Here is a 57671-nt window from a genome sequence, read left to right on the forward strand (position 1 = left end):
TCAGGAAAAGAAAAAACTGCAGACAAAGGAGCATTACACTCACTTTGTCTACAGTATGCGTCCGGCATCAGCCGGACAGCCTATCATGACCTTCCGGAGCGCTTGGACGCAAGAACCGAGGCTTTATGGGTATTGGCAAAATGCCGCTTCGTGATCGAAGCTAGAAAGTCATCACCTTTTCTCAAAAGGATTTTCGCGGCCGCCTCGTCGACCGGCTTGCCGGCGCCTTTCGGAAGCCGGACGCCTGCTATCTCGCTAAGGCGGTCCATTTCTTCAAGGAAAGCCACTCTGGCGAGAATCGACGCACAGGCAACGGACACATGGAGATTTTCCGCCTTTGTGGAAAACAGGACGTTTTCCCGGATGATTTCCGGTTCGGATGCGATATGGCGATAGTAAATGCCGCGTTCCGCAAACTGGTCGATCAGGATGTGGTCCGGTTTGATGCCGTCCATTTTACGAAGCACATGTTTAAGTGCCTGATTATGGAGCAGCGCCTTGATTTTCCCTTGGGACCAGCCCTTGGCTTGGACATTATTATATTTTTCATTCGGGAGGACAAGCACGCTGTTCATGAATGACTCTTTGATTTCCGGCCCGATTTTCTGCATGTGGGCGTCTGTCAGCATCTTCGAGTCTTTGACTCCGAGTTCCTCGGCCAGCGCAATTTTTTCTGCGGGAACAAAGCAAGCCGCAACAGTGACTGGCCCGAAAAAGTCGCCTGTTCCGGTTTCGTCCGATCCGAGCACGGACAAGCGGGCAAGACCCGGAGGCAGCTTTTCCCCCTTTGCTTGAGTCGTTTTTTTGGAGCTTGCGGGGGAAGCGCCTCCCCATCTGGATGCCTCCGCTTCGGCGCCCCCTCCCTGGAACAACACTTTCCCGGATTTGTAGGCGGTGATGGATACGCCGCCCGACTTTGCGGCAAATACCACGCCCGGAGCGTTCCGTTCGATTTTGGAGCCCGCGTAGTGGGCCATAAGTTCCCGGATCTTGTCCGGGCCAAGCTGGATTACCGCATTCGACATGATTCTCATCCTTCCGCCGTTTCGTACCTACACATGGCAAGTCTTTTCATGGTAATATGGTGTATGGGATTTTTCAAGGAGGTGGCGGGAGTGGCTGAACCTGAAAAAAACCGTGTGTCCGTCGACATCTACGGTCAGACATATCAGATGGTGGGGAAAGAAACTGTCGGACATATGCGGCTCGTCGCTTCGCTAGTGGATGATATGATGCGCGAGATCTCTTCAAAGAACCGCTCGCTCGATACTACGAAAATCGCGGTGCTGACCGCACTCAATACAATGAATGACTCGCTCAAGCTCAAAGAGCGGGTTGAAGAACTTGAAAACGAACTGAACCAATTGAAGGGCTGACACATGTATGCTTGATTTAATCATTCTGATTGTTCTTTTGGGCGGCCTCGTAGCGGGCTACAAACGGGGCCTTATTGTCCAGCTCCTACATATGACCAGCATTATCGTCGCACTGATTGTCGCATGGAAGTACTATAAGCCGCTTGCCGAAAAGTTTGTGCTGTGGATTCCGTATCCCGCAGTCGAAGCGGGGAACTCGCTTCGGATCTCGTTTGGCAGCATTGATTTCGACGAGACGTTCTACCGTCTGCTGGCTTTTGTTTTTATCTTCCTGGCGGTGAAGCTGATTCTGCACCTGATTGCATCCGCTCTGGATTTCCTGAAATACCTGCCGGTGCTCGGGTCGGTCAATTCATTTGCGGGAGCGGCACTCGGTTTCCTGGAGTTTTATCTGATCCTGTTTTTTATCCTCTATATCGTGGCAATGGTGCCGGTTGCCGCCGTGCAGAACATGATCGATTCCTCGCTTCTCTCAGGGACGATTCTGAAACATACACCGGTATTCTCCGAAGTGGTGAAAAACTGGTGGTTCATCTATGCAAAATGAAAGCTTCCCTTCCGATGAGGGAAGCTTTTTATCCGAAAGGGGAATGGTGACGGTGAACAAGAAAATCATCATCAAGACGCTTGAAGAAATTGCTCTCCATATGGAGCTGCTTGGTGAGAACCCGTTTAAGGTCGGGGCTTTCCGGAAAGCGGCCGGCGTGCTCGAGCAGGATCCGCGCAGCCTGGCAGAAATGGATGATATTCTGTCTCTGAAAGGAATCGGGAAAGGCACCGGAGCGGTGATTACCGATCTGATGGAAAAAGGAGAGTCCGATCTTCTCAAAGAACTTCGCACACAGGTGCCGGATGGCCTGATTCCGCTGCTTAAGGTTCCGGGCCTTGGAGGTAAAAAGATCGCCAAGCTGCACGGGGAGCTCGGCATCGATTCCGCCGAATCGCTCCGCACCGCCTGCGAGGCGGGCGAAGTCAGCAAGCTTGCCGGATTTGGCAAAAAGACCGAGGAGAAAATTCTTGCGGAACTAGAGGCGTTCGGTCAGCGTCCGGACAAGCTCCCGCACTGGCAGCTGGAGCCCGTCGTCCGGATGATCGAAAACATCCTGAATTCGATTCCTGAAGTGAACCGCTACAAGGTAACTGGCAGCTACCGGCGCACTGCAGAGATGAGCAGTGACTTGGACTTTATTGTCGTCACCAGGGAAGCGGAGCGGGTCAACGAATTGCTGGCAACCGGACTTCCTGTCACGGGAACCGCGGCTTCAGGCGAAGCCAAGCTGTCGGTCACCGTCGATGCGGAAGAACCGGTGGATGTGGATTTCCGGTTCGTCACGGAGGAACAGTTTGCAAGCGCGATCCACCACTTTACCGGATCGAAGGATCATAATGTCCGGATGCGGCAGATCGCCAAAGAGCGCGGCGAGAAAATCAGTGAATACGGAGTGGAACAGGAAGACGGCACTGTCATCACGTTTGATTCCGAGAAAGACTTTTTTGCCCACTTCGACTTGCCGTTTTTCCCGCCGGCGGTACGGAAAGACGGGACGGAGCTGGACCGGGCAGATAAATTGGAAACCCTGATTCGCCCGGAAGACATCTGTTCGGACCTTCATATGCACACAGTCTGGTCGGACGGTGCGGAATCCATCCGTGAGATGGCGGAAGCCTGCCGGAATCTGGGGTACAGCCACATGGTCATTACGGATCACTCCCGTTATTTACGGGTCGCGAACGGTCTGACTCCTGAGCGCCTCCGGGAGCAGATCCGTGAAGTCCGTGAGGCGGATGCGGAAATGGACGGCATCACGATCCTGTGTGGGACAGAGATGGACATTTTGCCGGACGCCACGCTGGACTTTGATGATGAGCTGATGTCGGAACTCGACTTCGTTATTGCTTCGATCCACTCCAATTTCAGCCAGCCTCAAGAAAAGATCATGGAGCGCCTCCATGCGGCGATTTCCAACCCGCACGTGGATATGATTGCGCACCCGACCGGCCGGATCATCGGCCGCCGGGACGGCTACTCGACTGATGTGGCGCAGCTGATCGACTGGGCTGCGGAATACGGCAAGATCCTTGAGCTGAACGCCAATCCTTACCGGTTGGACCTTGCTGAAGAGTGGCTGGCACTGGCCGCGGACAAAGGTGTACCGATCGCAATCAATACAGACGCACACAGCGTGGGCCAGCTGGCTTATATGGAAACCGGTGTGCGCTATGCACAGCGTGCATGGCTGCATCGCGATTTGATCGTCAACACATGGACACTCGACCGTTTCCTGGCGCATCTCGGCAGGGAACGATGATTCTAATAGACTGACCAGATCTGAAAGGAAGTGGGGCACATGGAGGCCCGAGTCCTGAAAACACTTGAATTTGATAAAATCCGGTCCGAAGTGACCGGGCATTGCACGTCGGCACTCGGACGTTCGCGTATCGGGGAGCTGGTCCCTTCAAATGAGATCGAAAAGGTACGCTCGCTTCTCCAAGAGACGGACGAAGCACTGGCCATTTACCGAATCCGCGGAAATGTCCCGATGGGCGGTCTTTTCGACATCCGCATGTACGCCAAGCGCGCGCAGGCGGGCGGCACACTCGGCGCCGGCGAACTCATGGAGACGGCGAGCACGATCCGCGCAGGCCGCATCCTCCGCCAGTTCCTGGAGGCGATTGCGGAAGAAGGGGAAATCGACATCCCGCTTTTTATTGCGAAAAAAGAGGAGATGCCGGTCCTTACGGCACTCGAGCACGAAATCAACGCTTGCATCGACGAAAACGGAAAAGTGCTGGACAGCGCTTCGACGGCACTCCGTTCTATCCGCCAGCAGCTCCGGACCCAGGAGGGAAGGGTCCGGGAAAAACTGGAGCAGTATACACGAAACAACTCGAAGATGCTCTCCGACTCGATTGTCACTATCCGGAACGACCGCTATGTCATTCCGGTCAAGCAGGAGTACCGGACGCATTTCGGCGGAATTGTCCACGACCAGTCTTCCTCGGGCCAGACACTGTTTATCGAGCCAGATGCGGTTGTTCAGGCAAACAATGAAATTCGCCAGCTGAAGTCAAGGGAAAAGGAAGAAATTGAACGGATTCTCCGCGAGCTGAGCGGCCATGTGCAGGAGCACGCCCATGAACTGTTTATATTGGTCCGGATCTTGGGGGACATGGATGCGGTTCTGGCAAAGGCGAAATATGGAATAACCCAGAAGGCGACCGTGCCGAAGGTCAATGACGAGGGATACATCCGCCTCGTGAAAGGGCGCCACCCATTTTTGCCGAGAGAAGAAGCGGTACCGAACACGATCGAATTCGGCAGGGATACGACGGCAATCGTCATTACGGGCCCGAACACAGGCGGGAAAACCGTCACACTGAAAACGGTCGGCCTTTGCACACTCATGACACAGGCAGGTATACCGATTCCCGCGCTTGATGGCTCGGAAATGGCCGTGTTCAAAGATGTGTTTGCCGATATCGGTGATGAGCAGTCCATCGAACAAAGCTTGAGTACGTTTTCTTCACATATGGTCAACATTGTCGACATCCTCAAAAAGTTCGATTCCGAATCATTGGTCATGTTCGATGAGCTCGGTTCCGGTACCGATCCGCAGGAAGGCGCGGCACTGGCCATCGCGATTCTGGATGAAGTCCATGGCCGCGGAGCCCGTGTCATGGCGACGACTCACTATCCTGAACTGAAAGCCTATGGATACAACCGTCCCGGCGTGGTCAATGCGAGCGTTGAATTCGATGTCGAAACCCTCAGCCCGACATACCGGTTGCTGATCGGCGTGCCCGGCCGAAGCAACGCGTTCGAAATCTCCAGCCGGCTCGGTCTGCCGGACAGCATTATTCGCTATGCCGAAACCTTCACCGGAGAAGACCGGAACGAAGTCGAGACGATGATCACCTCGCTTGAGGCCAGCAGGGTCCAGGCCGAAAAAGATGCGGAAGAAACAGCAAGGGTCCTCGAGGAATCTGAAGTGCTCCGAGAACAGCTGGACGCACGCCTCTCAGAGTATGAATCGAAAAAAGATGCACTCGAGCAGAAAGCACGTGAAAAAGCGAAGAAAATCGTCGAGGATGCGCGCAGGGAAGCAGAATCGGTCATCTCGGACCTTCGGGCACTCAGGCTGAATGCAGGCGCTTCGGTGAAAGAACACGAACTGATCGATGCGAAAAAGCGCCTGGAAAGTGCCATCCCGGAAGAGGAACTTACGAAGAAGCCGAAACAGAAGGCGAAGTCTGCCAAGAGAGAACTCCGCCCGGGCGATGAAGTCAAGGTGCTCAGCTACGGACAGAAGGGCTCGCTTATTGAAAAGATGTCGGACGGCGAATGGATGGTCCAGCTCGGCATCCTGAAAATGAAGATCGACGAATCCGACCTTGAGTATGTCAAGCCGGAGAAGGAAAAAGAGACGGTCAACGTCAATGCGGTCCGGGGCCGGTCGGGCTCAGGGGTCAAGCTGGAACTCGACCTTCGCGGCGAACGGTACGAGGATGCGATCCGGCGGACTGAGAAGTACATCGATGATGCGCTTCTTGCAAACTATCCGCGTGTGTCGATCATCCACGGCAAAGGGACCGGGGCTCTCCGCGAGGGAATCCAGAAGTACCTTCGCCGCCACCCGCGAGTCAAAAGCTTCCGGTTCGGCGAAGCAGGCGAAGGCGGCTACGGGGTCACCGTGGTCGAGCTGAAGTAGGAAGGCCTGAGGCTGAGAACTTTTCAACCGGCTGCGGCTGTCTGCACATGAATTGGGCGGAAATGAAACTTCATTGCATGTAACCCGTATAGGTATCAAAACCGCAAAGGAGCAAACTGAATGCTGTTATCGAGTTTCTGGTCGCATCCGATCGTGGAGACGGCCGGCTATTTCAGTGTCACGGTCCTCTGCCTGGTCGTATCAATGGTGATTTTTGAAATCGTGACGAAATACAAGAACTGGGAAGAGATCAAGAACGGAAATGTGGCTGTCGCGCTTGCAACAGGCGGCAAAATTTACGGAGTGGCGAATATTTTCCGCCATTCCATCCAACAGCATTCCTCGTTGCCGGAAATGCTTGCATGGGGAGGGTTCGGATTTTTCCTCCTCATTATGGCCTACTGGCTTTTCGAATTTTTGACTCCACGGTTTAATGTTGACGAAGAAATCGGAAATGGCAACCGGGCAGTGGGCCTTATTTCCCTCATCATCTCGGTGGGACTGAGCTATGTCATTGCGGCAAGCATCACCTGATTTCCGGATCCGTCCCGAAAGGCGGTAAATGATATGGACATGATCAAACTGGCCAAGCTGCTGCTGGTATTGTGCGCCGGCTTCATCATCGTCGGCATCTGGTGGCTGTTTTTCTGAAGGCAGCGAGTAATGGAGATTGTGCGTGCATTCCGGGTATGCGACGAAAATGGGCGTGATGATTCCGGACTGTTCACCAATCTGACTTCAGGCATAGACAGCCCGCTCGGCCATCAGCACGGGTAATCTTAAAGGCGCAGGGAAACCTGCGTCTTTTCGCATTGCCAGTTGAAAGCGCATTCATCATAAGGTAAGATAGTAATAGGAATATTCAAACGATTTATAGGAAGGGGTCTGATCATGACGGAAAAACCATGGCTCAAGAACTATCCCGAAGGAATTCCGCCAACGCTTGACTACCCTGAAGAACCGCTTCAGGATGGCTTGACCCGTTCGGCATCCAAGTTTCCGGAGAAAACGGCCATTCATTTTCTCGGCAGACAAGTGAGTTATAAAGAACTGTACGAGTCTGCCCTTAAGTTCGGAAATTATCTGAAGCGCCTGGGAATCGGCAAGGGTGACCGGGTGGCGATCATGCTGCCGAATTGTCCCCAAAATGTCATCGCCTTCTATGGCATCCTGTACGCAGGCGGCGTGGTGGTTCAGACCAATCCTCTTTACACTGAGAAAGAACTTGCATACCAGATGAACGATTCAGGTGCCAAAGCTATTCTCACGCTGGACATCTTGTTCCCGAGGGTCTCTAAAGCAATCGGCGAAACGGCTCTGGAGAATGTCATCGTCACAGGTATCAAAGACTATCTTCCATTCCCGAAAAACGTACTTTATCCGTTTGTGCAGAAAAAAGAGTACGGCATGACAGTCAAGGTCGAACACCGAGGGCGGAATCATCTCTTTACAGAAGTGATGAAACGGACGCAGGCGGAGCCGATCGATGCAGTGAACACGGATCAGGAAGATCTCGCCCTTCTCCAGTACACAGGGGGGACGACAGGATCGCCGAAAGGGGTCATGCTTTCCCATAGGAACCTGATTGCGAATACCGAAATGTGTGCCGCGTGGATGTACCGGTGCGAGCCCGGAGAAGAAGTGACCCTCGGAATTTTGCCATTCTTCCACGTCTATGGAATGACGACTGTTCTGGTGCTCTCGGTCAGCCAAGGAAACAAAATGGTGCTCGTGCCAAAATTCGATCCGGAAACCGTGCTGAAGCTGATCGAAAAGCAATCGCCGACCCTCTTCCCGGGCGCACCGACCATTTACATCGGCCTGCTGAATCATCCCGACATCGGCAATTATGACTTATCTTCCATCAAGGCTTGCCTGAGCGGATCCGCTCCGCTGCCGGTGGATATCCAGTCACAGTTCGAGAAAATCACGAAAGGGAAGCTGGTCGAAGGCTATGGCCTGTCCGAATCGTCACCTGTGACGCATTCAAATCTGATCTGGGACGGAGAGCGGAAAAAAGGCTCTGTCGGGCTTCCTTGGCCGGATACGGAAGCAGCCATATTTAAGACCGGAACGACAGAACCTTTGGGATTGGGAGAAGTGGGAGAAATTGCGGTAAAGGGACCACAGGTCATGAAGGGGTACTGGAACCGGCCTGAAGAAACGGCTGCCACTTTAAAAGACGGCTGGCTTCTCACGGGAGATCTGGGGTATATGGATGAGGACGGCTACTTCTATGTGGTCGACCGCAAGAAGGACATGATTATTGCAAGCGGGTATAATGTCTATCCCCGGGAAATCGAGGAAGTGCTTTACGAGCATCCTGGAGTGGCGGAATGTGTGGTTGCCGGCGTTCCAGACCCGTACCGGGGGGAAACGGTCAAGGCATATATCGTCAAGAAGGAAGGCACTCACCTGACGGAAGAAGAGCTGAACGAGCATTGCCGGAAGAGCCTCGCTGCCTATAAGGCACCGAAACTTTATGAGTTCCGTGATGAGTTGCCGAAAACGGCAGTAGGAAAAATATTGAGGCGCTCACTGATTGACGAAGAAAAAAAGAAGATGGAAGAGGAGAAAGTCATCTCCTGAACAAAGCTTGACAGTTAATCCAATAGAGAATAATATAGAAATATGAATGAATCATCATTCATATTTCTTTTTTATTTGGTGGTGAACCCATTGAATCGGAATAAGCCGAAGTACGGGCAGATAGTGGATGCAGCCGTGATTGCCATCGCAGAAAACGGATATCACCAGGCCCAGGTTTCAAAAATCGCCAAGCAGGCAGGGGTGGCTGACGGGACGATCTACCTGTATTTTAAAAACAAAGAAGATATTCTCGTCTCGGTATTCCGTGAGAAGATGGCGTTGTTCATGGACAACCTCAGGCCTGTCCTCGAAGACGGCCGGATGTCATCCGAGGAAAAATTGTTCCGGATGATAGAAAATCATTTTAACGTACTCTACTCAGACCGTCACCTGGCGATCGTCACCCAACTGGAGCTTCGCCAGTCCAATAAGGAACTGAGGCTGAAAATCAACGGCGTCCTGAAAGATTATCTGGCCATGCTGGATCGCATTCTGCAAGAAGGAATCGAGCGCGGCGAGTTCGAAGAAGACATGGACATCCGGCTTGCACGGCAGATGGTATTCGGAACCGTTGATGAGATTTCTACGTCATGGGTGATGAATGATCAGAAATATGATTTAATTAAACTAGCGCCGGATGTACATAGGCTGCTCATGAAAGGCATGAAAGCCAAGTAAGGGGGATGGGTAGACATTGGAATTCTTGAGAGTGAACAAGGAAGACGGCATCGCGCTGGCATCTATAAACAGGCCTCCGGCGAATGCGCTTTCACAAGGCTTGATCAAAGAAGTGAATGAGCTCCTGGATCTGGTCGAGAACGATGATGAAGTGCGCGTAATCGTTTTGCACGGTGAAGGGCGGTTCTTTTCCGCGGGAGCCGACATCAAGGAATTTACGGAAGTTCCGGATGCTGCCGGTTTCAGCAAGCTTGCCGGCAACGGCCAGGAAGTGTTCGAGCGTCTCGAGAACTTCCCGAAACCTGTGGTTGCGGCAATTCACGGTGCTGCGCTCGGCGGAGGACTCGAGCTCGCCATGGCCTGCCATATGCGTTTTGTCACGTCGGGTGCGAAGCTGGGGCTTCCAGAACTCCAGCTCGGTCTGATTCCGGGGTTTGCCGGAACTCAGCGTTTGCCGCGCTATGTCGGTCCGGCAAAAGCGGCCGAGATGATGCTGACTTCGGACCCGATCACAGGCGAAGAGGCCGTTTCTGCCGGGTTGGCCAACCGGGCGTTCGGCGAGGAAGAACTGCTCGAAGAAACGCTCGCCATTGCGCGTAAAATAGCGGATAAGAGTCCGGTATCGGTCCGTGCCGCGCTCCGCATGCTCCAGTACGGCAAGCACGCCGGCTTCCATGAAGGAGTCAAGGCCGAAGCGGCATCGTTCGGCGAGGTTTTCGCATCACAGGACGCAAAAGAAGGAATCTCCGCATTCCTCGAAAAGCGCAAACCTGTATTCCAAGGAAAGTAAGACACGAAGGGGAGGATGGCAAGATGAACATTTACGCACTGGTTAAACGCACATTCGATACGGAAGAGAAAATCTCTGTCCAAAACGGCGGTATCGCAGAGGACGGCGCAGAATTCATCATCAACCCGTACGACGAATACGCAGTGGAAGAAGCAATCCGCGTGCGCGACGAGCACGGCGGGGAAGTGACCGTACTGACGATCGGCTCCGAAGAAGCGGAAAAGCAGTTGCGCACGGCACTTGCAATGGGGGCCGACAAAGCGGTTCTCATCAATACCGAGGATGATCTCGACGAGCTGGACGAGTTCGGTGCAGCGACGATCATCGCGGAATACCTGAAGGACAAAGACGCGGATCTTATCCTAGCCGGAAACGTTGCCATCGACGGGGGCTCCGGGCAAGTCGGCCCTCGCGTGGCGGAACTGCTTGGCATCAACTATGTCACAACCATCACCGAGCTGAAGATTGATGGCGACAAGGCGACCGTCGTCCGCGATGTCGAAGGTGATTCCGAAACGATCGAGGCACAAATGCCGCTTCTCGTGACGGCCCAGCAAGGCCTGAACGATCCTCGCTATCCGTCCCTTCCGGGGATCATGAAAGCGAAGAAGAAGCCGCTTGAAGAGCTTGAACTCGACGACATCGATCTCGAGGAAGACGATGTTGAAGTGAAGGTTGAGCGTGTGGATGTCTTCCTGCCGCCTGAAAAACAGGCCGGACGCGTTCTTGAGGGCGACCTCCAGGACCAGGTCAAGGAGCTTGTCCAGCTGCTCCGCACCGAAGCGAAAGTCATCTGAGCCGACCGGCACATTCGATACAGGAGGGGTAAACTATGTCCAAAAAAGTGATTGTTCTAGGGGAAGTACGCGACGGCGCACTGCGCAACGTCTCGTTTGAAGCGATTGCAGCGGCGAAGAAAATTTCCGGCGGGGGAGAAGTCGTCGGAGTCCTGATCGGGGATTCCGTCCAGGACCTCGGACAGGAACTGATCCAATACGGAGCGGACCGCGTAGTGGCGGTTGAGCATCCGCACCTGAAGCATTATACATCCGACGGGTTCGGGCAGGCTTTCATGGCTGTCCACGAACAGGAAGAGCCGGAAGCGATCGTTTTTGGCCACACGGCCCTCGGCAAGGACCTTTCACCGAAAATCGCGGCAAAGCTCCAAAGCGGGCTTGTGTCCGATGTGACGGAAATCGAAGGTGAAGGCGACGATGCTGTCTTTATCCGTCCGATTTATTCCGGCAAGGCCTTTGAAAAGGTCAAAATCAACGACGGCCCGGTATTCTTCACGGTCCGCCCGAACAACATCGAGCCGCTCGGCCAGGACGCGGGCCGCTCCGGCGATGTCTCGGTAGTCAGCGCAAACATCCAAAACCTGCGCTCCGTCGTGAAGGATGTTGTGACGAAGGCGACTGACGGGGTCGACATGTCCGAGGCGAAGGTGATCGTGGCAGGCGGACGCGGCGTCAAGGGGTCCGAAGGCTTCGAGCCCCTCAAAGAGCTCGCAGATCTGCTTGGGGGCGCAATCGGCGCATCCCGCGGTGCCTGTGACGCAGACTACTGCGACTACTCGCTCCAGATCGGCCAGACAGGCAAGGTCGTCACGCCGGACCTTTACATCGCGGCAGGCATTTCCGGAGCCATCCAGCACCTCGCCGGCATGTCCAACTCCAAAGTGATTGTGGCGATCAACAAAGACCCTGAAGCCAATATCTTTAAAGTGGCGGACTACGGCATCGTCGGTGATCTTTTCGAAGTCATCCCGATGATGATCGAAGAGATCAAGCAGCTTAAAGTCAACGCCTGATCATATCGGGACCGTCCGGTTTAAGGACGGTCCCGTTTCTGTTGCCGGTGCAAGCAGAATAAATTTCTGCGGAGCGGGTAAACAGTTAACGAACCGCTTGCGGGCAAGCGGTTACCCATACAGGCAGAACATTCGCCGGCCATTCGGGCAGGTGCTATAATGACCCCAGAGTGGTTAATCATGAGGAGGTAATCAAATGGCAATTCAACACGCAACTGATCAAGATTTCCAAACAAAAGTATCCGACGGGCTCGTCCTAGTCGACTTCTGGGCAACATGGTGCGGCCCGTGCAAAATGATTGCGCCGGTTCTTGAAGAGGTCGATGCAGAAATCGGCGACAAGGTACAGATTGTCAAAGTCGATGTCGACGAAAACCAGCAAACGGCCGGCAAGTACGGCATCATGTCGATCCCGACGCTCGTCCTCTTTAAAGACGGCGAGATTGTCGACAAAGTGGTCGGCTTCAATCCGAAAGAAAAGCTTGTCCAGTTTATCGAACAGTACGCGTAACAAACAGAACGCTGACCGGGTCCCTCAGAGGTGCCCGGTTTTTTTGGCAGGTGAATCCGTATGAATGAAATGATCCGACAGAAGCTGGCGATCCTGCCCGATCAGCCGGGCTGCTACCTCATGAAGGACCGGCAGGGCACCATCATCTATGTCGGCAAGGCAAAAGTGCTTAAGAACCGGGTCCGCTCGTACTTTACAGGCTCGCACGACGCCAAAACGCAGCGGCTCGTGAGCGAAATCGAAGACTTTGAATATATTGTCACCTCTTCCGATATCGAAGCGCTCATTCTTGAGCTGAACCTGATCAAAAAGCATGACCCTAAATACAACATCATGCTTAAAGACGACAAAACCTATCCGTACATCAAGCTGACCGGGGAGCGTCATCCCCGTCTCATCGTTACGCGCAAAGTCAAGAAAGACAAGGGGAAGTACTTCGGGCCTTATCCGAATGCCTATGCGGCCCAAGAAACGAAGAAGTTGCTCGACCGGATTTATCCGCTCAGGAAATGCAACACGCTGCCGGACCGGGTGTGCCTGTATTACCATCTGGGGCAGTGTCTGGCTCCGTGCGTCAACGAAGTCACGCCGGAGACGTACCGGGAAATGATGGCCGGCATTACCAAATTCCTGAACGGCGGGTACAAAGAAGTTAAGGATGACCTTTCCCGAAAGATGCAGGAAGCGGCGGAAAAGCTGGAATTTGAGCGTGCCAAGGAATACCGGGATCAGATCTCGAATATCGAAGCCGTCATGGAAAAGCAGAAAATGACGACGACGGACATGACTGACCGGGACGTGTTCGGCTACGCGGTCGATAAAGGATGGATGTGTGTCCAGGTGTTCTTTATCCGACAGGGCAAGCTGATTGAGCGGGATGTTTCACTATTTCCGATCTACCGCGATCCGGATGAGGAATTCCTGACGTACATCGGGTCATTCTATGACAAACCGGAGCATCTGCAGCCGAAGGAGATCTTCTTCCCGGATGGGACGGACCTGGAGATCGTCAGCCAGCTGCTTGAAGCGAAGGTTACCGTGCCGCAGCGCGGCCAGAAAAAAGATATGGTGAAGCTTGCTGAAAAAAATGCGCAAATTGCACTTTCCGAGAAGTTCCAGCTGATCGAACGCAGGGAACAGCGGACAGTCGGCGCCTGCGAACAGCTCGGTGAAGCAATGGGCATTGCGGCGCCGCTCCGCATCGAAGCTTTCGACAACTCACATACGTTCGGAGCCGAGGCGGTTTCCGCCATGGTGACATTTATCGATGGACGTCCCGACAAAAAGGGCTACCGGAAGTACAAGACAAAAGCGGCTGCACGCCATGACGATTACGGCGCAATGAGGGAAGTCGTCCGAAGAAGGTACGTCCGCGTGCTGAGGGATAATTTGCCGCTTCCTGATCTTGTCCTGATCGACGGAGGAAAAGGGCAGATCAGCGCCGCCAAGGAAGTGATCGAGGACGAACTGGGGCTGGATATCCCGGTCGCGGGCATCGCAAAGGACGACAAGCACCAGACTGCGCTGCTTTTATACGGGGATCCGCCGGAAGTCGTTCCCCTTAAGCGCACTGGCGAAGCCTTTTATCTGCTGCAGCGGATCCAGGACGAGGTGCACCGGTTTGCAATCACTTTCCACAGACAGCGGAGGGGGGCGAAATCCCTCACTTCCTCCCTGGACGGGATTCCGGGCGTCGGGGCAAAGCGGAAAAACCAGCTGCTCCGTCACTTTGGATCCGTCAAGAAAATCCGAGCGGCAGGCGTAGACGAACTGAAGGAAGCGGGACTGCCGCAGACCGTCGCAGAGACGGTGGAGCAGTATTTCAGGGAGCAGGAAAAAGCGAAAGAAGAAAAGACGTCCGGAACCGGTGAATAAAGGAGGAGCGGGATGAATTGGAGAATTGTCGAGGACGCCATTGTCAGGGCGCGTGAGGAAGGGAAGTTCAACAATCTTCCGGGTGCCGGAAAACCGCTTCCGAAAGACGAGCTGGAACATGTGCCGGCGGACATCCGGATGGCGGTCAGGATTCTCAAAAACAGCGGATATGATGAAGAAGCAATGTTCGTGCAACGGGAAATGAACGAACTGGGCAGCCGTCTCAAAAACGCTCAAGACGATGAGAAAAGCGAACTCGAGCAGGCCTACAACCGTCAGATGAGGAAAATGAACAGCCTGCTTTCAAAGAAAGGCGTGCGGACCAACAGCTCTGCGTTCAGGCAGTATAGCCGGCAGATCAATGACAGGCTGAAATGAGACTGAACAAAGAAAAACGGCCGTGCAACGGATTTCCGTCGCACGGCCGATGGTTTGAGTTTTACTCCCAGGCCAGCGTCAGTTTGACAATGCCCTGCCGGCGATCCGCTTCCGGCCGGCACTCAGCAACCCGGTTATGGATTTTCTGATACTGCCCGGCAAGGAAACCGGCCTCGACAGAGTAGCAGCGCCGTCCTTTCTTGGCTTGTTCGGCTTCTGTTTCAAGCACATAAATCATCTCTCTTTTGCCGGCTGATTCTCGGGTGAGGGTTCCCCAGCCCGCTTCCAGGAAAAATCCGGCGGCTTCATCCATATCAAAAAGCGGGAATTCGGATGCCAGTTCTTTGCCGGCCCAGTAAAGAATTTCTTCCTCATGTCTGCCAAGGACGGATGGAAGGATATAATCGCGGAAAAGGGCATAGCCGAACTTTGTCGGCATCCTGCTTTCCCCTCCGGCATTTTCCGGTTTTGACTCCATTTTAAGTTCGCCTCTTCCATTGAAAAACTTGACCGGAAGCCTTTTTAGCTGCCCGGGAACCGCTTATGCGGCTTTTGTCGAAAATGTGACCGTCACCTTGATTTCAGTTTGTTTCAGGAGTACAATGGTCATGTCTTAAATATTGTAAACATGATTAAATATGCAGTCAATGTACGCTTCCGCCGGCAGGCGGGGGCTTCCTTGCCTGCCTGTTTGTCAGTACTAAGGGGGGTAAAAGATTTCATGAGAGATTCAGATTTTGGCTTGCGCCGGCTGCACTCGCTGCTTGGGATCATCCCGATCGGCCTGTTCTTGACGCAGCACCTCATCATCAACCACTTTGCAACGCAGGGGGTCGAGGCATTCAACAAAGCGTCGGACTTCATGGGCAATCTGCCTTTCGTTCTCTGGCTTGAGTGGATTGTGATCTACATCCCGCTCATGTTCCACGCGTTTTTCGGCCTTTATATCGCGTTCACTGCCAAGCCGAACACGAACCGCTACGGTACATACCGCAACTGGATGTTCACTCTACAGCGCATCACTGGTGTGATCCTTGTGGTCTTCATCGCTTGGCACATCTGGCAGACTCGCATCCAGAAGGCACTCGGCGCCCATGTCGACTTTGACATGATGGCTGACATCCTTGCCAATCCGTTTATGATCGCGTTCTACGTGCTTGGCGTCATCTCTGCGACGTTCCACTTTGCGAACGGCTTTTGGTCGTTCCTCGTCACATGGGGCATCACGCAATCTCCGCGTTCGCAGCGTCTCTCCACGTACGTGATGATGGGGCTGTTCCTCGTCCTGTCCGTGATCGGCATCCGTGCCATCTTTGCATTCGTGTGATGACTGGCATCCCGTGCCACCTACTTTGATCTAACTGAGGAGTGAAAGATAGAATGGCGAAAAGCAAGTTGATCGTCGTCGGCGGCGGCCTTGCCGGCCTGATGGCGACGATTAAGGCTGCCGAAGCCGGCACGCCCGTCGAATTGTTTTCCCTGGTCCCTGTAAAGCGTTCCCACTCCGTCTGTGCACAAGGCGGCATCAACGGTGCGGTCAACACGAAAGGGGAAGGCGATTCCCCGATGATCCACTTTGATGACACCGTGTACGGCGGTGACTTCCTGGCAAACCAGCCTCCCGTCAAGGCGATGGCCGAAGCGGCGCCGGGAATTATCCACCTGATGGACCGGATGGGCGTCATGTTCAACCGGACCCCGGAAGGCTTGCTTGACTTCCGCCGTTTCGGCGGAACGCTCCACCACCGCACGGCCTTTGCCGGCGCAACGACCGGCCAGCAGCTTCTTTATGCACTGGACGAGCAGGTCCGGCGCTTTGAAGTTGAAGGCCTAGTCAAGAAATACGAAAACTGGGAGTTCCTCGGAGTCGTTCTCGACGATGAAGGCGTCTGCCGCGGAATCTCTGCGCAAGACCTGAAAACGATGGAGATTAAGACATTCCGCTCGGATGCTGTCATTCTGGCGACCGGCGGACCGGGAATCATCTTCGGCAAGTCGACGAACTCCGTCATCAACACAGGTTCTGCTGCAGCAATCGCTTATCAGCAAGGCGCAATCTACGCGAACGGTGAATTCATCCAGATCCACCCGACAGCAATTCCCGGTGACGATAAGCTTCGCCTCATGTCGGAGTCAGCCCGGGGCGAAGGCGGCCGTGTCTGGACATACAAGGACGGCAAGCCTTGGTACTTCCTCGAAGAGAAATATCCGGCATACGGCAACCTCGTGCCGCGTGACATCGCGACACGCGAGATCTTCGATGTCTGTGTCAACCAGAAGCTCGGCGTCAACGGCGAGAACATGGTTTACCTCGACCTTTCCCATAAGGATTCCCGTGAGCTGGATATCAAGCTTGGCGGAATCATCGAGATCTATGAGAAGTTCACCGGCGACGACCCTCGCAAAGTGCCGATGAAGATTTTCCCTGCGGTCCACTACTCGATGGGCGGCCTCTGGGTCGACTATGACCAGATGACGAACATCCCTGGACTGTTCGCTGCGGGTGAAGCGGATTACTCCATGCACGGCGCTAACCGCCTCGGTGCGAACTCCCTCCTGTCCGCAATCTACGGCGGCATGGTTGCCGGCCCTAACGCAGTCAAGTACATGGAAGGCCTCGACAAGCATGCCGAGGACATGTCATCCGCACTGTTCGACGGCGTCGTCAAGTCCGAGGAGCAGAAGTGGGACGGCATCATGAAGATGGATGGCACGGAAAATGCTTACGTCCTTCACAAAGAACTCGGCGAGATCATGACGGACAACGTCACGGTCGTGCGCTACAACGACAAGCTCCAGGAAACGGATTACAAAATCCAGGAGCTCCTCGAGCGCTACGAAAACATCAACGTCAACGACACGTCCCGCTGGTCCAACCAGGGTGCGGCATTTACTCGCCAGCTGAAGAACATGCTTTACCTGGCGCGCGTCATCACGCTCGGAGCCCTCAACCGGGACGAGAGCCGCGGTGCGCACTATAAGCCGGACTTCCCTGAACGGAACGACGAACAGTGGCTGAAGACGACGATGGCATCGTTTGACGGTGTATCCGCACCGAAGTTCGAATACGCCGATGTCGATGTTTCCCTGATCAAGCCGCGTAAGCGCGACTATACATCGAAGCACTGATCTCTGAGAAAGGAGACGCATAAAAATGGCTGAAACTGCTGTAAAGGAACGGAATGAGGCGACGGCTGCAAAAACTGTCCGCTTCAAGGTCCAGCGTCAGGATAGCCCGGAGTCGAGCCCTTACTGGGAAACGTTTGATGTCCCATACCGCCAGAACATGAACGTCATTTCGGCGCTCATGGAAATCCGCCGGAACCCGGTGAACACAGAAGGCAAGAAAACTTCTCCTATCCAATGGGAAATGAACTGTCTCGAGGAAGTCTGCGGTGCCTGCTCGATGGTCATCAACGGCCGCCCGCGCCAGTCTTGTACGGCGCTTGTCGACCAGCTGACCCAACCGATCACACTTGAGCCGATGCGCACATTCCCGGTTGTCCGCGACCTGGTCGTCGATCGTGAAGTCATGTTTGACTCGCTCAAGAAGGTCAAGGCATGGGTGCCGATCGACGGTACGTATGACCTCGGCGAAGGACCGCGCATGCCTGAGCGCAAGCGCCAGTGGGCTTATGAGCTCTCCAAATGCATGACTTGCGGCGTCTGCCTCGAAGCGTGCCCGAACGTCAACGACAAGACGAACTTTATCGGCCCTGCGCTGATTTCCCAGGTCCGTCTGTTCAACTCGCACCCGACAGGCGCGATGAACCGGGACGAGCGTCTGGATGCCCTGATGCAGGACGGCGGACTCCAGGAGTGCGGCAACTCGCAGAACTGCGTGGTCGCTTGCCCGAAAGGCATTCCGCTTACCACATCGATCGCTGCAATGAACCGCGCAGCATCCGTATACTCCTTCAAGCGCTTCTTCGGTTCCGACCACATGGTCGACTGATGTGCGCCATCCCCCTCAAACCGGCATGTCCGGCTTGAGGGGGATTTTTTCTTTCTCCAAATCATGAAGCGGCCGTGTCATCTGAGCAGGCTGTTTTATATAGTAGGAACATGCCTGTGCGCCTTCTCATCTGCCGTTTCATCTGATAAGATAAAAGAGTGAATGGTCATTCATTTTAAATCGGCGGGGGGAATGGATATGAGAGCAGCATACATCGGGGATTTTGAGGAATGGAAAAAGGGGTTTCAGTTTTCGGTGCCGGTCACGGTGCGTTTTTCCGAAACGGACATGTTCGGGCATCTGAACAATACGGTCAACTTCACCTATTTTGAACACGCAAGGATTGAATACCTGAAACACCTCGGGCTGATGGAAAATTGGCTGGATGAAGAAGAGGGGGCCATCACGGTTGTTGCCGATCTTCAGTGCGATTACTTGAAGCAGGTGTTCTTTGATGAACAGCTCGACATCCACGTAAAGACGGCAAGGGTCGGGAGCACTTCATTGGATATCCATTATCTGGCCACAGGACGTGACGGGGAACCGGCATTTACCGGACGGGGGACGATTGTCCAGGTAAGCCGGAAGACCGGCAAACCGCTTCCATGGTCGGCTAAAGCACTTGACGCAATCGGTGCCGAATCGGCTTTATCGTGATAAACCTTTGAATGCCGGGCAAATGCCGTCACCGCCGGACGTGTCCCTTCATACTCTACGATGAAGAGTTGAGGGGAGGGGCGCTACGTGGCGGATGAGCTGCATCATCGTTCATTACTTACCGGAAGGGAAAGAGAAATCTTCCAGCTGCTGGTGAAGGATCAGACAACGAAAGAAATTGCAGCCAGGCTGGGAATCAGCGAAAAGACCGTCCGGAATCATATCTCGAACACCATTCAGAAATTAGGGGTATCCGGACGCGCTCAGGCAATCGTCGAGCTTCTCCGGCTATCGGAACTCTCGCTTGACTAAATATACTTGCCATTCCGCCGGAAACCGTTCACAATATAACTATTCAAACGGTTTCGGGAGTGGTGAGTTGATGGCTGGCTTGAACGGAGAGGACCTGCAGCATAATGGGGAGGACATCGCCTTCGTCGAAAAGGAGCTGCGTCACATCTCTGGACTGATCAAACAGAGCGGACGGGAGATTCTCGACAATTATCCAATAACACCGCCTCAGTTTGTTGCGCTGCAATGGCTGCTCGAACTGGGCGACATGACGATCGGCGACTTATCGAATAAGATGTATCTGGCTTTTTCGACGACAACGGACCTTGTCGACAGAATGGAGAAAAACCATCTGGTAAAACGGGTGCGTGACGAACAGGACAGACGGGTCGTCCGGATTCATCTGCTGGAGGACGGGGAGCGCATTATCCAGGAAGTCATCGAGAAGCGGCAGAAGGACCTTCAGGCCGTGCTGTCTGACTTTTCGGCGGATGAAGTCATCCGGCTTTCCGGCATGCTGTCCAAGCTGCATAGCGGCATGAAGGAAGGCAGGAAGCGAAGGATGGAATTGAAAGATTCCGAGCAATAAACACCGGCTGGCTGTTGAAGCCCGGAGCAGGAAACGCTTCGGGTTTTTCGCCGTCCCAAAACGGTTATGATACGATGAGACGGCCATTGCCGGGCGGAAGGAGAAGATACTCATGGACGAAGTAATCATTGCAACTAAAAACCGGGGAAAAGCCAAAGACTTTGAGGCACTGTTGTCACCCTATGGCATCAAAGTTCTCACTCTTTTCGATGTGGCGCCCGACCTGGAGATCGAGGAAACGGGGACGACATTCAGGGAAAATGCGGCGCTGAAAGCAGAGACAGTCGCAGAAAAGCTTGGGAAAATGGTGATTGCCGATGACAGCGGCCTGTCGGTTGATGCGCTGGACGGAAAGCCGGGGGTCTATTCCGCGCGTTACAGCGGCGAAGGGGCCACGGACGAGCGCAACATCGAAAAACTGCTTGCGGACCTTTCCGGCGTGCCGGATGAGGAACGCACCGCCCGCTTTGTGTGTGTGCTCGCTGTTGCTGCACCGGGTGCCGATACCCGATTTTTCGAAGGGACATGCGAAGGGCGCATTCTGAGGGCACCTGCAGGGGAAAACGGCTTCGGCTATGATCCTGTCTTTTACGTACCGAGGGAAGAACGGACAATGGCACAGCTGACACCCGAGGAGAAAGCGGTCGTGTCCCACCGGGGTGAAGCGATCCGGAGCCTGGAGGAACAGGCCGGGGAATTGTTCGGGGAAAAGCAATGACGGATTGGGCCATTGCGGTGATGAGCGATTCGCATGGTGACACGGAGACGGTCTGCCTGTTTAAGGACGAGCAGTCGGGAGCGGATTTCCTTGTCCATTGCGGGGACAGCGAGCTCTTGGCGGAAGACGCCCTGTTTGAAGAGATGATTGCGGTAAAAGGAAACTGTGATCCGGATGGCTTGCCCGAGTATCGGATGTTGGAAGCGGGCGGCTTACGGGTACTCGTCACACACGGCCATCTGGACCGTGTGAAGACCGGCCTGCTGCCGCTCCGGTACAGGGCAGAGGAGGCCGGGGCAGATATTGTCCTGTTCGGCCATACCCATCTTTACGGGGCAGAAGTTCACGGCGGGATTTTATTTGTGAACCCGGGCAGCACGCATAGGCCGCCGTCCGGCCGTCCGGCCACCTACGCGGTGGTCGAAAAAAAGGCGGCAGGCGTGTCCGTCCGTTTCTTGTGCATGGATGCGACAGAGGCGGCTGCCGTCAATTTCCCTGATTTTCCGGAAAGCCGTTGACTTTGGGGGGCGGGGATCCTATAATTATCTTTGTCGTGCGCAGCCGCATGGTTGCCATGTCCCAGTAGCTCAGCAGGATAGAGCAACAGCCTTCTAAGCTGTCGGTCGCAGGTTCGAATCCTGCCTGGGACGTAATTTTAGGGCAGTCTGCCCGTAATATGCGCTTCCTGCCGTTCTGATGATCTGTACAAGGTCATCGGGCGTCGGGAAGCTTTTTTTATCCTAAAGGAATGCACCCTGAGTTTAACTGAAGGTATCCATTTTTCCGATAACATGATATGCTACTGTTGTAAAATGAATTTCATAACTTGCGACCATAGGGGAATCCTTTTAAAGGACTGAGAGACGAGTGTGACTCCGATACCCTTATCACCTGACCAGGTTTGTACCTGCGTAGGGAAGTGGCGTCTCTTTTTGCTATGCTTTTGTATTGGCAATTTCAGGACCGCTTCCTTACGGGAAGGCGGTCTTTTTGTTATGGAGAAAGGAGAGATGGGATGGAGATTTGGGCAGTAACGAACAGCAAAATGGAGATTTCGGAGCTTGTGGATGTTTTGCTTCGTGGTGAGCCAGTGATTGATGCATTCATATTAAGAGAAATTTCGAAAACGGATGCGGAAGTAGTTGAAGTAATCCGCCAGCTGAAGGAAGCGGGTTTTGATAAAGAAAAAATCATCGTGCACTCCCGTCCCGATATCGCTTTACTGACCGGAATCCGGCGTGTGCAAATTCCCGGCCACGGTTTGCCGCTGGTCCAATTAAAACATCAATTCCCTTCACTTCTCTTCGGCCGTTCCGTCCATTCTTTCGAGGAAGCAGAAATCGCCTATTCAAGCGGAGCTGACTGGCTTCTATACGGGCATTTGTTTCCGACCGCATCAAAACTGGGCATGGCACCGAGGGGAACCGATGAGCTCTATAGAATCGCACAGACGATTCCGATCCCAATTTATGCTATCGGGGGAATCCGGCCTGAGCATATGCCCTTATTGAAAAAATCGGATGTGGCGGGTGTCGCACTGATGTCGTCTCTTTTCAGTAATGGCACTCTGGAGGAAGCGGTTGCTTCCTACAGAGAGAAACTGTTCCGGGGAAAGGTGGAATCTAAATGAAAAAAGTAATCAAGCTGAACGGAAAAAAGTATGAAGTGCCAAAAGATGTGGGAACGGTCAGGCAATTGCTTGCCCATCTGGATTTAAGCGATCGCATCGCTGTGATTGAATTCAACCAGATGATCCTGTTAAAGGAAGATTATGAAGAACCCATTAACGATAAAGATCAGATTGAAATTATCCATTTTGTCGGAGGAGGATGACCATGATCACCATTGGAAACCGAACATTCCATTCAAGACTTCTGCTAGGGACAGGAAAATACCCTTCTTTTGAAATCCAGAAAGAAGCAGTCAAAGTGTCCGGAGCGGAAATTCTTACATTCGCGGTGAGGAGAATGAACGTATTCGAGCCGTCGCAGCCCAACTTTTTGGAGCAGCTCGACCTATCAGCTTTTACATTGTTGCCGAATACTGCAGGCGCAAAAACTGCGGAGGAAGCGGTGAGGATTGCGAGGCTGGCAAAAGCATCAGGACTTTGCGATATGGTCAAGGTCGAAATCATCGGCTGTGACCGTTCCTTGCTGCCTGACCCGGTTGAGACGCTCAGAGCCTCAGAAATGCTGCTGGAAGAAGGCTTCATTGTGCTCCCTTATACGTCGGATGATGTGGTCCTTGCCCGCAGGTTATGCGAATTGGGGGTCCATGCCATCATGCCGGGCGCTTCTCCGATCGGTTCAGGCCGCGGCGTGATCAATCCGCTCAATTTGTCATTGATCATCGAACAATCCGTTGTTCCGGTCATCATCGACGCAGGGATCGGTTCGCCGAAAGACGCGGCATATGCAATGGAACTGGGAGCTGATGGGGTCTTATTGAACACGGCTGTTTCTGAAGCCGCAGATCCGGTAAAGATGGCGAAGGCGATGAAACTTGCCGTAGAGGCAGGCAGGCTAGGCTTTGAAGCGGGACGGATGCCGGTACGGGACTATGGAGTCGCCAGCAGTCCGATGGAAGGGCTTGTGCCAAATTGAGCTCCAAATACTCTCGGCAAGAATTGTTTATGCCTATCGGAAAAGGCGGACAGGAACGGTTGGGAAAGTCGGCAGTCTTTATTTTGGGTGCGGGGGCGCTGGGGTCTTCGGGAGCGGAAATGCTCGTGCGTGCCGGAGTCGGAAAAGTCACGATTGTCGACAGGGACTATGTCGAATGGACCAATTTGCACCGCCAGCAACTTTACACGGAACAGGACGTCGCTGATCGATTGCCAAAAGCTGTATGCGCCGAAAGAAGGCTGGCCGCCATCAACCGCGATGTCAGGATCAGCGGCATCGTAGCGGATGTGACAGCGGAAAACATCCAGAAGCTGATCGCCGGCCACGATGTCCTGTTGGATGCGACAGACAATATGGAAACCAGGCTGCTGGCCAATGACGCCGCATGTAAAATGGGCCTTCCCTTTTTCATGGGAGCATGCGTCGGCAGCTACGGCCTGACGTTTCCGTTCGGTGTTCAGACAGAGCAGCCTTGCCTCCACTGCTTGTTGGATACGTTGCCGGCGCAGACGATGACGTGCGATACTGCTGGCATCATCAGCCCGGCCGTGGTGACAACAGCCGCGAGGCAAGTAGCAGGGGTGCTGAAGTACCTGACGACGGGCGAGATGGAGCCGAAGCTCGAATCTGCTGATGTCTGGACAGGGGAGCGGTCGTCCATCGACGTAAGCGGATTGAAGAAGAGGGACTGTCCAAGCTGTTCGGAACATGCCAGCTATCCGTTTCTCACAACAGGCACATCGGTCAGGCCGGCGGTCCTTTGCGGCAGGGACACCGTCCAGCTGATCTGGCCGGGAAGCAGAAGAGTGGAACTGCCTTTATTCGTGCAGTCGGTCAAGAAGGTAGTCTCCAATCTTGTCCACAACCCTTATCTTGTGGCATGCGAGTATCACGGTCACCGCGTCGTTTTGTTCCGTGACGGGAGGATGCTGGTCCATGGCACGAAAAGCATCCCAACCGCCAAGAAAATTGCATCAGAACTGATCGGATAAATGCTTAAAAAGCCTGGCAGAAGAGAGAACCCCTAGCCAGGCTTTTTGCGTTGTGCTGATTGGCCCCCACCTCTTAATGTCAGTGCCCATTCCACCATGGTACGCGCGTTCGCTATGTCACTGTTGCCCCGTTATGTCTTCCGATTCCCCCTGCCAAGCAAGCAGGCACGCAGCATGCTGTCAAAATAATGACTGTCACAGAAATTGACAACAGGCCAAGGAATTTATCCGGATCTCGTTTGGAATAGGGACGACCGAAGAAAGTGACAGACAGTTAGCGGATGAACTGGTCAAGATAGCTGGTATCGGGTTAACCCCCGATATCCGGGATACAAGTTTAAAGCTGCCTGTGGGAACTGCTGGCAGAAGAGAAAAGGGAATCTCTTAAACTTAGGGATGGGTGCATTTGCGCGCAGCAATTTTTTCTGCCGAAAAGGACTTGGAAGCTATTCACAGAAAGAATGAATTTGTGTTAACCTATAAAATGTAATAGTTAACGCAAATGAGGAGGCTCAAGATGGCACGCAGTTTTTGGGTAATCGGAACGGATACGAATGTGGGGAAAACGCTGGTTACAACTTGGCTGATGCGTTATTTCCAAGGCAAGGGAACTGCGATTCCCTACAAGCCGGTCCAGACGGGGATCATCCATAACGGATCGGTGTCGTATTACGGGGATACTTATTTTTACCGTCAATTCAGCAAGACGGAGCTGGACGGGAGGCAGGTGAATACTTACTCTTTCCCGACGCCCGCGTCGCCTCATTACGCGGCACGTCTTGAAGGGCAGACGATTGAGGAAAACCGCATTTTGCAGCAAATCAATCGGCTGACAACCGAGTACGATCATGTTATCTGCGAAGGGGCCGGCGGTCTGTATGTTCCGCTCGATGAAAAGCGGGACTATTGTTTCCAGCACCTGGTTCAAGCCTCCCGACTGCCCGTCGTGCTGGTATCACGCACGTCACTCGGTACCATCAATCACACGCTGCTGACTGTTGAGGTGTTGCGTGCGTGCGGCATTCCGATCATCGGAATCGTCTTCAACGGCTTTGAAGGAACTGAACTTGAGGTGGATAACAGAGCGACGATTTGCCGGCTTACCGGATTACGTTCAGTCACTTTGCCGAGGTTGTCTGAGACAAACGAGTTGGAGGATCTGGACCCTGGGTTGGCAGAGACATTATTCGAGGAGGTGAGCGTTTTATGACATCCGATCTTCAGAAAAGGGATTTAAAGCATGTTTGGCATCCTTGTTCGCAAATGAAGGATTACGAAGAATTTCCGCCCATTGTCATCAAAAGCGGGAAAGGCATTTATCTGTACGACGAAAACGGCAAGGAATACATAGATGCTGTTTCTTCCTGGTGGGTAAACTTATTCGGGCATGCGAATGAACGGATCAGTGCCGCGCTCGCCGAGCAGGCACGCCAACTGGAACATGTGATTTTCGCGAATTTCACGCATGAACCGGCAGTGTTGTTGGCGGAAAAGCTTGCGAAAGTGACGCCAGAGGGGTTAAGCAAAGTGTTTTTCGCGGACAACGGTTCTTCTGCGGTCGAAATTGCATTGAAGATGAGTTTTCAGTACCACAAGCAGAAAAACAAACCGAATAAAACGCGTTTCCTCGCGCTGAGCAATGCATACCACGGAGAAACACTCGGTGCCCTTTCCGTCGGTGGAGTTGGATTATACAACGAAGTCTTTCAGCCGCTGCTTCTGAATACCATTAGAGCCGAAGGGCCGGACTGTTTCAGGTGTCCGTTCCAGGAGGAGCCCGGGAGTTGTGATACGCCCTGCATTTCCTTTATTGAAGAAAAACTCAGGGTCCATCATGAAGAGCTTGCCGCAGTGATTATTGAACCGCTGATCCAAGCGGCTGCCGGCATGAAGATGTACCCTCCTGGTTATCTGAGCAAGCTGAGGCAGCTATGTTCGAAGTACGATGTCCATCTGATTGCTGACGAGGTCGCGGTAGGGTTTGGCAGGACGGGAACGATGTTTGCCTGTGACCAGGCCGGCATTACGCCTGATTTTATCTGTCTGTCCAAAGGGCTGACGGGTGGTTATTTGCCGCTATCTGCCGTGGTGACAACGGATGAAGTGTACGATGCGTTTTATGATGATTACCAGACGATGAAAGCCTTTTTGCATTCCCATAGTTACACGGGAAATCCTCTGGCCTGCAGAGTCGCGCTGGAAGTGCTGCGGATTTTCGAGGAAGAATGTTTCATCGATCAGATTCAGGCTAAGGCTGCTTATATGAGAGAGCGAGCAACGGAACTGTTTGTCCACCAGCCTCATGTGGGTGAGTGCAGGCAGACCGGAATGGTCGGGGCCATTGAGTTGGTCATGGATAAGGCTTTAAACGAACCCATACCGGCCGAAGAGCGCGCAGGTTACCAGATTTATCGGATAGCTCTGGAAAAAGGGCTGCTCCTCAGGCCACTCGGTAATGTCCTTTACTTCATGCCGCCCTATGTCATTTCCGAAACGGAAATCGACCGGATGCTAAAAATTGCCAATGAAGCCATGCAACATTACTTCGATAAAAGCCGGAGCAGTTTGGGGGTAGTGGAGGCTTGAAGGCAAATCGCTCCTACACCCTGGTTGTAGTTTCGCTTTTCGCTTCGTTGACCGCAGTTGGGGCGTTCATTAAAATCCCGTTGCCGTTTGTTCCGTTTTCGTTGCAGATCCTTTTTGTTTTTCTTGCCGGGAGTTTACTCGGAAGCAGGAGAGGGGTTCAAAGCATACTGGTCTATGTCCTGTCCGGACTTGCGGGGCTGCCTGTTTTTACTCAGGGAGGCGGCATCGGTTATGTTTTGCAGCCGACTTTTGGCTATCTGATCGGATTTACTCTTGCTGCATTTGTTGTAGGCCGGATGACGGAGCGGTCCAAAAACCCGAAGGTACTCACCTTTGTCACTGCCAACCTCGTCGGAGTAGCGATCGTTTACATAGCGGGAGTCAGTTATTTGTATTTGGCGTTAAACACCTGGATGGGGATTGAAACAAGCTGGTCCCATGTCGTCATGGTCGGTTTCGTGTATGGCATCGGCGGGGATTTGATCCTATCCGTAGTGGCAGGAGGGATGGCCGTGCGACTGCGCCGGGTGATTGCCCCCCCGGCCGGTTTTCCGGCCAAGCGCGCGGATGCAAGGCCGGATCGGCTGATAGGAGAGTAAGTTCCGAGAGACATTTTCCACCAAAGCCTGACTCCTTTCACAAAAGGAAGGTCAGGCTTTTTAGTATGTTGAAAGGCAGATGAATCGGATATAAAGGGAAGAGTGTCACATCCGGTGCCGGTCCGGACCGAAATGCATATGCACAGCGCCCTGCGGCTATGCTATCATGGATGGAAAGAGAGGGGATGGAACGGATGCGCAGGAAGAAACGACAGCTCAGAAAACACGGCAAAGTCATCGTCATGCCGGGCACCTTTGAACGGCTGATGGATGCCGGGCTGCGTGCAGTATCCGAAGAGCGGTATGACGAGGCAGCTCCGCTCATCCGCCAGGCCCTCACCTATGAAGCAGGGAATGCCCGCCTCCTTGGTGCGTTGACCGTAGCACTGTACGAACTGCGGGATTATCCGGAGGCAAAAGAAGCTGCCATCCGGTATTTGCAGGCAGGCCCCGCCAACTATATCGAGGCGATGGAGCTCTATCTTTCTGTCTGCATTCAGCTTCGGGATTACGACGAAGTGGAAGATACGATCTCCGCGCTCCTTGATGAAGGGGTCATTCCGACGGACAGACGGGAAAAGTTCCTTTATCTGCAAGGTCTTAACCGGAGGCTGATGGACCGTTACGACGAACCGCCCGAGGCTCCTGAAGATCCGCCCGGACTGGATGAGTTCCTATCCCTTCCGGAAGGGGAACAGCACAGCCGCCTTTCGTCCGTTCCTGACCATGAACTTCCGGCTTGGGGCGAATTCCTGGCAGCTCTGGCGGCCCATGAGGAAGCATCGCCTCTCCTGATCACCTATTCGCTTGTGCTTCTTGCCGGCATCGGGTATTCTTCACCGGTGACGGTCAGGAAGTTCGGTGTAGAGGAAGCCATCATTCCTGCACGGCTGCCGGGACCCGAGGACATGAAAAAGGTCGGCGAAGTTGAAGCGATTCTGAAAGAACAATTCGTGCAGGATCCTTCAAAAGAACAGATTGCCGCCCAGCTTTTGCGCACCTACCGGTTCACCGCTTATCCATTCGAGTGGCCGGGCCTGTCCGCCGAGGAGGTTGCCGACGCGTACTATACATATATCGAAAGCCTGTTTGACGGCACCGATGCCGGCGCACATCCGGTCATCGACCTCATCAACAAAATCGAACTGTTTCATAACGGCCGGCAGCTATGAAATTCTTGAATATGGACACATCTGTGCTATACTGAGAAAGTTGTCAAACCAGTGAACGCAAGCGCTGATTAGCGAATTATATCGTCTGGAGGTATGTAAACATGGCAGTAAATTGGGAAAAGCAAGAAGGTAACCAGGGGATCCTCACGTTTGAAGTCCCTGCAGAAACATTCAACAAGGGTCTGGATCAGGCTTTCAAAAAAGTCGTCAAGCAAGTGAACGTACCGGGCTTCCGCAAAGGGAAAGTGCCGCGCAAAATCTTCGAGCAGATGTTTGGAGTAGAATCCCTCTATCAGGATGCCATCGACGCAGTCCTGCCTGAAGCATACACAAATGCCATCGACGAAGCTGGAATTTCTCCGGTTGCACAGCCGGAAATCGATGTCGAAGAGATTGAAAACGGCCAGCCGGTCATCTTCAAGGCAAACGTAACGGTCAAGCCTGAAGTGAAGCTTGGCGAATACAAAGGCCTCGAAGTTGAGCGCCAGGACACAGCTGTCACTGACGAAGAAATTGAAGAGCAGCTGAACGACCGCCGCCAGGGCAATGCGGAATTCGTCATCAAAGAAGACGAGCCGGCAGCAGAAGGCGATACGGTTGTTCTCGATTTCGAAGGATTCACGGACGGCGAACCATTCGAAGGCGGAAAAGCGGAAGGCTACGAGCTTGAGCTCGGATCCGGCAGCTTCATCCCGGGCTTCGAAGAACAGCTGGTCGGCGTAAAAGCAGGCGAATCGAAAGATGTGGAAGTTTCCTTCCCTGAGGAATACCATGCAGCAGAGCTCGCGGGCAAGCCGGCAACGTTCAAAGTGACAGTCCACGAAGTGAAGGCCCGCGAACTTCCGGAGCTCGATGACGAGTTTGCAAAAGAAGTCGACAGTGAAGTCGAGAGCCTCGATGAGCTGCGCAATAAGCTTAAGGAACAAACTGCCCGGGAGAAAAAAGATGCTTCCGAAGCAGCACTCCGCGATGAGCTGGTTGAACAGGCTGCGAAAAATGCAGACATCGACATTCCTGAAGTGATGGTCGAAAGCGAAGTTGACCGCATGGTGCAGGAATTTGGCCAGCGCCTTCAGCAGCAGGGTATGACACTTGACCTGTACTACCAGTTCTCCGGACAGGACGAAGCAGCACTCCGCGCCCAGATGAAGGAAGATGCGGAAACACGGGTACGTGTATCCCTTGTCCTTGAAGCCATCGCGGAAGCGGAAGGTGTAACGGTTTCTGAGGAAGATATCCAGGAAGAGCTCCAGACGATGTCCGGCCAGTTCAACATGGACACCGAGCAGATCAAGCAGATCCTCGGCGGCACGGAAATGCTCGAAAACGATATCCGTCTCAAGAAAACAATCGAGTTCCTCGTCGAAAACGCTAAAATCAGCGAATAATCCACTTTAGCCATTAAGGCAAAAATGAAAGAATCAGGCGCCGGTTGACTCCAGCGCCTTCTTTCTTACATTGGAAAGCTTTAATGCGCGAGGCGGGACCGGTACGAAATGTTTGCCAACGATTAGGCAATCTTGTAAGATTGTCACTTGAATAGGGGTGAACGACTTTGTTTAAATTCAACGATGAAAATGAAAACCTGAACTGCTCCTTCTGCGGCAAACCACAGGAACAGGTCCGCAAGCTGGTTGCAGGTCCGGGTGTCTATATCTGTGACGAATGCATCGAGCTTTGCTCCGAAATCGTCGAAGAGGAAGTCGGCACCGAAGAAGGATTCGAGCTGAAGGATGTCCCGAAACCACGCGATATCCAGACCATCCTCGACGAATATGTAATCGGGCAGGACCGTGCGAAAAAGGCACTGTCCGTCGCGGTATACAACCACTACAAACGCGTCAATTCCAACTCGAAGATCGATGATGTGGAACTGGCGAAATCCAATATCGTGCTGATCGGGCCGACGGGGAGCGGTAAAACCCTTCTTGCCCAAACCCTGGCACGCATTCTCGATGTGCCGTTCGCCATGGCGGACGCCACATCCCTGACAGAAGCCGGCTATGTCGGCGAAGACGTCGAAAACATCCTGCTGAAACTGATCCAATCCGCAGATTATGATGTAGAGCGCGCCGAAAAAGGCATCATCTATATCGATGAGATTGATAAGGTTGCCCGGAAGTCCGAGAACCCGTCCATCACACGCGATGTTTCGGGCGAAGGCGTCCAGCAGGCGCTTCTGAAGATTCTTGAAGGAACGGTTGCAAGTGTGCCGCCTCAGGGCGGACGCAAGCACCCGCATCAGGAATTCATTCAGATCGATACGACGAATGTCCTGTTCATCGTAGGTGGCGCATTCGACGGCATCGAGGATATCATCAAGCGGCGGATCGGCAAGAAAGTCATCGGCTTCGGTTCCGAAAAGGAAAATGCGGATGAAGAAGTGTCCCTTCTTTCCCGCCTGATTCCGGAAGACTTGCTCCGCTTTGGCCTGATCCCCGAGTTTATCGGGCGTCTGCCAGTTCTTGCGAGCCTGGAGCAGCTGGATGAAGACACGCTTGTCCAGATTCTTACAGGGCCAAAAAACGCGGTCGTCAAGCAATACCAGAAGATGCTCGAGCTGGACGGTGTCCGCCTGACTTTTGAAGAGGAAGCCCTCCGTGCCATCGCCGCCGAGGCGATCGAGCGCAAGACAGGCGCACGCGGACTCCGGTCAATCATCGAGAAAATTATGCTCGATGTCATGTATGACCTGCCTTCCCGTGAAGATGTGCTGGATTGCATCATCACGAAGGAATCCGTTACAGACGGGGAGTCCCCGATTCTTCTGGACGAGAACGGCGATCCAATCGACAACGGTTCTGATAACGAAAAGACATCGGCTTGATCCAACAGGAAGAGCCGGCATCCTTCTGCCGTCTGAGCGGCACGGGCGGATGCCGGCTCTTTTCGCACCCGATGCGTTTTAACCTGTCCGGAAACGGACATGAATACATGGAGGTGACTCCGAATGCCGACAACTAAAATGAACCGCATCCCATACCTGCCTTTGCGCGGGATGCTGGTGTTCCCAAAAATGGTCCTCCACATCGACGTCGGCCGTGAACGGTCAATGGCGGCGATCGAACAGGCCATCGTGGAGGAAAATCAGATTTTCCTCGTTTCCCAGCGTGATATTTCCGTTGAACAGCCGAGCCTTGAAGAATTGTATGGCGTCGGGACGATCGCGGAAGTAAAGCAGACGGTCAAGCTGCCAAACGGCACGATGAGAGTGCTTATAGAAGGGCTGGACCGCGCGAACCTGATCGCACTGGATGACGGAGAAACTTATTCGACAGCCGACATCGAGGTGATTGAACCCGATGTGGAAGCCGACATCGAGCATGAGGCCCTGATGCGGACATTGCTCGAACAGTTCAAGAAATACTCCAAGCTCTCCAAGAAAGTCACCGAAGAGACGTATGAATCGGTGGCGGATATATCCGAACCCGGCCGCCTTGCCGACATGGTCGCGGCGAATTTACCGCTGAAAGTCGCTAGCAAGCAGGAAGTCCTGGAGCTGTTCGACGTAAAGGAACGGATAGAATGGCTGATCAGCCGGCTTCTCAATGAGCAGGAAGTGCTCAGCCTGGAACAGAAAATCAACAAACGTGTCAAGGAAGCGATGGAAAAGACGCAAAAAGAGTTTTATCTGCGAGAACAGATGAAGGCGATCCAGACAGAACTCGGAGATGTGGACGGCAAAGGCGGGGAAGCGGCCGAACTGCGTGAGCGCATTCTGGAGTCAGGAATGCCGAAACATGCATTGACCGCAGCGTTGCGCGAGCTGGACCGCTATGAGCGCCTTCCTGCCGCTGCAGCTGAAAGTGGCGTAATCCGAAGCTATATCGACTGGCTGCTCGCCCTTCCGTGGACCGAGGAAACGGATGACCGCCTCGACCTGAACCGTGCAGAACGTATTTTGAACCGGGACCACGACGGTCTGGAACAGGTCAAGGAACGGATTCTTGAATACTTGGCCGTCCAGCAGATGACCGGTTCGCTCCGCGGGCCGATCCTTTGCCTGTCCGGGCCTCCGGGCGTTGGGAAAACATCTCTTGCCCGTTCCATTGCGGAATCACTCGGGCGCAAGTTCGTGCGCATTTCACTTGGCGGCGTGAGGGATGAATCTGAAATCCGCGGCCACCGGCGCACTTATGTCGGCGCCATGCCGGGCCGGATCATCCAGGGAATGAGGAAAGCAGGTACGGTCAATCCCGTCTTCCTGCTTGATGAAATCGACAAGATGTCTAACGACTTCCGCGGAGATCCGTCTTCTGCGATGCTCGAGGTGCTCGATCCTGAGCAGAACCATAATTTCAGCGACCATTATATTGAAGAAACATATGATCTGTCGAAAGTGATGTTCGTTGCGACGGCGAATGATCTCAGCATGATTCCGGGCCCGCTTCGTGACCGCATGGAAATCATTACGATCCCGGGCTATACAGAGCTTGAAAAACAGCTGATTGCCAAAAACCATCTGTATCCGAGACAGCTTGAGCACCACGGCCTCACGAAGGCACAGCTGCGGATCTCGGACGATGCATTCCGCTACCTGATCCGCTATTACACGCGCGAAGCCGGCGTCCGTTCACTTGAGCGGCAGATTGCCGCCATCGCCCGCAAAGCGGTGAAGCGGATCGTCTCCGGAAAAAACAAGCGGGTCCAGGTATCTCCAAAGGTCATCACGGACATGCTCGGCAAGCCGAAATTCCGTTACGGAATGGCTGAGCTGGAGAATCAGGTCGGCGCCGCAACGGGCCTGGCGTACACGACTGTCGGCGGGGACACTCTCCAGATTGAAGTATCCCTTTCCGCAGGCAAAGGCCAGCTGATCCTGACCGGCAAGCTCGGTGACGTCATGAAGGAATCTGCCCAGACGGCGCTGTCCTATGTCCGCTCCCACGCAGAGGAGCTCGGCATCCATCCCGCTTTTCATGAAGACACAGACATCCACATCCACGTACCGGAAGGGGCCGTTCCAAAGGACGGACCTTCCGCCGGAATCACGATCGCAACTGCGCTCGTGTCAGCACTGACCAAACGCCCCGTACGCCGGGAAGTCGGCATGACGGGCGAAATCACGCTACGCGGACGGGTCCTGCCGATCGGCGGCCTGAAAGAAAAGACACTAAGTGCGCACCGCGCAGGATTGACGACCATCATCATCCCTGCGGACAACGAACGGGATATAGAAGACATCCCTGAAACGGTCCGTGAAGAGCTGACGTTCCATCCGGTCAACAACGTGACGGAAGTGCTGCAGATCGCACTCGAGGAGGAACGCAAATGAAAGTGAATCACGCAGAAATCACCATCAGCGCGGTCAAACCGGAACAGTATCCGGACGAAGGATACCCCGAATTTGCGCTGGCCGGACGTTCGAATGTCGGAAAATCATCATTCATCAACAAGATGATCGGCCGCAAAAGCCTCGCCCGCACTTCGTCCAAGCCGGGAAAAACACAGACACTGAATTTCTACAAGATTGAGGAATCCTTCTACTTTGTCGACGTTCCGGGATACGGATATGCGAAAGTATCCAAGTCTGAGCGGGAGGCATGGGGCAAGATGATTGAGCGGTATATGACGGGACGTGAACAGCTCAAGTCCGTCATCCAGCTCATCGACCTCCGCCACCCGCCGACAGAGGACGATATCCTCATGTATGATTTCCTTAAGCACTACAACCTGCCGACGATCATTGTCGCCACAAAGGCCGACAAGATTCCGAGAAGCAAGCTCCAGAAACACCGAAAAATCATCAAGGAAGCCCTTGACCTCGAAGAAGGCGACCCGCTCATTTTGTTCTCCTCCGAAACCGGACAAGGAAAAGAAGAAGCATGGGCCGTACTTGAAGAACACATGAAGTGAGGAAGAGAAAAGCGGCGCGGTTCCCGGTTGGGGACCGCGCTGCTTTTTTATGTCGGGGGACGGAATGACGAAACTGCGGGGGCGAATGAGGAAATTGGAAGCGCGCATGACGAAATTAACGTCCGAGTATGGAACGGAGGATAAGTCTGTCCATGGCCCGTCAGTGATCCTTTGGATCCGCTCGAAGACATTGTAATCATGGGAGGATTGTAGCGGAGGGTCAGAGGTTTAACCGTATGTGTATGCTTATAACCGCATACATTGGTACATTAACAGGAAAGCTAAGGAACAGTGCGGAACAAATATGGTTTAATCCTGCCCCCGGATGTATATAGACAACCATATCCTTTATTTACATCAGGCACGTCCTTTGATTCAAGGACCTCCATTTGCTATACTTAATTTGTAATTATTATAAAGTGGCATTCATGGCTTGTTCACAATTGTGCCGGTCCGACACGGCCGTGGCGTGATATAATGGGAGCCGTGAAATGAATGAACGTGAGAGGTGTGACACCTTTATGTATACGATTGTCGTCGGTGTAAACCACCGGACGGCGCCTGTCGAGCTCAGGGAACGGCTCAGCTTCCCGGAGTCCGACCTTCCCGCTGCCATGCAGGCGCTGCAGAATGAAAAAAGCATCCTGGAGAACGTCATCGTCTCGACATGCAACCGCACCGAGATCTATGCCGTCGGGGATCAGCTCCACACAGTGCGTTATTACGTCAAACGGTTCCTCGCAAAGTGGTTCGGTATGGAAATCGGAGAAATCGAGCCGTACCTGAACATCGAAGAGCAGGAAGAAGCGGTCCGGCACCTGTTCAGGGTCGCAGCCGGCCTTGACTCGATGGTTCTTGGAGAAACACAGATCCTCGGCCAGGTCCGCTCCAGCTTCCTGGTCGGCCAGGAACACGGTACGACCGGAACGGTCTTTAACGAGCTATTCAAGAGGGCGGTCACCATTGCAAAACGCGGCCACTCCGAAACGGAAATCGGCGACAATGCCGTTTCCGTCTCTTATGCCGCGGTTGAACTCGGCAAGAAGATCTTCGGCTCGCTGAACCGCAAGCATGTCGCCATTGTCGGCGCCGGAAAAATGGGCGAACTTGCCGCCAAGAACCTGCACGGGAGCGGAGTCGGAAAAGTGACCGTGCTTAACCGGACGTTCAGCAAGGCGGAAGAAATGGCCGAGAAATTCAACGGCATCGCCAAACCAATGAACGAGCTCCAGTGCACGCTTCTTGAAGCGGATATCGTCATCAGTTCCACCGGTGCGAAAGACTTTATCCTCGACCACGGCACGATGGAATACGTCGAGAAGTTCCGGAAGGGCAAGCCGCTCTTTATGGTGGATATCGCGGTTCCGCGTGATCTTGATCCAAAGATTGGTGACCTTCCGAACGTCTTCCTGTACGACATTGACGACCTGAACGGGATTGTCGAAGCCAACCTGGCCGAACGCCGAAGGGCAGCCGACAAGATCATGGAAATGGTCGAAGCGGAAATTCTCTCGTTCGACGACTGGTTGGCGACGCTCGGCGTCGTTCCGGTGATCTCGGCTCTCCGCAAAAAAGCGCTCTCCATCCAGGAAGAGACGATGGAAAGCATCCTCAACAAAATGCCGGAGCTGACCGAGCGGGAAAAGAAAGTCCTCAGCAAACACACAAAATCGATCATCAACCAGATGCTGAAGGAACCGATCCTGCAGGCCAAGGAAATCGCGGGGTCTCCGGACGCCGCGCGGCAGCTTGAACTGTTCCAGCGAATCTTCGGAATCGAAGAAGCCGTGAAAGCGGAGCGCGCCGAAACGGCCGCCCGTTCGAAGGAAAAGCGGGCAAAGGAAGCCAACCTTGCCGCCATGAAACCATCGCCGGCTCACTGATTGTTTTTAAAGGGCGTTTCCGCATCTATGTGATACACTATAGACGCGGAAACGCTCTTTTTTAATAAGAAAGCAGAGGGTTTCAATGACTGAAATCGGACTGATGAGAATGCATGAGGTCATGGTCGTCCTCTATGCGGCCAGCCTTGTGTTTTATTTTATCGACTTCCTGAACAGCCAGCCGAAGGCGAGGAAGGCAGCATTCTACACGCTCTCCGCTGTCTGGATCATGCAGACGATGTTCCTTGTCGGAAACATCCTGGAAGAGCAACGTTTTCCGGTGCTCAGCCTTTCGGAAGGCATCAACTTTTATGCGTGGCTGCTGATTACGATGTCGCTCGTCGTCCACTTTTTCAGGAAAGCCGACTTTGCGGTGTTCTTCCTGAATGTGATCGGCTTCGCGGCAGTTGTCATTACAGCCTTTGGTGAAGCGGGAACGCCCGGCAGTGCGGTCGGAGAGGCCCTGATCTCGGAGCTGCTGTTTATCCACATCACATCCGCGATGATCTCTTATACGGCTTTTTCGCTGTCGTTCGTTTTTGCGATCCTTTATCTGTTGCTGTACCGTTCGCTGAAAAAGAAAAAATGGACGGGACAATGGGGCAGGCTGCCTTCGCTTGATCAGGCCAGGCGGGCGATGACAATCTCTGTAGTCATTGGAGTGCCTGTCCTCCTGGTTAGCCTGATTCTGGGGATGCAGTGGGCAGTGATCGCAGCGGGGCCGTTTCCTTTGTGGGACCCGAAGATTATTGGGTCGTTCCTGCTGCTCGTCATTTATTTTGTCCTGCTTGTATTGCAGAACCGCGGGAAGCTGAACGGGCCTGATATCGCATGGGGCCATATCCTGGCATTTCTTGCGGTAATCGTGAATTTCCTGCTGATCAGCAGAGTATCCGTGTTTCATTTCTGGTACTGATATTTGAAAGGGTGGGTTCTTTTTGAGAAAGATTATTGTCGGTTCAAGACGTTCCAATCTGGCACTTACACAGACCAACTGGTTTATCGATCAGATGAAGGCGGCAGGCGCGCCGTTTGATTTTGAAGTAAAAGAAATCGTGACGAAAGGCGACAAGATCCTGGATGTTATGCTGTCGAAAGTCGGCGGCAAGGGACTGTTCGTCAAAGAAATCGAGCAGGCGCTGATCGACAAAGAGATTGATTTTGCCGTGCACTCCATGAAGGACATGCCTGCCGAGCTTCAGGAAGGCCTGGTGGTCGGCTGTGTCCCGGAGCGGGAAGATGCGCGTGACGCCTACATTGCAAATGGCCATATCCGCCTCGAAGATCTTCCGGAAGGAGCGGTCGTCGGGACATCCAGCCTCCGTCGCAGCTCCCAGCTCCTCCTCATGCGGCCGGACCTCGAAATCAAGTGGATTCGCGGCAACATCGAAACCCGGCTGAGAAAGCTGCGCGAAGGGGAGTACGATGCCATCATCCTGGCGGCAGCAGGCCTGAACCGCATGGGCTGGGATGAAGATCTCGTCACCCATTACCTGGAGCCGGAACAGTGCATCCCGGCTGTCGGCCAGGGCGCACTCGGCATCGAATGCCGCGCGGACGATGAGGAGCTTCTGCGTGAACTTGCGAAAATTACCGAACCGACAACTCAACAGGCCATCACGGCGGAGCGCACGTTCCTGTCCGAGATGGACGGAAGCTGCCAGGTTCCGATCGGTGGCCACGCGGTCGTAGACGGTGGACAAATCCGCCTGACTGGCTTTGTGGCATCGCCTGATGCAGAAGATGTATTCCGAGCCACTGTCATGGACGCCGACCCGGTCAATGCCGGAAAGGAGGCGGCACGCATGCTGAAAGAGCAGGGTGCCGACGAAGTCCTCCGGAAAGTGAAGGCGGAACTCGATGAGTGACAAGCACCCCCTTTCCGGGACGACGGTGATTTTCACCGGCACCCCAAAGGCGAAGGAAGCGGTGGCTTCCGTCCAGCTGCAGGGCGGCAATCCCGTCATTTATCCGCTCATCAAGACCGTCGAGAAAATGGTTCCGACTGACTCGCTGAGGATGCAGACCTGTGCTTCCTATGAGTGGCTGATTTTTACGAGCGCCAATGCGGTCCATTATTTCGGTCGCAAGATGGAGCAAGTTGGCCTGACAACTTCGGATATCCCTGTTAAGGTCGCGGCCGTCGGAAGCGAGACGGCCAAGGCACTTGAGGATGTCGGATTCAAGGCGGATTTTGTCCCGTCCACATTCAGTGCAGAACATTTTGTGGAAGAATTCCCGGCTGTTTCTGATGAAGAGGAGCGCTGCCTGTTCCTGAAGGGCGACCTTGCAAAAGATACAATCAAAGAAGGGCTTCCGAACGAAGTCGATGAATGGACCGTATACGAAACGGTGGACGACGAGGAAGGGATCCGAGGTGTGAAGGATCTGCTTAAAAAAGGCGGGCGGATCGCCGTGCTGTTTGCGAGCCCGTCCGCCGTCCGGGTGTTCTCGGAGCAGATTGCAGCGGAAACCGGATGGACCGGCTTCACGATCGGCGCAATCGGCCATGTGACCGAAGAAGCACTGCTCGAAGCCGGCGCCGCAGTCCACGTCAAACCCGAACGGTACACGCTGCTCGACCTCGTCCGGGAACTAGGCAACCGAAAGGAAGGAATGTCATGAACCAATTTCAGTTTGCACGTCATCGCCGCCTCCGCAACTCCGGGGCGATGCGTTCGATGGTACGCGAAACCGTCCTGAACAAGGAAGATCTGATCTACCCGATTTTCGTGGCGGAAGGAAAAGACATCCGCACGGAAGTCAGCTCGATGCCGGGTGTCTTCAATCTGTCACTTGACCATCTCGGTGCGGAAGTGGACGAAGTGGTATCACTCGGCATCCCGGCCGTCCTCCTGTTCGGCGTGCCCGAGCACAAGGACGCGGAAGGCACAGAGGCTTATCATGACCACGGTATTGTCCAGGAGGCGACGCGTCTGATCAAGGAGCGCCATCCGGATCTGCTTGTCGTTGCCGACACTTGCCTGTGCGAGTACACCGACCATGGCCACTGCGGCCTGATTGAGGAAGGCCGGATCCTGAACGATCCGTCGCTCGACTTGCTTGCCCGCATAGCCGTCAGCCAGGCGAAAGCCGGAGCGGATATTATCGCGCCATCAAACATGATGGACGGCTTCGTCACGGTGATCCGCCATGCACTGGACGAAGCGGGCTTTGAGCATGTGCCGATCATGTCCTATGCGGTAAAGTACGCGTCCGCCTATTATGGCCCGTTCCGCGAGGCAGCCGGGAGCACCCCGCAATTCGGTGACCGGAAAACGTATCAGATGGACCCTGCAAACCGCCTCGAAGCGATCCGCGAAGCTCAGTCGGACATCGAGGAAGGCGCGGACATGCTGATCGTGAAGCCGTCGCTGTCTTATATGGATGTCATGCGTGAAGTCAAGGACTTCTCCGGCATGCCGGTCGTCGCCTACAACGTGAGCGGCGAGTATTCGATGATCAAGGCTGCAGCACAAAACGGCTGGGTCGACGAGGAAAAGATCGTCATGGAAACACTGACATCGATGAAGCGCGCAGGCGCCGACATGATCATTACGTACTTCGCAAAAGACGCGGTACGATACATGGAGGGGAACTGAATTGGTCCGATCGTATGAGAATTCGAAAAAAGCTTTTTCCGAAGCGATCAATCTGATGCCGGGCGGCGTCAACTCGCCGGTCCGCGCGTTTAAGGCGGTCGACATGGATCCGATTTTCATGGAAAGCGGAAAAGGCGCCGTCATCAGGGACATCGACGGAAATGACTATATCGACTATGTCCTGTCCTGGGGACCGCTCATTCACGGGCATGCCGATGATGATGTCGTCGCGGCAATCCGTGAGCAGGCAGGAAAAGGCTCAAGCTTCGGCGCATCCACTCTGGCCGAAAATGAGCTGGCGAAGATCGTCATCGACCGCGTTCCGTCGATCGAAATGGTCCGCATGGTCTCATCCGGAACAGAAGCGACGATGAGTGCGCTCCGCGTGGCGCGAGGCGTGACCGGCCGCGACAAGATTCTGAAGTTCGAAGGCTGCTACCATGGCCACGGCGACTCGCTGCTGATCAAGGCGGGCTCCGGTGTGGCGACACTCGGACTGCCTGACAGCCCGGGTGTTCCGGCTTCGATTGCAGGCAACACGGTCACCGTTGCCTACAATGACTTGGACGCTGTCCGCCAGGCATTCGAAAACTACGGCGAAGACATCGCCGCGGTAATCGTCGAGCCGGTTGCGGGCAACATGGGCGTCGTGCCTCCGAAAGAAGGCTTCCTGGAAGGGCTGCGCGAAGTGACCGAGCAGCACGGATCGCTCCTGATCTTCGACGAAGTCATGACCGGCTTCCGTGTCGGCTACAACAGCGGCCAGGGACTGTTCGACGTGATGCCTGACCTGACCTGTCTCGGCAAGGTCATCGGCGGCGGCCTGCCAGTCGGCGCATTCGGCGGCAGGCGTGAGATCATGGAGCAGGTCGCACCGGCCGGCCCGATCTATCAGGCCGGAACCCTATCCGGGAACCCTCTCGCGATGGCAGCAGGTATTGCGACTCTCAGCAAACTGACCCCTGAGTCGTACGACCACTTCAAGGCGCTCGGCGACCGTCTGGAAGCAGGCTTCCGCGAAGCGGCTGAAGAAAACAACATCCCGCACACCGTCAACCGCGCCGGCTCGATGATCGGCTACTTCCTCACAAACGAAGACGTCACCGACTTTGCAAGCGCCAAGACGTCCGACCTTGAACTGTTCGGCAAGTACTACGCCCTGATGGCGCAAGAAGGCATTTATCTGCCGCCGTCCCAGTTCGAAGGCGTCTTCATCTCCACTGCCCACACCGAGGAGCATATCGATCGCACAGTGGAAGCCTTCCACAAAGTGTTCAAACAGATGAAGCGATAAATGGATAAGTGAACCGTCCCGTTATGGGGCGGTTTTTTGTGTGCGGGGGAGTGGGGATTGATGTTTCAAGTCGGGCGTCCATATTTCAAATCGTTCATTCATCGTGCAAAGCGGGGTTCCTTATTTCAATCTGGGCATCCATGTTGAAACTGCCTGCCCCTTATTTCAGCTCGGACGTCCATGTTGCAATTCCCTCCGCCATGCTGCAAATGAACCCCTTGACCCATCAGTCATTTATCCAAAATACATCCCACGTCTTCGCCATATTAGAGCGCTCCGATGCATATATTGTTTTATGCGCGAACAGACAGAGGAGGAGAAGCAGATGGCGATGTCGGCATGGACGATGGAGCAGACGTTCCGGTTTCCGCAGGGTTGCGGGGAGCCGGTGCGCGCAGAATCGGTGAATGTGACGCCCCAGTACACGGACGAGCATACGGAAAATGCCTACCGGCTGACCGGTATTTATCACCTGACATGCATGGCGGTATTTGATGGCGAGGGCGGTACCCCTGAGCCGGAAGGTGCGACGATGATCGAGGAAATTGACTTGGACGGAGAGACGGGCTACTTTGAGTATGCAGTCCCGCTTTATGTCGACCTTCCGTCGGAGACGGGGCAGGGTGCTTCGATCAAGACACAGGATGTACGGGCTCATGTGAATGAAGACGGGGCATTGTGTGTCACATGGAAGGTCGATTGCCTCTACGGGGACAATATGGACGATGAATCGGACGAAGCAGGCGAAGCCCCAAAGGCGGAAGTACTTGAAACGCAGGACGAATCTTCAGTCCGCACGGAAAGCAGCAGCCACCGGTCACCACAATTTACCGCACGTGAGGAAACCGAATCTTCTTCAGTACGCGCTTCCGCCGAGCCTGAGCGCAGGCAGCCGGTGACCGCTGCCGTGACTGCGGAAAAGGAACCGCAGGCCAACGCAGAAGAGGCATCACAAAATAGCCCGGATGAGGTAAGGGCGTTCATCGCGGGCCTGGAGGATACGTATACCGTCTTTTCCTACCCATCATATAAGATCCTTGTGAAACGCGACGCAGAGTCCGATTAAGCAGATCAGCAGGAGGAAGTCGCCCGTCGTCGGCACGAACAGCGTGCGGATCAGCTGGAAGCAGCAGATCGGGATGACGATTGCCTTGCAATAAAAGCGGATTTTCCGGAGGCAGGGCGGCAGAAGCCACGGATTGTAGTTCTTTCTCATGGGGAACACCTCCTTTCGTATTGACGGGCGGATGCCGGTTTTGTACAATGAACGAAATGGATAACGATGCAGTGAACGGGAAGAGTAGGTACGGAAGTTGTCAGGAGAGAGGGAGCGGCTGGTGAAAGCTCCCGTCAGCGCCGTCCGAAGTCGCCCGTGAGCAGCCTCCGCGAACCGAGTAGCGGAGTGCCGGTCAGACGACCGTTATCGTTTCGAGCGCCGGCCGCTCCTGTTTTGCGTGCCGGAACTAAAGGTGGTACCGCGAAGTCAGCCCTTCGTCCTTTATTGGACGGAGGGTTTTTTGATTTCCCGGAAACAAAGGAGGAACCAGAGATGGAACAGAACGGACAGCAGGAAACATCCCTGCCGACAAAGTACGATCCGCAATCGATCGAGCGCGGCAGGTATGAATGGTGGGTCAACGGCAAGTTCTTTGAAGCTCAGCCGGAAAGCGGAAAGGAGCCGTACACGATCGTCATTCCGCCGCCGAACGTTACGGGCAAGCTTCACCTCGGCCACGCCTGGGACACGACTCTCCAGGACATCCTGATCCGCATGAAGCGCATGCAAGGCTATGACGCGCTTTGGCTGCCGGGGATGGACCATGCCGGAATCGCAACACAGGCAAAGGTCGAAGGCAAGCTGCGCGAAGAAGGAAAGAGCCGCTATGACCTCGGACGGGAAAAATTCCTTGAAGAGTCGTGGAAATGGAAAGAGGAATATGCGGGCCATATCCGCGAGCAGTGGGCAAAGCTCGGCCTTGGCCTCGACTATTCCCGCGAGCGTTTCACGCTTGATCAGGGTCTGTCGGAAGCGGTCCGCACCGTCTTCGTCAAGCTATATGAAAAAGGCCTGATCTACCGCGGCGAGTACATCATCAACTGGGATCCGCAGACGAAGACTGCACTTTCCGACATCGAGGTCATCTATAAGGACGTACAGGGCGCCTTCTATCATATGCGGTACCCGCTTGCTGATGGCACGGGGTCGATTGAAATTGCGACGACTCGTCCTGAAACGATGCTCGGGGATACGGCAGTCGCCGTCCATCCCGAAGATGAGCGCTACAAGCACCTGATCGGCAAGACGGTCAAGCTGCCGATCGTCGGCCGCGAAATTCCGATTGTCGCAGACGATTATGTCGAGATGGACTTTGGAAGCGGGGCGGTGAAGATCACGCCTGCCCATGACCCGAACGACTTTGAAATCGGCAACCGCCACAACCTGGAACGCGTTCTTGTCATGAACGAAGACGGTTCGATGAACGAGCGTGCCGGCAAGTACCAGGGCATGGACCGGTTCGAGTGCCGCAAGGAGATTGTGAAGGACCTGCAGGAAATGGGCGTCCTTTTTGAGATCGAAGAGCACATGCACTCTGTCGGACATTCCGAGCGGAGCGGAGCGGTCGTCGAGCCGTATCTTTCGACTCAATGGTTCGTCAAGATGGAGCCGCTTGCCGAAAAAGCAGTCGAGCTCCAGAAGGGCGAGGAGAAAGTCAACTTCGTTCCGGAGCGGTTCGAGAAGACGTACCTGAACTGGATGGAGAACATCCGCGACTGGTGCATCTCGCGCCAGCTTTGGTGGGGCCACCAGATCCCGGCCTGGTACCATAAGGAAACCGGCGAGGTGCATGTCGGAATGGAAGCACCGGCAGATGCGGAAAACTGGAAGCAGGACGAAGATGTCCTCGACACCTGGTTCTCGTCCGCCCTCTGGCCGTTCTCGACGCTGAACTGGCCGGATGAAGACAACGAACTGTTCAAGCGCTACTATCCGACTGATGTACTCGTGACGGGCTATGACATCATCTTCTTCTGGGTGTCCCGGATGATTTTCCAGGGCCTCGAGTTCACCGGCAAGCGTCCGTTTGATGACGTCCTGATCCACGGCCTCGTCCGCGCGGAAGACGGCCGGAAGATGTCCAAGTCGCTGGGCAACGGCGTCGACCCGATGGATGTCATCGACCAGTACGGCGCGGACTCGCTGCGCTACTTCCTCGCGACGGGCTCGTCCCCTGGCCAGGACCTGCGCTTCTCGAATGAGAAAGTGGAATCCGTCTGGAACTTCGCGAACAAGATCTGGAACGCATCCCGGTTTGCATTGATGAACATGGATGGACTGAAGTACGAAGAAATCGATCTTTCGGGCAAAAAATCTGCCGCGGATGTGTGGATCCTCACCCGCCTGAACGAAACGATCGAGACGGTGACGAAGCTTGCCGACAAGTATGAGTTCGGCGAAGTCGGCCGCGCGCTGTACAACTTCATCTGGGATGACTTCTGCGACTGGTACATCGAGATGGCGAAACTCCCACTGTACGGGGAAGATGAAGCGGCCAAGAAAACGACCCGCTCGATCCTCGCGTACGTACTGGATAACACGATGCGCTTGCTCCACCCGTTCATGCCGTTTATTACGGAAGAAATCTGGCAGAGCCTGCCGCACGAAGGCGAGTCGATCGTCTCAGCAAAATGGCCGGTTGCGGATCCTTCGCTGTCCGATGAGCAGCGCGCAGGCGACATGAAGCACCTCATGGACGTCATCAAGGCGGTCCGCAACATCCGCGCCGAAGTGAACACGCCGATGAGCAAGAAAGTCGCGCTCGCGATCCGCACGCACGACGACGCAACACAGGCCGCACTGGAAAACAACCGCGCGTACCTCGAGCGCTTCTGCAACCCGGAGTCACTCGACATCAGCCGCGACATGGACGCACCGGACAAATCCATGTCCGCCGTCGTCTCCGGCGCCGAACTCTTCATGCCGCTCGAAGGCCTCATCAACATCGAGGAAGAACTCGCACGGCTTGAGAAAGAGCTCGGCAAGTGGCAAGGCGAGCTGAAGCGCGTCGAAGGCAAACTCTCCAACGAACGCTTCGTCTCCAAAGCCCCGGAAACGGTCGTCGAAGAAGAACGCGCCAAGCAGAAAGACTACCAAGAAAAATACGACGCTGTGCAAAAACGCATCGCGGAACTGAAAGAGATCTGAATAGGAGTGAGGACCCCCGTCGGCGAGCTGGCGGGGGTTTTTGGTGGGGGCGGGGGCTAAAATCGAGATGAACCTGCAATCTCGGCGGTGCATTGTGCAGACTCACAGAGTGACCCTGCAATCTCGGCGGTCCATGATGCAGACTCGAGCGGTGAACGTGCAATCTGATGGAAACAGCGAATAAATTCCTGAAATGAAGGCTCAAAATTCAATTTTAACAGCTATATTTCAGGCAAAATTCAAAGATGCAAAAACCTCTTCTCAGCTGAAGAAGGACGTGCTAAGCTCAATGAAAATCCAGGAAGCGGGTGGGGAAGGTAAGCACACAGGGGGCAGCTTTACTGATGGAGTTTGCATTGGCTCAGGCCGTGGAGCGTTTGCCGGCATGGGAACCGATCCGGTCAGAAAAAGTTCAGTCACTGAACAACTTACGGGCAGGCATGGCAGGGGAGAAGCGGATATACGAGACCATTCTATCGGTAAAGATGCATGATGAAGCGGCAATCCTTCAGGATATGGCGCTTCCGCTTATGGCCGGCTCCACGTTCCAGATGGATTTGGTCCTTGTCGCCAAAAGCGGGATTTTACTTATAGAGTCAAAACAAATCGCGGGCAGGCTCCGGTTCCATCCAGTGCCGGCAGAACTGAGGAAGGTAGACGAAGACGGAAAGATTCAGGCGGTTTACGATTGCCCGGTCGCACAGCTGTCCGAACAGCAACAGAACTTGCATCAATGGCTCACAATGGCAGGCTATCAGGTACCGGTTTACGGGGCGGTCGTGTTCGCCAACAATCCGGTCATCGAAGAAATCAAGCAGAACGCCCCCGTTTATAAGATGAGGGAAGTCAGAAATCTGATTAGGCGACATCTGGTGAGGCAGCCCGTAATGGATACCGGTGAGATCCGCGCATTGGAGAAGTCGATGAGATTGGATGCACGCCCCTATCTTCCATTTCCTCTTAAAGGAATCCATTCGGCAGTGGGTCGTCTGGGCCCGCTTTGTCTGTATTGCAGCGAGCCGCTACAGAGACACTCCCAAAGGAATTGGCTTTGCGCCAAATGTAAAAGGCGTGAAAAAGATCCGGGCTTGGTGACATTGCTGGCCTGGTTCCTGCTGGTCAGAAAAACAATTAGGCCGAGGGAAGTCATGATCCTTTTGGAGCTGAAATCCCATGAGTCTGCAAGAGGTCTATTGGCCAGACTTCCATTAATCAAGATCGGAAAAGGAAAGGCAGTTGAGTATATGGCAGACTACGGTCAGTTGGCGCAATCCGATGATGTGATTAAGGTGGTGAAAGCCTGGCTTGCCGGGAAAGAAGCAATCAGGCAGTGAGTGTTCAAGTGGCGCTGCCGAGACTGCATGTTCCTCGGCTGAGATTGCACATTACTCGACTGAGTCTGCATGATGGCGCCCCGAGGCTGCACATCCTCATGCTCCCAAACACCCAAAATCCCCCGGCTTCACCCGCCGGGGGATTATTCGTTCAACTTATTCTTAATATGCTGCATGAGGACGTCGGCGATGTCAGTGTCGCTTGTTTCATAGAGCGACCTAGCACCGACGGGGTCCTCGATTTCGTTCAGCAGGAATCCTCCGTCGGGGAGGAGGAGGAAGTCGACGCCGATGTAGTCGCTTTTCAGTGCACGCGTGATGCGTTGTGCGGCGCGGACCATGTCTGCGGTTGGCCGGTATGGGTCGACGCGGCCACCGAGCGTGTAGTTGGATTTGAATCCGGTGCTGCCGGTTCGTTTGACGGCGCCGGCGAGTTCATTGCCGACCATGAACAGACGGACGTCAGCGGCCCCGGATTCAATAAAGGGCTGGCCGATGATGCGGCGGTCCATGAAGCGGGTAAAGAACCAGCCGGCCTCCATTTCGTCGAGGACGCGGGCGACTTCGACGCCTCCGTGGCCGTCGACAGTTTTCAGCACCGCGGGATAGCTGTCCAGCTCGTCCGGGCTATCGACAAGGCGGCTCGGAACCGCAGGGACGCCCATGAATGTCGCCAGCTGGTAGGTGGCGTACTTATCGTTGGCGATCTGATTGATTTTCGGGCGGTTAAACAGCCGGTGGCCGGCGTTTTCCAGTTCTCGCGCGAGTTTCGCGTTCCGTTCCCGGAAGATGATAAAGTCGGCATCCGCCGAAAGGTCGTCCGGGTACATCGACAGGGTCAGCAAAAGACCTGCGCGTTCGGCTGCGAGCTTCAGGAGTTTGATGAAGCCGACGTTGCGGGCAGCTTCATCCGGGCGGTAATAAACAACACCATGCTTCATTGAAGTGTCTCCAGTATGTATTCGATCATCGCGTCGGCCACGTTGATGCCGGTCACGTTATAAATGTTGCGGATATGTGCGGCGGCGTTGACTTCGCAGACAAGCGGCCGGCCGCCCGGGCCGAACAGCAAGTCCACTCCGGCGAATTCAGCTCCGACCGCCCGTGCCGCATCCAGAGCGATCCGCTGCTGTTCATCATCCAGCTCCACCGGTTCCGCGACGCCCCCGTTCGTAATGTTCGCCCTAAAGTCGGTCTCGGAGTGCCGGTACATCGCCGCAACGATCCGGCCGCCGACCGTGTTGACCCGGATGTCCCGGCCGCGGCTGGAAGCGACAAATTCCTGGAAGACAAAGTCGACGCCGCGGAGTGACTCCACCTTCTCGAAAAATGCCTCTTCCGTCTCGATCAGATACACCTTCGCGCCGAACGACCCATGGCCTTCCTTGATGATCATCGGCAATCCGAACTCGGCAAGCACCCGCTCGAAGTACCCGGTCCCCGCAATGGAGAAGTTCGGATAGACTTTCGGAGCGACCACTGTACGCGGCATCGGAATCGCCGCCTGTGCCAGCTTGATATATTGTTTTGCCTTGTTGTCGCACGTCTCGATCACTTCCGGATCGTTGAATACCGGGATACCGGATGCCTTCAGCCACGTGGCCAGCAGGATGTCTTTGTCCAGGAACACGACGAACGAAGGCGGCGACACGACGCCTTGCTGCAGATCCATCATGACCTCAAAGTTTTTCCGGATCTCTGTACGGACTCCGGCACGGTCCGCCGCCTCCGCGACAAGACGTGCCTGGTCCGCAAACTTATCCGATATGAGGCTGCCATTGTAAATGACCCAACAACTCTTCATCGCTCTTCCTCCACTTAAACCGCGCTCTACGCTAAAATGAATTCATCACAAGTTTACCACACGGAGGAGACCGCTTTGATTCCAAAACTGGATTTGTACCAAAAGAAGCACGAACTGATGAGCGCGGATGAGATCCGGCCAGGGCTGGAGGCGATGGAGCGAGCGCTCGCTCGGCTCGGCAATCCCGAAAAAGGCCAGCACTTTATCCATCTGGCCGGGACGAACGGCAAGGGCTCGACGGTGGCATTCATGGAATCGATCGCCCGCGCGCACGGTCTCCGGACAGGCTCGTTCACGTCACCCGCGATGACCGACCTCCATGATCAGATCCGTCTGGATGGCCGGCCTGTCACCGGAAATGAGGCTGATTCGGCATTTGCCGAAATGAAAAAAGCGGGACTATCCGGCATGCTGACGGATTTCGAACTGCTCACGGCCGCGGCTTTCCTCGTCTTCAAAAATCATCAGCCGTACCTTATTTTCCTCGAGGCCGGCATGGGCGGGCGCTTTGACAGCACGAATGTCGTCATGCCGGAGGCGTCCGCCATCACATCGATCGGCCTCGACCATACCGGATTCCTCGGCGGCACCTTAAAAGAGATCGCCTGGCACAAAGCGGGGATTCTGAAGCGCGGTGTGCCTGGAATTATCGGGCCGCTCCAAACTGAAGCGTTTGAAGAGGTAAAGCGTGTCGCAAATGAAACCGGCGTGCCGATCTCTGTTTACGGTCAAGACTTTACCGCGATTCCCGGTATCCGACCCGGTCTTTCCGGCCCGCACCAGCATGTGAACCTGGCGATTGCCGCGGAAGCGCTGAAGGCTGCGGGGATTGACCTTGATCCATCCAAGCTGAAAAGGGGAGCGGAAACCGCTTTTCTCCCCGGCAGGTTCGAAGAGATAAGTCCGGGTGTTTTCCTGGACGGAGCCCACAACCCGGCGGCGGCAGATGCGCTCGTCCAATCGGTCAAAGACAGATTCGGCGAGGAGGCGAAGGTCCGGTTCATGGTCGGCATGCTCGCGAGAAAAGATTACCGGAGCGTGATCCGGATTCTCGAGCCGGTCGCCCGGTCATTTATCTTCATCGACTTCGCACATTCGGATGCTGCACCCGCGCATCTCCTTGCCGCGTGCACCAAGCTTCCGTCTGTGCAGATAAACGCTGAACAGATTCAGCAGGAAAGATGGTCTCCCGCAGAAATTCCTCTGATTGTGACAGGCTCCCTATACCTTCTTTCGGAACTCCGTCATCGTTTTCTATAATTTTTTGAAAATTGACAGACAGTGCTTCAAAGATTTGGTAAAGTATGAAGTAATGAATGCAAATCCTTACCCCGGGGAGGAGGAGAGGGATGGTTCGGTTCAGAGGCCAGATGCGGCTGGCTGTCCTGGTTGCTTGGCTGATTGTGGTTCCTGCGGGATTCGTATGGCTGTGGCACATCAGGGAACCGCTTGATTCCGGCAGCTATCCCGTCCTTGCGGCAGCCACGGTGCTTGCGATGGCAGCCGTTTTCTATCCTGTCTTACGGAACGGAACACACCTGACGCTTGTAGGCTGGCTGACATTGCCGGCGTTTTTTCTCGGGGGGATCTTCGTTGAAGCGGTGATGATGCAGGTTGCGTTGCTGGCAGCCATTCCGGGCAACCGGAAAAGCCCGGATCCGCTGCAACGGTTTTTCTTTAATTCGTTGATTTTCTTTGTTTTGTCGGTAGTTTCGGGAGCTGCTTTTTATGCATCCGGCGGCAGCATCATGGGGACCGGTTTCACGGATTTGGCGTTGCCCGCCGCAGTTTATTTGGCCGTCCAAACCATAGGGAATATCGGATTTCTCCATCTTTATCAGAAGCTGATCGGGAATCCGTATCCGTTCCGGTTACGTCTGGTCCGGCAGGATTTCTTTGCGGCACTTGTCATCCTGCCTTATGCGTTGTCGGGGTATTATCTGTATCTCGCCATCGGTACGGTCAGCCTGCCGATATTGGCAGTCCCGTTTTTTAGCGTTATTTTCTTGATGCGGCTGTATGACACGACGGAGCGGGTCAATGACATGCTGGCCAAAGCGGCGGAGCTTGGCCGGGGGATGTCCGGCAAGCTGACCCAGCCGGAAGTGCTCGATCTGTTCGTCAGGACAGTGCCCGATCTTTTGCCTGTGGATTCCCTCTATATTTATGACATCAGAAAAGGTCGGGTCGAGCCTCTGAAGCTGATGGAAAATGGAGAGATGTTCACTGTCGGATGGCAGCGCCGGGACGCGGACACGGGGATCGGTTCCATGGTCTACCATTCAGAAAAGGGCCGTCTTTTCGGAAACCGGGAAGAATGGGAAATCTTTGTGAATGGTTCCATTCCTGACGCGGAAAGTCTCATCGGTGTCCACATTGTCCGAAATAAAATGGTCGAAGGCGTGATTGCGGTCATGTCCAAGCGGAAGTATGCCTTTGAAGAATACCATCTCCGTGTTTTGGAACTGCTCGGCTCCTACTTGGCAGTAGCCCTCGAAAAAGCCCGCCATGTCCAGAAGACCGTGCAGGAAAGCGAACGATGCGCACTCACAGGGCTTTACAACTACCGGTACATGGAGAATGCGCTTCACTGGCAGATGAATCAGGTGAACAGCGGTGAGTCGGATGCGCTTTCTTGTGTCATGCTCGACATCGACCATTTTAAGAAAATTAACGACATCCATGGACATCACGGGGGAAATCGGGTCCTTGCAGAATTTGCTCGGCTGTTGGAGGAACGTTCAGACGTCTCATGGACGGTCAGCCGTTACGGCGGAGAGGAGTTCGTCGTTCTCATGCCGGGGGTATCAAAGGAAGTGGCCGTCGGCTTTGCCGAAGCGTTTCGCATGGAGGTGGAGAATCACGCATTTACTGTGGAGTCATTCGGGGAAGCCGGGCCCGCAATGATTCCGGTCACTGTCAGTATCGGGGTCGCGACGTCGCCAGCGGACAGCGACAGCGCGATGGGGCTGATCCGGAATGCCGACCGGGCACTCTACACGGGAGCCAAGCAGGCCGGGCGGAACAAAGTGGCCGCCTATGCCGGATAACGATGGGGAGTGAATGGGATGGAAATCGGGAAGGGGGAGCGGATTTCACTGCCGCTGGCCTGGCTGTTGTTCGTGCCCGGCGGGATGGCCCTGCTTTGGCTGTTTGGCCCGCGTATCGACGACTGGGTCGCTTTTGCCATCATGGCAGTTGCCGCAATTGTTACCGGTCTGTTTCCGCTGGAATTCAGAAATATCGCAGTCTCTTTCCAGCAGTGGCTGCTGATCACAATCTTTCTCCGGTTCGGGGCAGGAGCGGAAGCACTTGTTTCACAGCTGGTCGTGATCGCATCCGTTGTATTTTCCAAGTCTGTGCTGCCTCCGGTCCACCGCTTTGTCATCAATTCACTGATTTTCTTTGTCTCGTCCGTTTTTGCGGCGGGAGTGTTCTTTTTCTCGGGAGGCGTGACCGGCAGTGTATCCGTGCCTCATGTCGTCGGCTACGGTCTGCTATACACGATGGCGTATCTTGGAACCAACCACCTTTGCCTGCTGGCCGATTCAAAATGCTTCGGCAGGCCGTATCATCTCCTGTCCAGGGAAACATTGTGGGATGCTGCATCCCTTCTAGTCACTTTCCCGTTCGGAATCGCAGCCTACTTCCTGGAACGCGCATATGGTCCCGGAGGCCTGATTCCGATCCTGATTCCATTTTTTATCGCGCTCTTGTTCGCGGCACGCTACAACACGAGCGAAGGTGTGAACCGGAGACTGGAATCAGCCTCTAAGACGGGCTATGAACTCGCCGGCCGGCTGAACAGCGAGGAGCTGATCCGCCTGTTTATCCACAGGATCCGGCAGGCGCATGAAGCCGATGCCGTGTATCTGATGGAGGCATCGGAGGGACGGTTCACTGTTACGGGCGCATGGGAAGAAGACAAGCTTACCAACAACCCACGCCATCTTCTGATCACTAAAAGTGACAAAAGCGGTTTTGACAGGCTGCAGGCAGCGGTATTCGGCACCGCAATGGAATGGAAACGGGAATTGTTGCTTCGGTTGCCTGAGGGGATCGAGAGTGTGATGGTTGCTCCTCTTATGAATGAGGACAAGTTGACCGGTTTTGTTGTGGCAGGAGCATACAGGCGCCACTTGTTTGACCGGGAAGATTGCCAGATTTTCGACCTCTTGTGCACCCACTTCACCGTATCGCTGGAAAAGGCGAGGTATGTCGAGACCGCCACTTCGCACAGCGAGCGATGCCCGCTGACCGGTCTGCGCAACTACAGATGGCTGGAGCGCGAACTCGAGCGCCGGGTCAGCAATGTGAATGGCGGCGTCCTCAGCCGGCTGTCGCTCATCATTTTGGACATCGACCACTTCAAGCGGCTGAACGATACATACGGCCACCAGAGCGGAAACGACATCCTGATCAATCTAGCGGCGATTCTTGAAAAAAACACGGAAGGCAAAGGCGAGGTCGCCCGGTACGGCGGAGAAGAGTTCGTCATTCTCTTGCCGGGATGGTGGAAGGAAGAAGCCGTTGAGTTCGCAGAAAAACTCCGTAAGTACATCGAGCACTCGGTATTCGAAATCAGGCCGGATCTCGGTGCAGAGCGGCAAAAGGAGTTCGTCAGCATCACTGCCAGCTTCGGAGTCGCAAACGTTCCGGACGATTCGGACAATCCGATGGACCTGCTCAGAAATGCGGACAGGGCCCTTTACGTCGGTGGAAAACAGTCGGGGAGAAACAAAGTAGGCGTATATGAGGGATGACCGGACCGGGAAACCGGTCTTTTTGTGTGTCGAAACACCGACACTGGGGAAAAGGAAAATGACAACCACTGTCGAATGCAGCATAATGAGAGAATCATAGAGTCGGGGAGGGCGGACGATGAACAAATGGGCAATGAAAAGGAATGAAAATGGCCTGACGCTCGTTGAAATCCTCGCCACCCTCGTCATCATCGGCATTGTCTTTATCGGAATCATGGCGATCTTTCCGCAGATGACTCTTTTCAATGAACGGACGGAAGTGAAGCTGGATGCGATGAGCATTGCAAGGGCAGAAATTGAACTGTTAAAACAGGTTCAGGTGAATAGATTTGGCCCGGAAATCGGTGCGGAACTCCAGAATATTCATCTGGATCGTGTTGCGGTCAGTTCGACTGCAGGTTCATCCGGACAAGTCATTTTATCCTACCAATTGCCCAATGGGTATCAAGTAGAAGCTTCCATATTCCCGGCAGAAACGGATGAACAGCTTGATTCCCTTTATCTTCATCAGGTGCATCTCGTAGTTATGGAAGGCGGTACATCAAGAAGAATGTCGGAAACCTATGCCTATCTGGAAATTGAACCCCCTTCTGATGCGGAGGAGGGAACTAAATGATAAGGAAAATAAGAGAAGAAAAAGGGATGACATTGGCAGAACTGATTGCAGCATTGGCACTGGCTGGCATGGTAGTGGTCATTATTATGACCCTGTTTTCCATCGGCACAAAACACCAATCTCTTGAAACCAGTCATCTCGCCTTGCAGCAGGAAATGAATTTAATGATGACCCGTATCACCCAAATCCATCGCTCGGGCGCTTGCTATGCGCTGGACCAGAAGGAAAGCGGCGTTGAAATCATTACTTTTACACGGCAACAGGACGAAAACCGGAATGAGCTGAGAGCCGGAAATTGTACAACGTCTACAAAGAACAGTTCGGCATACAAGAACGAAGGTTATGAAGTCAGGATTTGCCGCGTGAGTTTACGTGACACAGAGACCGTCTGTGAAGAGTTGAATTCCGAGACGGTGATCGACCCCCAAAGGGAAAACCTACGTGCCCGAATCACATTCAAAAGCGGGAATGGCAAAGAGTTGGTTCAGGAAACGACATTTTCGCGGTTTAAGGAGGAAGGCAGCGATGAAGAGAGTGATGAGGGCATCTCGGAAGCCGCTCCACAATGAAAAAGGATACACGCTCATTATCGTCTTACTGGTGATCACTCTTTTGCTTGCCTTTGCCGCAACGTTTATGGCTACGTCAATGAACCATTCTGTTCAGGAACGCACTGTGGAGTCCGGGAATCTGTCGGTCGCAGCAGCAGAAATGGGTATCCAATATGAAACAGCTCATTTTGGAGACGATTTTAACCAGCTTCTTGATGAGATTAATCTGGAGACCACAATCAAGATCAACAAACTCCGGGAATGCATACAGCCTCCTATAGGAACAGAATGTGATAGCGAACAAGATCGCAAAAATTATGAAAGCCGGATTGAATCAGAGATACGGGCACTTTTCTTTGAAAAAGTTTTTGATTTGATCGGTACATACAAGACGAACTCGAGTTCCATAAATATGAAAAAAGAGTTTCCCGGAAAGGCCGGCTTTTATATTGAAAATGTAACATCCAATCTGAGTTCGAATCTGCCGGTTTCCAATCTTAAAGAAATCGAAATGAATCTGACGGTCAAAGGAGAAGCGGATGAACGGACAAGCACTCTAATGGCGACCGTTATTTTCCCGGTACCGGATCGGTTCCTCAATCCTGATGAAGCTGAAAAGGTACAGACAAACTTCGTAGAAGTAAGTGAAGACATTACCTATGAGGATATTTTCAATCTGCAGGCACCGACAATTTCATGCAGTACGCTGATAGACAGCGTAAAGTCCGGAACCGCTGTGGCCCCCTATAAATGTAAAGCCGACGGAGCGTTGAGCGGCATCGTTGAAAAAATTAAAACTGCCGGACTTGATCCAAAAGATTTCACGGTCTTCACCAGCAATTTCGTGCGAGATGTATGCGGATTAAAATGCGGAAATCTAAATAACCTGGACTTCTCAGGTGCCAATCTGGTTGTTAATTCAAGTGATATTGAAGCGTTCAACAATATGAATAACTTGGTGAATGGCAATCTGATTATTAACGGAACCTTATCAGTCGGAAACAACTTAAATAACCTTGGGAAAAATGGGGTCAAACAAAATGTCATCGTTAAAGGTTTGAATGTGGACAACAATATTAAGAACATGTCCTATACCAATTTGCTGGTGCTTGGCAACCAAGATGGGACCCTGGCTGACCTAAAATGGGGAAACCATTTTGATGTCGATATCTATTCCCGTCTGTGCATTGATATTGACAGGATCAAGAGCGAAGATCTCACCCGTCTTTCAAAAGAAGCCAACTTCAAAGATAGCGGATCTCTTATCTACTATTCGAAAGATCCAAATAAAACGTTCCGATTAGTGCAAAACAATGATTACTATGTAGTTCGTGCACCGAGCTATGCATCCTTCTTGGAGAAGTGCGGTGTGACGCTGAAGAAAACAGTCACAAGACCCGTGGATATGTCAGTTCCGAGCGTAATCGATGCAAACTATGACATCCAAGTGGATTATTAATTGTTGAAAGGAGGCCCGTCATGCTGGACTATATATTTCTCTTGATTGCCGCCATCATCGTTTTCCCCGTTCTCTATTATCTGATGACTAAAGGAAAAGCGGGGAAGGTGATGGTCATCATGGCGGCAGCCGGTTTCGGGATTGCGCTGGCCGGAATTTACATTCAAAATCATTTTGCGTTCTACTATTCCGCGATTGCAATGATTGGACTGTCATTCGCGGCCGCTGTTCTGATCGCCAACCGGTTGCCGGACAAAACGGTCAGCGAGGGCGTGCTGGATGAATTATACGAGCCGATTCGCTTGGAGGATGACTCTCCGGCCATGAATGATGAAAATGAAATCGCCGTGGCTTCGGAAGACATCCGCGCTGCTGTTCCGGCCGAGGATTCCAATACGATTGAGCCGGAGGGTTACCGAGAAGTTATCCTTCCCGGCATGGCGGAGATCGAGCAACCTCCGGAAGACTTGGATAGGAACGAACAAGCAGCATCCTATCTTGAGAATGATGAATTGGAGCTTCTGACTGATCTGGATACACCGGAAATTGACCTCGTCTCTGAATCGGTCGAGGAAGCGATGGAGCCGGAATTTGCCGGAGAGGACGATTATCTGGAGCCACTGGAAATGCCATCGCAACCAGCAGCAGAGGAATCTAAACGACCCGAACAGCCCTCTTTCGTTGATGAAGACGACTACCTTGATGACGGCGACCTGGAGTCCTGGCTTGAAGCCCGGCCGGTTCCCGAGCCGGCCGATGAGCGGCCGGAGGAGCCCGATGTGATGCGGGAAGATGACCCGTTCGGGCTGCTGACTGAAGAGGATTGGATTGTGGAAGAGGAGGAAGAAGGCGATGGAAAATAAGAAAATCCTGAACGTCCTGATCGGCGTCCTTCTGTCCACGCTCTTTTTCTACCTGTTTGCGTCGGGCGGATCTTTACTTGCCGGCAATCTCCTCTTTCCCTCAAAAGACTTCGGGGAAAATACATATATAGGTCCGTATGATGTGTCGGACTACAAGGAAGCGGAGACGACAAAGGTGCTGAATGAAGGCGTCAGCGACCTGCAGAGCCGGTTTGATGTGGAAGTCCGTTATCTGGACGGTTCATTCACCCTGCCGCCAGAAGCGGTTGAATTCGATGTGCCGGGCACCATCAATGAGGCTGACACCGGGCAGGAGAATCCCCTGCTTGTGCATGTGAAGGAAGGCGCCGTGCGCACGCTGCTCGAACAGAACCTTGGCAAGCTGAACCTGACTGATGGAGAAGTCAGCGCCATCGCGGAGGGCATCGAACGCAGGCTCAGGAATGGAACGATGCCCGCCCGCATCCAGATCAGCGAATTTTTGGATGCAGGCCGCCTGGAAGGCGACACCGTTGTAGCATCCGCTTCATTTGATTCACAGAC

At 53.9% G+C, this 57671-nt stretch carries 56 protein-coding genes, 1 tRNA gene, 1 riboswitch and 1 other annotated feature (1 of these 59 running past the window's edge); of the genes, 52 read left to right on the forward strand and 5 right to left on the reverse strand.

Annotation, left to right across the window (positions count from 1 at the left end; genetic code table 11):
- Positions 1 to 83 precede the first annotated feature (83 nt).
- Positions 84 to 1025, reverse strand: coding sequence for a ribonuclease HIII (gene rnhC / locus KHA84_RS06810; protein WP_213422788.1), 942 nt, complete (start codon positions 1023 to 1025; stop codon positions 84 to 86).
- A 90-nt stretch (positions 1026 to 1115) separates the two neighbouring features.
- On the opposite strand from rnhC, the gene zapA reads away from it, so the two are divergent.
- The 13 genes from zapA to KHA84_RS06875 all read left to right on the forward strand — a co-directional run bounded on the left by zapA (position 1116) and on the right by KHA84_RS06875 (position 14716).
- On the forward strand, positions 1116 to 1376 hold the full coding sequence (gene zapA, locus KHA84_RS06815; protein ID WP_213422789.1) for a cell division protein ZapA: 261 nt from the start codon (positions 1116 to 1118) through the stop codon (positions 1374 to 1376).
- 7 nt (positions 1377 to 1383) lie between these two features.
- The gene (locus tag KHA84_RS06820; protein ID WP_213422790.1) at positions 1384 to 1923 is read left to right on the forward strand and encodes a CvpA family protein; all 540 of its coding nucleotides are present in this window, start codon (positions 1384 to 1386) and stop codon (positions 1921 to 1923) included.
- Positions 1924 to 1966: 43 nt separating this feature from the next.
- Positions 1967 to 3685 (forward strand): DNA polymerase/3'-5' exonuclease PolX, encoded by a 1719-nt coding sequence (gene polX / locus KHA84_RS06825; RefSeq protein WP_236823190.1) that lies wholly within the window; start codon positions 1967 to 1969, stop codon positions 3683 to 3685.
- 39 nt (positions 3686 to 3724) lie between these two features.
- Complete coding sequence (locus KHA84_RS06830; protein WP_213422792.1) at positions 3725 to 6085, forward strand: endonuclease MutS2; 2361 nt, start codon at positions 3725 to 3727, stop codon at positions 6083 to 6085.
- 120 nt (positions 6086 to 6205) lie between these two features.
- Positions 6206 to 6619, forward strand: coding sequence for a DUF350 domain-containing protein (locus tag KHA84_RS06835; protein WP_213422793.1), 414 nt, complete (start codon positions 6206 to 6208; stop codon positions 6617 to 6619).
- A gap of 357 nt (positions 6620 to 6976) precedes the next feature.
- Entirely contained in the window at positions 6977 to 8674 is a 1698-nt protein-coding gene (locus tag KHA84_RS06840) for a long-chain-fatty-acid--CoA ligase (RefSeq protein WP_236823174.1), read from the forward strand.
- A 90-nt stretch (positions 8675 to 8764) separates the two neighbouring features.
- Positions 8765 to 9352, forward strand: coding sequence for a TetR/AcrR family transcriptional regulator (locus KHA84_RS06845; protein ID WP_213422794.1), 588 nt, complete (start codon positions 8765 to 8767; stop codon positions 9350 to 9352).
- 16 nt (positions 9353 to 9368) lie between these two features.
- Positions 9369 to 10142, forward strand: a complete 774-nt coding sequence (locus KHA84_RS06850; RefSeq protein ID WP_213422795.1) for an enoyl-CoA hydratase — start codon at positions 9369 to 9371, stop codon at positions 10140 to 10142.
- Between the two features lie 23 nt (positions 10143 to 10165).
- A complete protein-coding gene (locus tag KHA84_RS06855) occupies positions 10166 to 10939 on the forward strand; it encodes an electron transfer flavoprotein subunit beta/FixA family protein (protein WP_213422796.1) in 774 nt (257 codons plus the stop codon).
- Between the two features lie 35 nt (positions 10940 to 10974).
- Positions 10975 to 11952 (forward strand): electron transfer flavoprotein subunit alpha/FixB family protein, encoded by a 978-nt coding sequence (locus tag KHA84_RS06860; RefSeq protein ID WP_213422797.1) that lies wholly within the window; start codon positions 10975 to 10977, stop codon positions 11950 to 11952.
- A gap of 196 nt (positions 11953 to 12148) precedes the next feature.
- Entirely contained in the window at positions 12149 to 12463 is a 315-nt protein-coding gene (gene trxA / locus KHA84_RS06865; protein WP_063178083.1) for a thioredoxin, read from the forward strand.
- Positions 12464 to 12523: 60 nt separating this feature from the next.
- Positions 12524 to 14338 carry an excinuclease ABC subunit UvrC gene (gene uvrC, locus KHA84_RS06870; RefSeq protein ID WP_213422798.1) on the forward strand — a complete coding sequence of 605 codons (1815 nt, stop codon included), beginning with the start codon at positions 12524 to 12526 and terminating at the stop codon, positions 14336 to 14338.
- 12 nt (positions 14339 to 14350) lie between these two features.
- On the forward strand, positions 14351 to 14716 hold the full coding sequence (locus KHA84_RS06875) for a DnaJ family domain-containing protein (RefSeq protein ID WP_213422799.1): 366 nt from the start codon (positions 14351 to 14353) through the stop codon (positions 14714 to 14716).
- A gap of 61 nt (positions 14717 to 14777) precedes the next feature.
- Here KHA84_RS06875 and KHA84_RS06880 read toward each other — a convergent pair whose 3' ends face one another.
- Positions 14778 to 15194, reverse strand: a complete 417-nt coding sequence (locus KHA84_RS06880) for a DUF2507 domain-containing protein (protein ID WP_213422800.1) — start codon at positions 15192 to 15194, stop codon at positions 14778 to 14780.
- Positions 15195 to 15437: 243 nt separating this feature from the next.
- Between KHA84_RS06880 and KHA84_RS06885 the strand changes: the two genes are divergently transcribed.
- From KHA84_RS06885 to KHA84_RS07020, 29 genes are all read left to right on the forward strand, one after another.
- Complete coding sequence (locus tag KHA84_RS06885) at positions 15438 to 16043, forward strand: succinate dehydrogenase cytochrome b558 subunit (RefSeq protein ID WP_213422801.1); 606 nt, start codon at positions 15438 to 15440, stop codon at positions 16041 to 16043.
- Between the two features lie 53 nt (positions 16044 to 16096).
- The gene (gene sdhA, locus KHA84_RS06890) at positions 16097 to 17845 is read left to right on the forward strand and encodes a succinate dehydrogenase flavoprotein subunit (protein WP_213422802.1); all 1749 of its coding nucleotides are present in this window, start codon (positions 16097 to 16099) and stop codon (positions 17843 to 17845) included.
- A 25-nt stretch (positions 17846 to 17870) separates the two neighbouring features.
- Positions 17871 to 18671 (forward strand): succinate dehydrogenase iron-sulfur subunit, encoded by an 801-nt coding sequence (sdhB, locus tag KHA84_RS06895; RefSeq protein WP_213422803.1) that lies wholly within the window; start codon positions 17871 to 17873, stop codon positions 18669 to 18671.
- 198 nt (positions 18672 to 18869) lie between these two features.
- Complete coding sequence (locus KHA84_RS06900) at positions 18870 to 19328, forward strand: acyl-CoA thioesterase (RefSeq protein WP_213422804.1); 459 nt, start codon at positions 18870 to 18872, stop codon at positions 19326 to 19328.
- Positions 19329 to 19415: 87 nt separating this feature from the next.
- Positions 19416 to 19640, forward strand: a complete 225-nt coding sequence (locus KHA84_RS06905; RefSeq protein ID WP_008301013.1) for a helix-turn-helix domain-containing protein — start codon at positions 19416 to 19418, stop codon at positions 19638 to 19640.
- A gap of 70 nt (positions 19641 to 19710) precedes the next feature.
- A complete protein-coding gene (locus tag KHA84_RS06910) occupies positions 19711 to 20208 on the forward strand; it encodes a MarR family winged helix-turn-helix transcriptional regulator (protein ID WP_213422805.1) in 498 nt (165 codons plus the stop codon).
- 112 nt (positions 20209 to 20320) lie between these two features.
- Positions 20321 to 20926: an XTP/dITP diphosphatase gene (locus KHA84_RS06915; protein WP_213422806.1), complete on the forward strand. Its 606-nt coding sequence runs from the start codon at positions 20321 to 20323 to the stop codon at positions 20924 to 20926.
- Positions 20923 to 21444: a metallophosphoesterase gene (locus KHA84_RS06920; protein ID WP_213422807.1), complete on the forward strand. Its 522-nt coding sequence runs from the start codon at positions 20923 to 20925 to the stop codon at positions 21442 to 21444. Before KHA84_RS06915 ends, KHA84_RS06920 begins: the two co-directional genes overlap by 4 nt.
- Positions 21445 to 21502: 58 nt before the next feature.
- A tRNA-Arg gene (locus KHA84_RS06925) sits at positions 21503 to 21576 on the forward strand.
- Positions 21577 to 21752: 176 nt separating this feature from the next.
- Positions 21753 to 21862, forward strand: a riboswitch (TPP riboswitch).
- A 79-nt stretch (positions 21863 to 21941) separates the two neighbouring features.
- Positions 21942 to 22556 carry a thiamine phosphate synthase gene (locus tag KHA84_RS06930; RefSeq protein WP_213422808.1) on the forward strand — a complete coding sequence of 205 codons (615 nt, stop codon included), beginning with the start codon at positions 21942 to 21944 and terminating at the stop codon, positions 22554 to 22556.
- Positions 22553 to 22759, forward strand: coding sequence for a sulfur carrier protein ThiS (gene thiS / locus KHA84_RS06935; protein WP_213422809.1), 207 nt, complete (start codon positions 22553 to 22555; stop codon positions 22757 to 22759). The genes KHA84_RS06930 and thiS overlap by 4 nt, the downstream gene beginning before the upstream one ends.
- Positions 22756 to 23529, forward strand: a complete 774-nt coding sequence (locus KHA84_RS06940) for a thiazole synthase (RefSeq protein WP_213422810.1) — start codon at positions 22756 to 22758, stop codon at positions 23527 to 23529. Before thiS ends, KHA84_RS06940 begins: the two co-directional genes overlap by 4 nt.
- Positions 23526 to 24542, forward strand: a complete 1017-nt coding sequence (locus KHA84_RS06945) for a ThiF family adenylyltransferase (protein WP_213422811.1) — start codon at positions 23526 to 23528, stop codon at positions 24540 to 24542. The genes KHA84_RS06940 and KHA84_RS06945 overlap by 4 nt, the downstream gene beginning before the upstream one ends.
- A gap of 517 nt (positions 24543 to 25059) precedes the next feature.
- Positions 25060 to 25752: a dethiobiotin synthase gene (gene bioD, locus KHA84_RS06950; RefSeq protein ID WP_213422812.1), complete on the forward strand. Its 693-nt coding sequence runs from the start codon at positions 25060 to 25062 to the stop codon at positions 25750 to 25752.
- Positions 25749 to 27128, forward strand: coding sequence for an adenosylmethionine--8-amino-7-oxononanoate transaminase (gene bioA, locus KHA84_RS06955; RefSeq protein ID WP_213422813.1), 1380 nt, complete (start codon positions 25749 to 25751; stop codon positions 27126 to 27128). Before bioD ends, bioA begins: the two co-directional genes overlap by 4 nt.
- Positions 27125 to 27727: a biotin transporter BioY gene (locus tag KHA84_RS06960; protein ID WP_213422814.1), complete on the forward strand. Its 603-nt coding sequence runs from the start codon at positions 27125 to 27127 to the stop codon at positions 27725 to 27727. Before bioA ends, KHA84_RS06960 begins: the two co-directional genes overlap by 4 nt.
- A gap of 194 nt (positions 27728 to 27921) precedes the next feature.
- Positions 27922 to 28899, forward strand: coding sequence for a tetratricopeptide repeat protein (locus KHA84_RS06965; protein WP_213422815.1), 978 nt, complete (start codon positions 27922 to 27924; stop codon positions 28897 to 28899).
- A 101-nt stretch (positions 28900 to 29000) separates the two neighbouring features.
- The gene (gene tig, locus KHA84_RS06970; protein ID WP_213422816.1) at positions 29001 to 30287 is read left to right on the forward strand and encodes a trigger factor; all 1287 of its coding nucleotides are present in this window, start codon (positions 29001 to 29003) and stop codon (positions 30285 to 30287) included.
- Between the two features lie 167 nt (positions 30288 to 30454).
- The gene (clpX, locus tag KHA84_RS06975; RefSeq protein ID WP_213422817.1) at positions 30455 to 31726 is read left to right on the forward strand and encodes an ATP-dependent protease ATP-binding subunit ClpX; all 1272 of its coding nucleotides are present in this window, start codon (positions 30455 to 30457) and stop codon (positions 31724 to 31726) included.
- Between the two features lie 123 nt (positions 31727 to 31849).
- Positions 31850 to 34174, forward strand: coding sequence for an endopeptidase La (gene lon, locus KHA84_RS06980; RefSeq protein WP_213422818.1), 2325 nt, complete (start codon positions 31850 to 31852; stop codon positions 34172 to 34174).
- Entirely contained in the window at positions 34171 to 34755 is a 585-nt protein-coding gene (yihA, locus tag KHA84_RS06985) for a ribosome biogenesis GTP-binding protein YihA/YsxC (RefSeq protein WP_213422819.1), read from the forward strand. The genes lon and yihA overlap by 4 nt, the downstream gene beginning before the upstream one ends.
- A 64-nt stretch (positions 34756 to 34819) precedes the next feature.
- Positions 34820 to 34951 (forward strand): hypothetical protein, encoded by a 132-nt coding sequence (locus KHA84_RS15515; protein WP_272875263.1) that lies wholly within the window; start codon positions 34820 to 34822, stop codon positions 34949 to 34951.
- Between the two features lie 325 nt (positions 34952 to 35276).
- Entirely contained in the window at positions 35277 to 36638 is a 1362-nt protein-coding gene (gene hemA / locus KHA84_RS06990) for a glutamyl-tRNA reductase (protein ID WP_213423113.1), read from the forward strand.
- Positions 36639 to 36723: 85 nt separating this feature from the next.
- Entirely contained in the window at positions 36724 to 37554 is an 831-nt protein-coding gene (locus KHA84_RS06995) for a cytochrome c biogenesis protein (protein WP_213422820.1), read from the forward strand.
- Between the two features lie 22 nt (positions 37555 to 37576).
- Positions 37577 to 38506 carry a hydroxymethylbilane synthase gene (hemC, locus tag KHA84_RS07000; protein ID WP_213422821.1) on the forward strand — a complete coding sequence of 310 codons (930 nt, stop codon included), beginning with the start codon at positions 37577 to 37579 and terminating at the stop codon, positions 38504 to 38506.
- The gene (locus KHA84_RS07005) at positions 38499 to 39263 is read left to right on the forward strand and encodes a uroporphyrinogen-III synthase (RefSeq protein ID WP_213422822.1); all 765 of its coding nucleotides are present in this window, start codon (positions 38499 to 38501) and stop codon (positions 39261 to 39263) included. Before hemC ends, KHA84_RS07005 begins: the two co-directional genes overlap by 8 nt.
- Positions 39260 to 40240, forward strand: coding sequence for a porphobilinogen synthase (gene hemB, locus KHA84_RS07010; RefSeq protein ID WP_213422823.1), 981 nt, complete (start codon positions 39260 to 39262; stop codon positions 40238 to 40240). Before KHA84_RS07005 ends, hemB begins: the two co-directional genes overlap by 4 nt.
- A 1-nt stretch (position 40241) precedes the next feature.
- Positions 40242 to 41534 (forward strand): glutamate-1-semialdehyde 2,1-aminomutase, encoded by a 1293-nt coding sequence (gene hemL / locus KHA84_RS07015; RefSeq protein ID WP_213422824.1) that lies wholly within the window; start codon positions 40242 to 40244, stop codon positions 41532 to 41534.
- Between the two features lie 325 nt (positions 41535 to 41859).
- Positions 41860 to 42600 carry a hypothetical protein gene (locus KHA84_RS07020; RefSeq protein WP_213422825.1) on the forward strand — a complete coding sequence of 247 codons (741 nt, stop codon included), beginning with the start codon at positions 41860 to 41862 and terminating at the stop codon, positions 42598 to 42600.
- On the opposite strand, the gene KHA84_RS07025 is transcribed toward KHA84_RS07020, so the two are convergent.
- Positions 42559 to 42750, reverse strand: a complete 192-nt coding sequence (locus KHA84_RS07025; RefSeq protein WP_213422826.1) for a hypothetical protein — start codon at positions 42748 to 42750, stop codon at positions 42559 to 42561. The two genes, KHA84_RS07020 and KHA84_RS07025, sit on opposite strands and share 42 nt — an antisense overlap.
- 62 nt (positions 42751 to 42812) lie before the next feature.
- Positions 42813 to 43036 (forward strand) — a binding site (T-box leader).
- A 47-nt stretch (positions 43037 to 43083) separates the two neighbouring features.
- On the opposite strand from KHA84_RS07025, the gene KHA84_RS07030 reads away from it, so the two are divergent.
- Positions 43084 to 45738, forward strand: a complete 2655-nt coding sequence (locus KHA84_RS07030; RefSeq protein ID WP_213422827.1) for a valine--tRNA ligase — start codon at positions 43084 to 43086, stop codon at positions 45736 to 45738.
- Positions 45739 to 46082: 344 nt separating this feature from the next.
- A complete protein-coding gene (locus KHA84_RS07035) occupies positions 46083 to 47072 on the forward strand; it encodes a nuclease-related domain-containing protein (protein WP_213422828.1) in 990 nt (329 codons plus the stop codon).
- Positions 47073 to 47215: 143 nt separating this feature from the next.
- Here the strand turns inward: KHA84_RS07035 and KHA84_RS07040 are convergent, their stop codons facing one another.
- Positions 47216 to 48013, reverse strand: a complete 798-nt coding sequence (locus KHA84_RS07040; protein ID WP_213422829.1) for an ATP-grasp domain-containing protein — start codon at positions 48011 to 48013, stop codon at positions 47216 to 47218.
- Positions 48010 to 48876, reverse strand: a complete 867-nt coding sequence (locus KHA84_RS07045) for an ATP-grasp domain-containing protein (protein ID WP_213422830.1) — start codon at positions 48874 to 48876, stop codon at positions 48010 to 48012. Before KHA84_RS07045 ends, KHA84_RS07040 begins: the two co-directional genes overlap by 4 nt.
- 75 nt (positions 48877 to 48951) lie before the next feature.
- Here KHA84_RS07045 and KHA84_RS07050 point away from each other — a divergent pair, with 75 nt between their 5' ends.
- From KHA84_RS07050 to KHA84_RS07085, 8 genes are all read left to right on the forward strand, one after another.
- A complete protein-coding gene (locus tag KHA84_RS07050) occupies positions 48952 to 50136 on the forward strand; it encodes a bifunctional folylpolyglutamate synthase/dihydrofolate synthase (RefSeq protein ID WP_213422831.1) in 1185 nt (394 codons plus the stop codon).
- A gap of 89 nt (positions 50137 to 50225) precedes the next feature.
- Complete coding sequence (locus KHA84_RS07055) at positions 50226 to 51926, forward strand: GGDEF domain-containing protein (RefSeq protein WP_213422832.1); 1701 nt, start codon at positions 50226 to 50228, stop codon at positions 51924 to 51926.
- An 18-nt stretch (positions 51927 to 51944) separates the two neighbouring features.
- A complete protein-coding gene (locus KHA84_RS07060) occupies positions 51945 to 53639 on the forward strand; it encodes a GGDEF domain-containing protein (protein ID WP_213422833.1) in 1695 nt (564 codons plus the stop codon).
- Between the two features lie 118 nt (positions 53640 to 53757).
- Positions 53758 to 54255 carry a prepilin-type N-terminal cleavage/methylation domain-containing protein gene (locus KHA84_RS07065; RefSeq protein ID WP_213422834.1) on the forward strand — a complete coding sequence of 166 codons (498 nt, stop codon included), beginning with the start codon at positions 53758 to 53760 and terminating at the stop codon, positions 54253 to 54255.
- Positions 54252 to 54824, forward strand: coding sequence for a hypothetical protein (locus KHA84_RS07070; RefSeq protein WP_213422835.1), 573 nt, complete (start codon positions 54252 to 54254; stop codon positions 54822 to 54824). The genes KHA84_RS07065 and KHA84_RS07070 overlap by 4 nt, the downstream gene beginning before the upstream one ends.
- The gene (locus tag KHA84_RS07075; protein ID WP_213422836.1) at positions 54781 to 56265 is read left to right on the forward strand and encodes a hypothetical protein; all 1485 of its coding nucleotides are present in this window, start codon (positions 54781 to 54783) and stop codon (positions 56263 to 56265) included. The genes KHA84_RS07070 and KHA84_RS07075 overlap by 44 nt, the downstream gene beginning before the upstream one ends.
- Positions 56266 to 56285: 20 nt before the next feature.
- The gene (locus tag KHA84_RS07080; RefSeq protein WP_213422837.1) at positions 56286 to 57128 is read left to right on the forward strand and encodes a hypothetical protein; all 843 of its coding nucleotides are present in this window, start codon (positions 56286 to 56288) and stop codon (positions 57126 to 57128) included.
- On the forward strand, positions 57118 to 57671 hold the beginning of the coding sequence (locus KHA84_RS07085) for a VanW family protein (RefSeq protein WP_213422838.1). Its footprint extends 964 nt past the window's final position; the window shows 554 of its 1518 coding nt (coding positions 1–554); the start codon lies at positions 57118 to 57120; its stop codon lies beyond the right edge, outside the window. The genes KHA84_RS07080 and KHA84_RS07085 overlap by 11 nt, the downstream gene beginning before the upstream one ends.

The organism is Bhargavaea massiliensis, assembly GCF_018390575.1.
In the GTDB taxonomy this organism is placed as follows: Bacteria; Bacillota; Bacilli; order Bacillales_A; family Planococcaceae; genus Bhargavaea; species Bhargavaea massiliensis.

What these genes read in the sequence shown, in the direction of transcription:
- KHA84_RS06875 (WP_213422799.1), top strand. Translation starts at nt 14,351, where the DNA reads ATGAATTGGAGAATTGTCGAGGACGCCATTGTCAGGGCGCGTGAGGAA.
- lon (WP_213422818.1), top strand. Translation starts at nt 31,850, where the DNA reads ATGCCGACAACTAAAATGAACCGCATCCCATACCTGCCTTTGCGCGGG.
- KHA84_RS07065 (WP_213422834.1), top strand. Translation starts at nt 53,758, where the DNA reads ATGAACAAATGGGCAATGAAAAGGAATGAAAATGGCCTGACGCTCGTT.
- KHA84_RS06860 (WP_213422797.1), top strand. Translation starts at nt 10,975, where the DNA reads ATGTCCAAAAAAGTGATTGTTCTAGGGGAAGTACGCGACGGCGCACTG.
- polX (WP_236823190.1), top strand. Translation starts at nt 1,967, where the DNA reads ATGGTGACGGTGAACAAGAAAATCATCATCAAGACGCTTGAAGAAATT.
- uvrC (WP_213422798.1), top strand. Translation starts at nt 12,524, where the DNA reads ATGAATGAAATGATCCGACAGAAGCTGGCGATCCTGCCCGATCAGCCG.
- KHA84_RS06910 (WP_213422805.1), top strand. Translation starts at nt 19,711, where the DNA reads ATGGCTGGCTTGAACGGAGAGGACCTGCAGCATAATGGGGAGGACATC.
- KHA84_RS07055 (WP_213422832.1), top strand. Translation starts at nt 50,226, where the DNA reads ATGGTTCGGTTCAGAGGCCAGATGCGGCTGGCTGTCCTGGTTGCTTGG.
- KHA84_RS07070 (WP_213422835.1), top strand. Translation starts at nt 54,252, where the DNA reads ATGATAAGGAAAATAAGAGAAGAAAAAGGGATGACATTGGCAGAACTG.
- KHA84_RS06880 (WP_213422800.1), bottom strand. Translation starts at nt 15,194, where the DNA reads ATGGAGTCAAAACCGGAAAATGCCGGAGGGGAAAGCAGGATGCCGACA.
- rnhC (WP_213422788.1), bottom strand. Translation starts at nt 1,025, where the DNA reads ATGTCGAATGCGGTAATCCAGCTTGGCCCGGACAAGATCCGGGAACTT.
- tig (WP_213422816.1), top strand. Translation starts at nt 29,001, where the DNA reads ATGGCAGTAAATTGGGAAAAGCAAGAAGGTAACCAGGGGATCCTCACG.
- KHA84_RS06965 (WP_213422815.1), top strand. Translation starts at nt 27,922, where the DNA reads ATGCGCAGGAAGAAACGACAGCTCAGAAAACACGGCAAAGTCATCGTC.
- KHA84_RS06900 (WP_213422804.1), top strand. Translation starts at nt 18,870, where the DNA reads ATGAGAGCAGCATACATCGGGGATTTTGAGGAATGGAAAAAGGGGTTT.
- KHA84_RS06940 (WP_213422810.1), top strand. Translation starts at nt 22,756, where the DNA reads ATGACCATGATCACCATTGGAAACCGAACATTCCATTCAAGACTTCTG.
- KHA84_RS07075 (WP_213422836.1), top strand. Translation starts at nt 54,781, where the DNA reads ATGAAGAGAGTGATGAGGGCATCTCGGAAGCCGCTCCACAATGAAAAA.
- KHA84_RS06835 (WP_213422793.1), top strand. Translation starts at nt 6,206, where the DNA reads ATGCTGTTATCGAGTTTCTGGTCGCATCCGATCGTGGAGACGGCCGGC.
- KHA84_RS06885 (WP_213422801.1), top strand. Translation starts at nt 15,438, where the DNA reads ATGAGAGATTCAGATTTTGGCTTGCGCCGGCTGCACTCGCTGCTTGGG.
- KHA84_RS07045 (WP_213422830.1), bottom strand. Translation starts at nt 48,876, where the DNA reads ATGAAGAGTTGTTGGGTCATTTACAATGGCAGCCTCATATCGGATAAG.
- KHA84_RS06915 (WP_213422806.1), top strand. Translation starts at nt 20,321, where the DNA reads ATGGACGAAGTAATCATTGCAACTAAAAACCGGGGAAAAGCCAAAGAC.
- KHA84_RS06820 (WP_213422790.1), top strand. Translation starts at nt 1,384, where the DNA reads ATGCTTGATTTAATCATTCTGATTGTTCTTTTGGGCGGCCTCGTAGCG.
- KHA84_RS06840 (WP_236823174.1), top strand. Translation starts at nt 6,977, where the DNA reads ATGACGGAAAAACCATGGCTCAAGAACTATCCCGAAGGAATTCCGCCA.
- sdhB (WP_213422803.1), top strand. Translation starts at nt 17,871, where the DNA reads ATGGCTGAAACTGCTGTAAAGGAACGGAATGAGGCGACGGCTGCAAAA.
- hemA (WP_213423113.1), top strand. Translation starts at nt 35,277, where the DNA reads ATGTATACGATTGTCGTCGGTGTAAACCACCGGACGGCGCCTGTCGAG.
- hemB (WP_213422823.1), top strand. Translation starts at nt 39,260, where the DNA reads ATGAACCAATTTCAGTTTGCACGTCATCGCCGCCTCCGCAACTCCGGG.
- KHA84_RS15515 (WP_272875263.1), top strand. Translation starts at nt 34,820, where the DNA reads ATGACGAAACTGCGGGGGCGAATGAGGAAATTGGAAGCGCGCATGACG.
- KHA84_RS06930 (WP_213422808.1), top strand. Translation starts at nt 21,942, where the DNA reads ATGGAGATTTGGGCAGTAACGAACAGCAAAATGGAGATTTCGGAGCTT.
- KHA84_RS07030 (WP_213422827.1), top strand. Translation starts at nt 43,084, where the DNA reads ATGGAACAGAACGGACAGCAGGAAACATCCCTGCCGACAAAGTACGAT.
- yihA (WP_213422819.1), top strand. Translation starts at nt 34,171, where the DNA reads ATGAAAGTGAATCACGCAGAAATCACCATCAGCGCGGTCAAACCGGAA.
- KHA84_RS07035 (WP_213422828.1), top strand. Translation starts at nt 46,083, where the DNA reads ATGGAGTTTGCATTGGCTCAGGCCGTGGAGCGTTTGCCGGCATGGGAA.
- KHA84_RS06920 (WP_213422807.1), top strand. Translation starts at nt 20,923, where the DNA reads ATGACGGATTGGGCCATTGCGGTGATGAGCGATTCGCATGGTGACACG.
- KHA84_RS06830 (WP_213422792.1), top strand. Translation starts at nt 3,725, where the DNA reads ATGGAGGCCCGAGTCCTGAAAACACTTGAATTTGATAAAATCCGGTCC.
- bioD (WP_213422812.1), top strand. Translation starts at nt 25,060, where the DNA reads ATGGCACGCAGTTTTTGGGTAATCGGAACGGATACGAATGTGGGGAAA.
- trxA (WP_063178083.1), top strand. Translation starts at nt 12,149, where the DNA reads ATGGCAATTCAACACGCAACTGATCAAGATTTCCAAACAAAAGTATCC.
- KHA84_RS07040 (WP_213422829.1), bottom strand. Translation starts at nt 48,013, where the DNA reads ATGAAGCATGGTGTTGTTTATTACCGCCCGGATGAAGCTGCCCGCAAC.
- KHA84_RS06855 (WP_213422796.1), top strand. Translation starts at nt 10,166, where the DNA reads ATGAACATTTACGCACTGGTTAAACGCACATTCGATACGGAAGAGAAA.
- sdhA (WP_213422802.1), top strand. Translation starts at nt 16,097, where the DNA reads ATGGCGAAAAGCAAGTTGATCGTCGTCGGCGGCGGCCTTGCCGGCCTG.
- KHA84_RS07080 (WP_213422837.1), top strand. Translation starts at nt 56,286, where the DNA reads ATGCTGGACTATATATTTCTCTTGATTGCCGCCATCATCGTTTTCCCC.
- KHA84_RS06995 (WP_213422820.1), top strand. Translation starts at nt 36,724, where the DNA reads ATGACTGAAATCGGACTGATGAGAATGCATGAGGTCATGGTCGTCCTC.
- KHA84_RS07060 (WP_213422833.1), top strand. Translation starts at nt 51,945, where the DNA reads ATGGAAATCGGGAAGGGGGAGCGGATTTCACTGCCGCTGGCCTGGCTG.
- KHA84_RS07005 (WP_213422822.1), top strand. Translation starts at nt 38,499, where the DNA reads ATGAGTGACAAGCACCCCCTTTCCGGGACGACGGTGATTTTCACCGGC.
- KHA84_RS07025 (WP_213422826.1), bottom strand. Translation starts at nt 42,750, where the DNA reads ATGAGAAAGAACTACAATCCGTGGCTTCTGCCGCCCTGCCTCCGGAAA.
- thiS (WP_213422809.1), top strand. Translation starts at nt 22,553, where the DNA reads ATGAAAAAAGTAATCAAGCTGAACGGAAAAAAGTATGAAGTGCCAAAA.
- bioA (WP_213422813.1), top strand. Translation starts at nt 25,749, where the DNA reads ATGACATCCGATCTTCAGAAAAGGGATTTAAAGCATGTTTGGCATCCT.
- KHA84_RS07020 (WP_213422825.1), top strand. Translation starts at nt 41,860, where the DNA reads ATGGCGATGTCGGCATGGACGATGGAGCAGACGTTCCGGTTTCCGCAG.